The 57,671-nt window shown below is 70.7% G+C and carries 51 protein-coding genes and 3 pseudogenes (2 of these 54 only partly in view); 47 read left to right on the top strand and 7 right to left on the bottom strand.

Going from position 1 to position 57,671, the window contains the following annotated elements:
• Nucleotides 1-261, top strand: partial view of a bifunctional (p)ppGpp synthetase/guanosine-3',5'-bis(diphosphate) 3'-pyrophosphohydrolase gene (locus CT688_RS08500; protein ID WP_107756545.1) — the final stretch only. The gene continues 2,115 nt to the left of window position 1, outside the view; the window shows 261 of its 2,376 coding nt (coding positions 2,116-2,376); its start codon lies off the left edge, out of view; its stop codon occupies nucleotides 259-261.
• A 60-nt stretch (nucleotides 262-321) separates the two neighbouring features.
• On the opposite strand, the gene CT688_RS08495 is transcribed toward CT688_RS08500, so the two are convergent.
• Nucleotides 322-1,269, bottom strand: coding sequence for a peptidylprolyl isomerase (locus CT688_RS08495; RefSeq protein ID WP_107756544.1), 948 nt, complete (start codon nucleotides 1,267-1,269; stop codon nucleotides 322-324).
• A 204-nt stretch (nucleotides 1,270-1,473) separates the two neighbouring features.
• Here CT688_RS08495 and CT688_RS08490 point away from each other — a divergent pair, with 204 nt between their 5' ends.
• The 3 genes and pseudogenes from CT688_RS08490 to aspS all read left to right on the top strand — a co-directional run bounded on the left by CT688_RS08490 (nucleotide 1,474) and on the right by aspS (nucleotide 5,491).
• Entirely contained in the window at nucleotides 1,474-2,139 is a 666-nt protein-coding gene (locus CT688_RS08490; RefSeq protein WP_107756543.1) for an MBL fold metallo-hydrolase, read from the top strand.
• Between the two features lie 50 nt (nucleotides 2,140-2,189).
• Nucleotides 2,190-3,469, top strand: a pseudogene (gene hisS, locus CT688_RS08485) (histidine--tRNA ligase).
• Nucleotides 3,470-3,689: 220 nt separating this feature from the next.
• A pseudogene (gene aspS / locus CT688_RS08480) lies at nucleotides 3,690-5,491 on the top strand (aspartate--tRNA ligase).
• A 22-nt stretch (nucleotides 5,492-5,513) separates the two neighbouring features.
• Here aspS and CT688_RS08475 read toward each other — a convergent pair.
• Nucleotides 5,514-6,818, bottom strand: coding sequence for an alkaline phosphatase family protein (locus CT688_RS08475; RefSeq protein WP_107756542.1), 1,305 nt, complete (start codon nucleotides 6,816-6,818; stop codon nucleotides 5,514-5,516).
• 156 nt (nucleotides 6,819-6,974) lie between these two features.
• Here CT688_RS08475 and CT688_RS08470 point away from each other — a divergent pair, with 156 nt between their 5' ends.
• From CT688_RS08470 to CT688_RS08450, 6 genes are all read left to right on the top strand, one after another.
• Entirely contained in the window at nucleotides 6,975-8,354 is a 1,380-nt protein-coding gene (locus CT688_RS08470; RefSeq protein WP_370446356.1) for a replication-associated recombination protein A, read from the top strand.
• Nucleotides 8,355-8,439: 85 nt separating this feature from the next.
• Nucleotides 8,440-8,595, top strand: coding sequence for a hypothetical protein (locus tag CT688_RS17325; protein WP_017836862.1), 156 nt, complete (start codon nucleotides 8,440-8,442; stop codon nucleotides 8,593-8,595).
• Nucleotides 8,596-8,782: 187 nt separating this feature from the next.
• Complete coding sequence (gene alaS, locus CT688_RS08465; protein WP_107756540.1) at nucleotides 8,783-11,443, top strand: alanine--tRNA ligase; 2,661 nt, start codon at nucleotides 8,783-8,785, stop codon at nucleotides 11,441-11,443.
• Nucleotides 11,440-11,913 (top strand): Holliday junction resolvase RuvX, encoded by a 474-nt coding sequence (gene ruvX / locus CT688_RS08460; RefSeq protein ID WP_107756539.1) that lies wholly within the window; start codon nucleotides 11,440-11,442, stop codon nucleotides 11,911-11,913. The genes alaS and ruvX overlap by 4 nt, the downstream gene beginning before the upstream one ends.
• A 91-nt stretch (nucleotides 11,914-12,004) precedes the next feature.
• On the top strand, nucleotides 12,005-13,177 hold the full coding sequence (gene mltG, locus CT688_RS08455) for an endolytic transglycosylase MltG (RefSeq protein ID WP_107756538.1): 1,173 nt from the start codon (nucleotides 12,005-12,007) through the stop codon (nucleotides 13,175-13,177).
• Nucleotides 13,167-14,009, top strand: coding sequence for a shikimate dehydrogenase (locus CT688_RS08450; RefSeq protein ID WP_107756537.1), 843 nt, complete (start codon nucleotides 13,167-13,169; stop codon nucleotides 14,007-14,009). Before mltG ends, CT688_RS08450 begins: the two co-directional genes overlap by 11 nt.
• A gap of 29 nt (nucleotides 14,010-14,038) precedes the next feature.
• Here CT688_RS08450 and CT688_RS08445 read toward each other — a convergent pair whose 3' ends face one another.
• Nucleotides 14,039-15,559, bottom strand: a complete 1,521-nt coding sequence (locus CT688_RS08445; RefSeq protein ID WP_107758095.1) for an NAD(P)/FAD-dependent oxidoreductase — start codon at nucleotides 15,557-15,559, stop codon at nucleotides 14,039-14,041.
• Between the two features lie 70 nt (nucleotides 15,560-15,629).
• Between CT688_RS08445 and CT688_RS08440 the strand changes: the two genes are divergently transcribed.
• The 37 genes and pseudogenes from CT688_RS08440 (at nucleotide 15,630) to secG (ending at nucleotide 53,803) form a co-directional block, all read left to right on the top strand.
• Nucleotides 15,630-16,703 (top strand): AraC family transcriptional regulator, encoded by a 1,074-nt coding sequence (locus CT688_RS08440; RefSeq protein ID WP_107756536.1) that lies wholly within the window; start codon nucleotides 15,630-15,632, stop codon nucleotides 16,701-16,703.
• Nucleotides 16,704-16,741: 38 nt separating this feature from the next.
• Complete coding sequence (gene aroC / locus CT688_RS08435) at nucleotides 16,742-17,944, top strand: chorismate synthase (protein WP_107758094.1); 1,203 nt, start codon at nucleotides 16,742-16,744, stop codon at nucleotides 17,942-17,944.
• Nucleotides 17,941-18,492 carry a shikimate kinase gene (locus CT688_RS08430; RefSeq protein ID WP_107756535.1) on the top strand — a complete coding sequence of 184 codons (552 nt, stop codon included), beginning with the start codon at nucleotides 17,941-17,943 and terminating at the stop codon, nucleotides 18,490-18,492. The genes aroC and CT688_RS08430 overlap by 4 nt, the downstream gene beginning before the upstream one ends.
• A gap of 46 nt (nucleotides 18,493-18,538) precedes the next feature.
• Nucleotides 18,539-19,666, top strand: a complete 1,128-nt coding sequence (gene aroB, locus CT688_RS08425; RefSeq protein WP_107756534.1) for a 3-dehydroquinate synthase — start codon at nucleotides 18,539-18,541, stop codon at nucleotides 19,664-19,666.
• Nucleotides 19,663-20,763, top strand: a complete 1,101-nt coding sequence (locus CT688_RS08420) for an aminopeptidase P family protein (RefSeq protein WP_107756533.1) — start codon at nucleotides 19,663-19,665, stop codon at nucleotides 20,761-20,763. Before aroB ends, CT688_RS08420 begins: the two co-directional genes overlap by 4 nt.
• Before the next feature lie 75 nt (nucleotides 20,764-20,838).
• Nucleotides 20,839-21,402: an elongation factor P gene (gene efp / locus CT688_RS08415; protein ID WP_107756532.1), complete on the top strand. Its 564-nt coding sequence runs from the start codon at nucleotides 20,839-20,841 to the stop codon at nucleotides 21,400-21,402.
• A gap of 2 nt (nucleotides 21,403-21,404) precedes the next feature.
• Entirely contained in the window at nucleotides 21,405-21,950 is a 546-nt protein-coding gene (gene nusB / locus CT688_RS08410; RefSeq protein ID WP_107756531.1) for a transcription antitermination factor NusB, read from the top strand.
• A gap of 68 nt (nucleotides 21,951-22,018) precedes the next feature.
• Nucleotides 22,019-22,603, top strand: a complete 585-nt coding sequence (pyrR, locus tag CT688_RS08405; RefSeq protein WP_107756530.1) for a bifunctional pyr operon transcriptional regulator/uracil phosphoribosyltransferase PyrR — start codon at nucleotides 22,019-22,021, stop codon at nucleotides 22,601-22,603.
• Nucleotides 22,600-23,541: an aspartate carbamoyltransferase catalytic subunit gene (locus tag CT688_RS08400; protein WP_107756529.1), complete on the top strand. Its 942-nt coding sequence runs from the start codon at nucleotides 22,600-22,602 to the stop codon at nucleotides 23,539-23,541. The genes pyrR and CT688_RS08400 overlap by 4 nt, the downstream gene beginning before the upstream one ends.
• On the top strand, nucleotides 23,538-24,854 hold the full coding sequence (locus tag CT688_RS08395) for a dihydroorotase (protein ID WP_107756528.1): 1,317 nt from the start codon (nucleotides 23,538-23,540) through the stop codon (nucleotides 24,852-24,854). The genes CT688_RS08400 and CT688_RS08395 overlap by 4 nt, the downstream gene beginning before the upstream one ends.
• A complete protein-coding gene (locus tag CT688_RS08390) occupies nucleotides 24,851-25,399 on the top strand; it encodes a hypothetical protein (protein WP_107756527.1) in 549 nt (182 codons plus the stop codon). The genes CT688_RS08395 and CT688_RS08390 overlap by 4 nt, the downstream gene beginning before the upstream one ends.
• A pseudogene (gene carA / locus CT688_RS08385) lies at nucleotides 25,396-26,615 on the top strand (glutamine-hydrolyzing carbamoyl-phosphate synthase small subunit). The gene CT688_RS08390 and the pseudogene carA overlap by 4 nt, the downstream one beginning before the upstream one ends.
• On the top strand, nucleotides 26,615-29,977 hold the full coding sequence (gene carB, locus CT688_RS08380; RefSeq protein WP_107756526.1) for a carbamoyl-phosphate synthase large subunit: 3,363 nt from the start codon (nucleotides 26,615-26,617) through the stop codon (nucleotides 29,975-29,977). Before carA ends, carB begins: the two are co-directional and overlap by 1 nt.
• Nucleotides 29,974-30,825 carry an orotidine-5'-phosphate decarboxylase gene (pyrF, locus tag CT688_RS08375; protein ID WP_107756525.1) on the top strand — a complete coding sequence of 284 codons (852 nt, stop codon included), beginning with the start codon at nucleotides 29,974-29,976 and terminating at the stop codon, nucleotides 30,823-30,825. Before carB ends, pyrF begins: the two co-directional genes overlap by 4 nt.
• A 418-nt stretch (nucleotides 30,826-31,243) precedes the next feature.
• Entirely contained in the window at nucleotides 31,244-31,567 is a 324-nt protein-coding gene (gene mihF, locus CT688_RS08370) for an integration host factor, actinobacterial type (RefSeq protein WP_007631925.1), read from the top strand.
• A 7-nt stretch (nucleotides 31,568-31,574) separates the two neighbouring features.
• Nucleotides 31,575-32,180, top strand: coding sequence for a guanylate kinase (gmk, locus tag CT688_RS08365; protein WP_107756524.1), 606 nt, complete (start codon nucleotides 31,575-31,577; stop codon nucleotides 32,178-32,180).
• 72 nt (nucleotides 32,181-32,252) lie between these two features.
• A complete protein-coding gene (gene rpoZ, locus CT688_RS08360) occupies nucleotides 32,253-32,537 on the top strand; it encodes a DNA-directed RNA polymerase subunit omega (protein ID WP_017836841.1) in 285 nt (94 codons plus the stop codon).
• Nucleotides 32,534-33,814, top strand: a complete 1,281-nt coding sequence (gene coaBC, locus CT688_RS08355; protein WP_107756523.1) for a bifunctional phosphopantothenoylcysteine decarboxylase/phosphopantothenate--cysteine ligase CoaBC — start codon at nucleotides 32,534-32,536, stop codon at nucleotides 33,812-33,814. Before rpoZ ends, coaBC begins: the two co-directional genes overlap by 4 nt.
• A gap of 58 nt (nucleotides 33,815-33,872) precedes the next feature.
• The gene (gene metK / locus CT688_RS08350) at nucleotides 33,873-35,084 is read left to right on the top strand and encodes a methionine adenosyltransferase (protein ID WP_107756522.1); all 1,212 of its coding nucleotides are present in this window, start codon (nucleotides 33,873-33,875) and stop codon (nucleotides 35,082-35,084) included.
• 43 nt (nucleotides 35,085-35,127) lie between these two features.
• Nucleotides 35,128-37,173 (top strand): primosomal protein N', encoded by a 2,046-nt coding sequence (locus CT688_RS08345; protein WP_107756521.1) that lies wholly within the window; start codon nucleotides 35,128-35,130, stop codon nucleotides 37,171-37,173.
• An 81-nt stretch (nucleotides 37,174-37,254) separates the two neighbouring features.
• Nucleotides 37,255-37,809 (top strand): peptide deformylase, encoded by a 555-nt coding sequence (gene def, locus CT688_RS08340; protein WP_107756520.1) that lies wholly within the window; start codon nucleotides 37,255-37,257, stop codon nucleotides 37,807-37,809.
• A gap of 3 nt (nucleotides 37,810-37,812) precedes the next feature.
• A complete protein-coding gene (fmt, locus tag CT688_RS08335) occupies nucleotides 37,813-38,745 on the top strand; it encodes a methionyl-tRNA formyltransferase (protein WP_107756519.1) in 933 nt (310 codons plus the stop codon).
• Nucleotides 38,742-40,298, top strand: coding sequence for an RsmB/NOP family class I SAM-dependent RNA methyltransferase (locus CT688_RS08330; RefSeq protein WP_107756518.1), 1,557 nt, complete (start codon nucleotides 38,742-38,744; stop codon nucleotides 40,296-40,298). Before fmt ends, CT688_RS08330 begins: the two co-directional genes overlap by 4 nt.
• A gap of 145 nt (nucleotides 40,299-40,443) precedes the next feature.
• A complete protein-coding gene (rpe, locus tag CT688_RS08325) occupies nucleotides 40,444-41,112 on the top strand; it encodes a ribulose-phosphate 3-epimerase (RefSeq protein ID WP_107756517.1) in 669 nt (222 codons plus the stop codon).
• A 2-nt stretch (nucleotides 41,113-41,114) separates the two neighbouring features.
• Entirely contained in the window at nucleotides 41,115-42,158 is a 1,044-nt protein-coding gene (ribD, locus tag CT688_RS08320; RefSeq protein WP_107758093.1) for a bifunctional diaminohydroxyphosphoribosylaminopyrimidine deaminase/5-amino-6-(5-phosphoribosylamino)uracil reductase RibD, read from the top strand.
• A 42-nt stretch (nucleotides 42,159-42,200) separates the two neighbouring features.
• On the top strand, nucleotides 42,201-42,824 hold the full coding sequence (locus tag CT688_RS08315) for a riboflavin synthase (protein ID WP_107756516.1): 624 nt from the start codon (nucleotides 42,201-42,203) through the stop codon (nucleotides 42,822-42,824).
• A gap of 75 nt (nucleotides 42,825-42,899) precedes the next feature.
• Nucleotides 42,900-44,186 carry a bifunctional 3,4-dihydroxy-2-butanone-4-phosphate synthase/GTP cyclohydrolase II gene (locus tag CT688_RS08310; RefSeq protein WP_107756515.1) on the top strand — a complete coding sequence of 429 codons (1,287 nt, stop codon included), beginning with the start codon at nucleotides 42,900-42,902 and terminating at the stop codon, nucleotides 44,184-44,186.
• Nucleotides 44,183-44,659, top strand: a complete 477-nt coding sequence (gene ribH, locus CT688_RS08305; RefSeq protein WP_107756514.1) for a 6,7-dimethyl-8-ribityllumazine synthase — start codon at nucleotides 44,183-44,185, stop codon at nucleotides 44,657-44,659. Before CT688_RS08310 ends, ribH begins: the two co-directional genes overlap by 4 nt.
• Nucleotides 44,656-45,144, top strand: coding sequence for a PH domain-containing protein (locus CT688_RS08300; RefSeq protein ID WP_107756513.1), 489 nt, complete (start codon nucleotides 44,656-44,658; stop codon nucleotides 45,142-45,144). The genes ribH and CT688_RS08300 overlap by 4 nt, the downstream gene beginning before the upstream one ends.
• A gap of 6 nt (nucleotides 45,145-45,150) precedes the next feature.
• Nucleotides 45,151-47,250 carry an excinuclease ABC subunit UvrC gene (gene uvrC, locus CT688_RS08295; protein WP_107756512.1) on the top strand — a complete coding sequence of 700 codons (2,100 nt, stop codon included), beginning with the start codon at nucleotides 45,151-45,153 and terminating at the stop codon, nucleotides 47,248-47,250.
• 3 nt (nucleotides 47,251-47,253) lie between these two features.
• Nucleotides 47,254-48,126, top strand: a complete 873-nt coding sequence (rapZ, locus tag CT688_RS08290; protein WP_107756511.1) for an RNase adapter RapZ — start codon at nucleotides 47,254-47,256, stop codon at nucleotides 48,124-48,126.
• Nucleotides 48,127-48,130: 4 nt separating this feature from the next.
• Nucleotides 48,131-49,132, top strand: a complete 1,002-nt coding sequence (yvcK, locus tag CT688_RS08285; RefSeq protein WP_107758092.1) for a uridine diphosphate-N-acetylglucosamine-binding protein YvcK — start codon at nucleotides 48,131-48,133, stop codon at nucleotides 49,130-49,132.
• A 22-nt stretch (nucleotides 49,133-49,154) separates the two neighbouring features.
• A complete protein-coding gene (gene whiA, locus CT688_RS08280) occupies nucleotides 49,155-50,138 on the top strand; it encodes a DNA-binding protein WhiA (protein ID WP_107756510.1) in 984 nt (327 codons plus the stop codon).
• A 117-nt stretch (nucleotides 50,139-50,255) separates the two neighbouring features.
• A complete protein-coding gene (gene gap, locus CT688_RS08275; protein ID WP_107756509.1) occupies nucleotides 50,256-51,272 on the top strand; it encodes a type I glyceraldehyde-3-phosphate dehydrogenase in 1,017 nt (338 codons plus the stop codon).
• 165 nt (nucleotides 51,273-51,437) lie between these two features.
• The gene (gene pgk / locus CT688_RS08270; RefSeq protein WP_107756508.1) at nucleotides 51,438-52,655 is read left to right on the top strand and encodes a phosphoglycerate kinase; all 1,218 of its coding nucleotides are present in this window, start codon (nucleotides 51,438-51,440) and stop codon (nucleotides 52,653-52,655) included.
• A gap of 29 nt (nucleotides 52,656-52,684) precedes the next feature.
• Nucleotides 52,685-53,470 carry a triose-phosphate isomerase gene (gene tpiA / locus CT688_RS08265; RefSeq protein WP_107756507.1) on the top strand — a complete coding sequence of 262 codons (786 nt, stop codon included), beginning with the start codon at nucleotides 52,685-52,687 and terminating at the stop codon, nucleotides 53,468-53,470.
• 99 nt (nucleotides 53,471-53,569) lie between these two features.
• On the top strand, nucleotides 53,570-53,803 hold the full coding sequence (gene secG, locus CT688_RS08260; protein WP_017836820.1) for a preprotein translocase subunit SecG: 234 nt from the start codon (nucleotides 53,570-53,572) through the stop codon (nucleotides 53,801-53,803).
• 123 nt (nucleotides 53,804-53,926) lie between these two features.
• Here the strand turns inward: secG and pgl are convergent, their stop codons facing one another.
• The 4 genes from pgl to tal form a co-directional block, all read right to left on the bottom strand.
• Nucleotides 53,927-54,649: a 6-phosphogluconolactonase gene (gene pgl / locus CT688_RS08255; protein ID WP_107756506.1), complete on the bottom strand. Its 723-nt coding sequence runs from the start codon at nucleotides 54,647-54,649 to the stop codon at nucleotides 53,927-53,929.
• Between the two features lie 49 nt (nucleotides 54,650-54,698).
• A complete protein-coding gene (locus CT688_RS08250) occupies nucleotides 54,699-55,619 on the bottom strand; it encodes a glucose-6-phosphate dehydrogenase assembly protein OpcA (RefSeq protein ID WP_370446343.1) in 921 nt (306 codons plus the stop codon).
• Nucleotides 55,616-57,121 carry a glucose-6-phosphate dehydrogenase gene (zwf, locus tag CT688_RS08245; RefSeq protein WP_107758091.1) on the bottom strand — a complete coding sequence of 502 codons (1,506 nt, stop codon included), beginning with the start codon at nucleotides 57,119-57,121 and terminating at the stop codon, nucleotides 55,616-55,618. Before zwf ends, CT688_RS08250 begins: the two co-directional genes overlap by 4 nt.
• A 71-nt stretch (nucleotides 57,122-57,192) precedes the next feature.
• Nucleotides 57,193-57,671 carry the 3' end of a transaldolase gene (gene tal, locus CT688_RS08240; RefSeq protein ID WP_107756504.1) on the bottom strand. 628 nt of this gene lie beyond the right edge of the window, so 479 of the gene's 1,107 nt are visible here — the last part of the coding sequence; its start codon lies off the right edge, out of view — the gene reads right to left on this strand; its stop codon occupies nucleotides 57,193-57,195.

The raw sequence follows: 57,671 nt of genomic DNA, 5'->3' as shown, positions 1-57,671 counted from the left end.
CCCCAACCCGGGGCGGTGTTCCTGGTGGCGATCCAGGTGGAGGCGCTCGACAGACACAGGCTGCTGTCGGACGTGACCAAGGTGCTGGCGGACGAGAAGGTCAACATCCTGTCCGCGTCCGTCCAGACGGCCGGCGACGACCGGGTGGCGATCTCGCGGTTCACCTTCGAGATGGCCGATCCCAAACACCTCGGACACGTCCTGCAGACGGTCCGGGGCGTCGAGGGGGTCTTCGACGTCAACCGGATGACGTCGAACTGAGCCGGGAGCCCGGTCGGTCCGGCCGCCGACCGCGCCTCGGCGGGCGGGCCGGCCCCCGACTCACCTGTCGGGGAGTCCTGACTGGGCGTCGACGACCACGGACTCGATGGTGACGGGACGCCGCGGCACCTGGTTGTCGCGGTCCGTCGGATCGTCGCTCTTCACGCCGGTCTCGGCGATGTCGTCGAGCACCTCCAGCCCCGGTTCACCGACCGTTCCCATGACGGTGTACTCCGGCGGGAGCGCCGAGTCCTCGTACACCAGGAAGAACTGGCTCCCGGCACTGTCGGGCGCCTGCGACTTGGCCATGGCGACGGTTCCGCGGGGGTAGATGGCGGCACCCGACCCGTCGGCCGCGAGTTCGAGGGTGTCGGGCGCGGGCGGCTCGTCCACCACGGAGTACCCGGGCCCGGACAGCCCGGTCCCCGTCGGGTCGCCGCACTGCAGTACCGACAGTCCGGGAACCTCCTCCGGGCCGGTGGTCTCCTCCGCCACGGTCAGACGGTGGCACTCGGTGTCGTCGAAGTACCGCTGCTCGGCCAGGTGGACGAAGCTCGCGACGTTGCAGGGCGCGCCGGAACGATCGAGCGTGAGGGGGATCTGGCCGCGGTCGGTGGTGATGGTCAGTTCCGCGGTTCCCCGGCGGGCCTGGTCACCCGACGGCGGCTCGGCCTCGCGCCTGTTCTCGTTGACGGTCTCGACCTGCGCGTTGAACTCCTCCACCTCGGCCACCACCTCGTCGCCCTGGTCCTCGAACTCCGCGGGGTCGAGCGGTTGGGGGGTCTCGGTGTCAGCGGGGTACTCGCAGGTCAGCCAGTTGGCCGCGTACTCCTCCGCGCGCTTGCGGTCGTAATTGATCCAGGCGACCACCCCGACGATCCCCAGCAGGACCGCGACGACGACCGAGGCCGCCACGATCTTGAGTTGCTTCTCGCGACGGGCCTGCGCCTCCATCTGCTCGCGCAGGCGCTGGCGCGCCTCGGCTCGGCGTTCCTGGTTGGTGGACACTGACCCTCCTGGGTACCTGGACTAGGCTGGAACAGTCGGCTGGAGCCGCGGTGGGGCCGAAGCGAGCAGACCACAGCGCTCCAGCCCAGGGGTCTTGTCTACCAGGTCGGGGCGAGACGGTTGCACACCACTCCGGTGTGCGGCCCAGTCGGCCCGGGGCCCTGCGACGGAGCCCTCGGGCCATCGAGGAAGGGAGCGCGGGACGTGCAGATCATCGGATTCCCGGCAGGGATGTTCCAGACCAACTGCTACATCGTGTCCGACGCCGCAGGGGACTGCGTCATCGTCGACCCGGGCCAGGACGCCGAGGACCAGGTGCGCCGCCAGGTGTCCGAGGCGGGGCTGCGGCCACGGGCGGTACTGCTCACCCACGGTCACCTGGACCACATCTGGAACGCCCGGCAGGTCGCCGATCATTACGGTGTGCCGGCGTACATCCACCCAGAGGACCGCGTGATGCTCTCCGATCCGGGCAAGGGGCTCTCGCTCGACCTGTCCGCCATGCTCAAGGGCGTCACCTTCACCGAGCCGGCGGAGGTCGTGGAGGTGTTCGACGGCGACACCCTGCGATTCGGGTCGATGACCTTCGACGTGGACCACGTACCCGGACACAGCCCCGGGTCGGTGTCCTTCCGGATCGTGGCCGACACAGAGGAGGGGCGGCGGACCATCGTGCTCGGCGGCGACGTGCTGTTCCAGGACGGGGTGGGTCGCACCGATCTTCCCGCGGGCGACACCGATGTGCTGATGCAGTCGATCGCCAAGAAGTTCCTCACACTGGACGACGACGCGGTCGTGCTGCCCGGCCACGGCCCCTCGACCACCGTCGGCCGGGAACGGCGGTCCAACCCGTTCTTACGCGACCTCTAGACCCCCGCCCCCCGATCCACCCACCGACTACACGCAAGGATCCACCACACGTGACCGGCACTCAGAAGAAGACCGCGCTCAAGGCACCGAAGGGGGTGCCGGACTACGTCCCCCCGACCTCGGCCGGGTTCGTCGCGGTCCGGGAGGCGATCACCTCGGCCGCCCGGCGGGCGGGGTACGGGCACATCGAGCTGCCGATCTTCGAGGACACCGCGCTGTTCGCCCGCGGCGTGGGTGAGTCCACCGATGTCGTCTCCAAGGAGATGTACACGTTCTCCGATCGCGGTGGCCGGAGCGTCACCCTCCGGCCCGAGGGGACGGCCGGGGTCATGCGTGCGGTCATCGAGAACGGCCTGGATCGCGGGCAGCTTCCCGTCAAGCTCTGTTACGCCGGCCCGTTCTTCCGCTACGAACGTCCCCAGGCCGGGCGGTACCGCCAGCTGCAGCAGGTCGGCATCGAGGCGATCGGGATCGACGACCCCGCCCTCGACGCCGAGGTGATCGCGGTGGCCGACGAGGCGTTCCGCTCCCTCGGGTTGACCGGGTTCCGACTGGAGCTCACCTCGCTCGGGGACGAGACCTGCCGCCCCGGGTACCGGGAGCGGCTGCAGGCCTTTCTCGCCGGGTTGGATCTCGACGAGGCCACCCGGGAGCGCGCCCGGATCAACCCGCTGCGCGTGCTCGACGACAAGCGCCCGGCGGTCCGTGCCCAGCTCGCGGACGCCCCGCTGATGATCGACCACCTCTCGGACCAGAGCGCCGCCCACTTCGCGGAGGTCCGGTCGCACCTCGACGCACTCGGCGTTGCCTATGAGGTCAATCCCCGGATGGTCCGCGGCCTGGACTACTACACCAAGACCACGTTCGAGTTCGTCCACGACGGACTCGGCGCCCAGTCCGGGATCGGGGGCGGCGGGCGCTACGACGGACTGATGGAACAGCTCGGGGGCAGGACCTGTCGGGCATCGGATTCGGCATCGGCGTGGACCGCACGATGCTGGCGCTGCAGGCGGAGAGTATCGACCCCACCGTCGGCGGCCGGGTGGACGTGTACGGCGTGGCGCTCGGCGCTCCGGCCAGGGCCGCGATGGTGCCCGTCCTGGCCGGGTTCCGTCAGGCGGGTCTGCGCGCCGACATGGCCTACGGCGACCGCGGCATGAAGGGGGCGTTCAAGGCCGCCGACAGGTCAGGGGCCGCGGTCACCCTCGTGGTGGGTGAGAACGAGTTGGCCTCGGGCACCGTGGTGGTCAAGACGATGGCGACGGGCGAGCAGAACGCGGTCCCGCTGGACTCGGTGGTCGACCACGTCACGGGGCTCGTCGCCCGCTGAGCGCCGACGGGGATCGCGACACCCGCGGACCGGAGGTGCCGCACGACCGGATCGATCCGGCGGGACCGTCCGCGCCGGGCGTCGGCCGCAGCCGACGCCGGGGACACCGGGGGTGGACGTAGACTGTGCGTCGTCCGAACCCGGGTCCGACCGCACGAACCGCGGCGGGTCCCGTCGCCGTTCGCCGACCATCCAGCATTCCCGACGAGAGGACCACCCCGTGCTGCGCACCCATTCCGCCGGCCAGCTCCGAGCCGCCGACGCCGGGGACACCGTCACCCTGGCCGGCTGGGTGGCGCGCCGCCGGGATCACGGCGGGGTGATCTTCGTCGATCTCCGTGACTCCACAGGCGTGTGTCAGGTGGTGTTCCGCTCCGAGGAGATCGCGGAGCGCGCGCACCGTCTCCGGAACGAGTTCTGCGTCGCCGTCACCGGCGTCGTGGACCGCCGCCCGGAGGGGTCGGAGAACCCTGCCCTCGCGTCCGGTGAGATCGAGGTCGACGTGGTCTCGTTCGAGGTGCTCGGCGAGTCCGCGGCGCTGCCGTTCCAGCTCGACGACGAGGTGGGAGAGGAGGCACGCCTCCGTCACCGCTATCTCGATCTCCGCCGTGAGGGTCCGGGTGCCGCACTGCGACTGCGGTCGAAGGTCAACTCCGCCGCGCGGAGCGTCATGGCACGCCACGACTTCGTCGAGATCGAGACCCCCACCCTCACCCGCTCCACCCCGAGGGCGCGCGCGACTTCCTCGTCCCCGCACGTCTGCAGCCCGGCACCTTCTACGCCCTCCCGCAGTCGCCGCAGCTGTTCAAGCAGCTCCTCATGGTTGCCGGGATGGAGAAGTACTACCAGATCGCCCGCTGCTACCGGGACGAGGACTTCCGGGCCGACCGGCAGCCGGAGTTCACCCAGCTGGACGTGGAGATGAGCTTCGTCGACCAGGACGACGTGATCGCGGTCGCGGAGGAGATCCTCACCGAGGTGTGGGCGACGGCGGGCTACGAGATCCAGGCCCCCATCCCGCGGATGACCTATGCCGAGGCGATGCGTCGGTACGGCTCCGACAAGCCCGACCTGCGCTTCGACATCGAACTGGTCGAGTGCACCGAGTTCTTCGCCGACACGCCGTTCCGCGTGTTCAAGGCCCCCTACGTCGGCGCGGTGGTCATGAAGGGCGGCGCGTCGCAGCCGCGACGTCAGCTCGACGCCTGGCAGGAATGGGCCAAGCAGCGCGGAGCCAAGGGGCTGGCCTACATCCTGGTCGGTGAGGACGGCGAGCTGGGCGGTCCTGTCGCCAAGAACCTGTCGGACGCCGAGCGGGCGGGCATCGCCGCCCACGTCGGCGCGGAGCCCGGGGACTGCATTTTCTTCGGTGCCGGGGCCGTCAAGTCCACACGTGCGCTCCTCGGCGCGGCCCGTGGCGAGATCGCGGACAAGCTCGGACTGATCGACCCCGAGGCCTGGGCGTTCACGTGGGTGGTCGACGCGCCCATGTTCGAGCCGGCCGACGACGCGACGGCCGCCGGCGACGTGGCGGTGGGCTCGGGCGCGTGGACGGCCGTGCACCACGCGTTCACCTCTCCCAAGCCGGAGCACCTGGACACCTTCGACACCGACCCGGGCTCGGCCCTGGCCTACGCCTACGACATCGTGTGCAACGGCAACGAGATCGGGGGCGGCTCCATCCGCATCCACCGCAAGGACATCCAGGAGCGGGTGTTCGGCGTGATGGGCATCTCCGCCGAGGAGGCGCAGGAGAAGTTCGGCTTCCTGCTCGACGCCTTCTCCTACGGCGCGCCGCCGCACGGCGGAATCGCGTTCGGCTGGGACCGCATCTGTGCGTTGCTGGCCCGGACCGAGTCCATCCGCGACGTCATCGCCTTCCCCAAGTCCGGCGGCGGTGTCGACCCGCTCACCGACGCCCCCGCTCCCATCACTCCGCAGCAGCGCAAGGAGTCGGGAATCGACGCCGCGCCCGTGACCCGCGGTCAGGGGACCCAGGCGGAGCGTGCGTCAGCCGGGTAGTCGGTCCCCGGCGGCCCGGCGGTCAGAGGTGGAACGCCTCGAGCGCCGGGCGGCCGTCCATCCCGGAGTGGTCGAGCCCGAACAACCGGGCGACCGTCGGCGCCACGTCGAGGGTGCGGACCGGGCGGTCGACGGTGCCGCCCCGACGCACGATGCGGTGCCCGCCACCGATGAAGAACGGGATCCCCAGGGTGACCTCGTGCCCGTGGTTCCCGGGAATCGGGTTGGAGAACGGTGTGGGGTCGGAGAACCGCCAACCGGGGTGGCACGTGGCCACCAGGTCCCCGCCTCGGTCCCCGAGGGAGAGTTCGGCGGGATCGTAGAGCCGGTTCACCCCGGGGAGCGCGCCGACGACCTCGCGCAGCCGCCGGAGCGAGGCGTCGCGCTCGCTCGCCGGACCGACATAGGCGAACGTGTCGGCCCCGCCGTTCTGGGCGATGCCGAACCGCCCGCGGATCGCCGCGTCGGCCTCGATCGCCCCGGCGGCGCTGATCAGACTGAGCGGCTCCGACCAGTCCATCCCGTGATCGGCCAGGACGATGACCACCGAGCGCTCCCACCGGCCGGTCGAGCGGAGGAACTGTTCGAACTCCCAGAGTTTGTGGTCGGAGTTGTACACCGCCTGGTTGCGCGCCAGTCGCAGCGAGGTTCCCGAGAGGTCCATGTGTCCGAATCGGTCCATGTCACCCAGGTTGACGAAGGTCATCCTCGGGGCGTGGTCGGTGACGGTCTGCTTGAGTGCCTCGACGGTGAACCAGTCGAGGGAGTGGTCGGTGACCGGAACGAGGGGGAACGGTGCCCACTGCACGCTCGCGCGTCCGCCGAACAGGCCGTGGAGGTAGTCCTTGCTCAACACGCTCGCGGTGGTCAGGCCCGCCTCGGTCCGGATCCGGTCGAGCACCGTCGGTGCGCGGAGGTCATCCGGCCGGTCGAGTGTCCTGTCGGTGCCGGTCGCGTGGTCCCAGACCGAGTTGGCCGGGACCCCGTTCCGCTCGGGCAGGACTCCGGTCACCATCGCCGCGTGGTTCGGGAGCGTCTCGGCGATCATGACCGACGTCGCGTCGGTGAACCTGGTCCCGTCGGAGGCCCACCGGTGCAGGGTGGGGGCCTGGGCCGGGTTGAGTTCGTCCGGTCGCATCCCGTCGGTGACCAGGACGTAGACGTCGAGGTCGTCGGCGACCGGCCGCGTCGGCGTGGCCCAGACCGGGGCCGGCTCGGCGAGCATGGTGACCCCGACCGTGCCCGCGGCGACGACCACACCGGCCCCGGCCAGCGCCTCCCGGCGGGTGAGGGTGGGTCCGTGGCAGGCGTCGTGATGGCGGCTCATCGGGCGGGGCTCCTCGGGGGCGGGCTGGACGGGAGGGGTACGGACTCAAGGTCTACCCCGTGGTGACGGGGCACACGCGGGTTCCACTCAACCCCATCGCGACGGGCCGGACCACCCGGACGGTCTGTTCGTCTCCTGATGTTCACCATCCAAGCGGTGTCGGGGTCCGTCGGTAGCCTGGGTCGCGTGAGCGAAGACGCAGGGTTGTTCGCGGCCGGGGATGCGCGACCGGGTCCGCGGGAGGGGTCTGTCCCGCGGGTCGACCCGGGGTCTCCGCTGGCGGTCCGGATGAGGCCACGGACGCTGGACGAGGTGGTGGGACAGGAGCACCTCCTGCGACCCAACTCTCCGTTGCGGCGGTTGGTCGAGGGCCGGGGAGGGTCCTCGGTGATCCTCTACGGGCCGCCGGGGACGGGCAAGACGACATTGGCCAATCTGGTGGCCAGCACGTCCGGACGGCACTTCGTGGCGCTCTCCGCCCTGAGCGCCGGGGTCAAGGACGTCCGCGCGGTGATCGAGGACGCCCGGACGCGTCAACTCCACGGCCGCCGGACGGTGCTGTTCATCGACGAGGTGCACCGTTTCTCGAAGAGCCAGCAGGACGCGCTGCTGGCCGCGGTCGAGAACGGGATCGTGCTCCTGGTGGCCGCCACCACGGAGAACCCGCACTTCTCGGTGATAGCCCCGCTGCTGAGCCGCTCGCTCATCGCCGAGCTGCAGGGGTTGGACGCGGCGGGGGTGGCGACGGTGATCCGGCGGGCCGTCGCGGACGAGCGGGGCTACGGGGGTGCGCTCGAGGTGACCGACGCCGCCGTGGAGGACATCGTCCGGCTCTCCGGCGGCGACGCCCGGCGCAGCCTGACCATCCTCGAGGCCGCCGCGGGGGCCGCCGAGGACGCGGTGGTGACCCCGGAGACGGTCGAACTCAGCCTGGACGCGGCACCGGTGCGCTACGACCGTGACGGTGACCAGCACTACGACGTCACGAGCGCGTTCATCAAGTCGATCCGCGGATCGGACGCCGACGCGGCCCTGCACTACCTCGCGCGGATGCTGGTCGCGGGGGAGGATCCGCGATTCATCGCGCGGCGACTGATGGTGCACGCGAGTGAGGACATCGGCATGGCCGACCCCACCGCACTGCTCGCCGCCTCTGCCGCGTCGGACGTCGTGCAGAAGGTGGGGCTGCCGGAATGCCGCCTCGCCCTGGCCCAGGCCACCATCCACCTGGCGACGGCGCCCAAGTCCAACGCCGTCATCTCCGCGATCGACGCCGCGATGGCCGACGTGCGCGCCGGTGGCGTCGGGGAGGTCCCGCGTCACCTCCGGGACGGTCACTACGCCGGGGCGAAGGGGCTGGGCAACGGCGTCGGATATCGCTACGCGCACCAGTCGCCGGCGGGGGTGGTGGCGCAGCAGTACCCTCCCGACGAGCTCGTGGGTCGGGACTACTACTCGCCCACCGGACACGGTTACGAACGTGACCTGCGCACGAGACTGACCCGACTGCGGGGCATCGTCCGCGGATCCACCTAGCTGCCCGGGTCGAAATATGTGAAACTCATGAGGCCTGTCTGAACGGGCGCAACATTCAAGTCGTCGAGCACTTTTCGGAGGAATCATGAGCGGAATCGCGAGCATCTTCTCGACCCTGGTCGGTGTGGCCACCTCGGTGGGCGTGTGGGGGACCGGCGCGCACAGCCTCGGTCTGCTTCCCCAGGAGGCGTTCATCACCGCCGCCAACTTCGGCATCATCCTGCCCCCGATGCCGCGCTGATACGGCTACTCGCGCGTCGTCAGATCGCCGGCCGGATCGCCGGCAGTCCCCTCGGCACGGTCCCCGCAGGCGGGGTCCGTGCCGAGGGCGTTCGAAGGCTCTTCCGGTCCGTTCCTCGACGCCGGAGTGCCGCCGGTAGGCTGAGCAGTCGTCCGACCACCTCCTCAAGACCCCAGTGAGGCCCCCTGTGCAGACCCATGAGATCCGGCGCCGATTCCTCGACCACTTCGTCAGGGCCGGACACGCCGAGGTCCCCAGCGCATCACTGGTACTGGACGATCCGAACCTGTTGTTCGTCAATGCGGGCATGGTCCCGTTCAAGCCCTACTTCCTGGGCCAGGAGACCCCGGAGCACGCCACCGCGACCTCCATCCAGAAGTGTGTGCGCACCCTCGACATCGAGGAGGTGGGCATCACCACACGCCACAACACCTTCTTCCAGATGGCCGGCAACTTCTCCTTCGGTGACTACTTCAAGGAGGGGGCGATCCGGCACGCGTGGTCACTGCTCACCTCGTCCGTCGATGACGGCGGGTTCGGTATCGACCCCGGGCTGCTGTGGGTCACCGTCTATCTCGACGATGACGAGGCGTATGGCATCTGGCGTGACGTGGTCGGCGTCCCGGAGGGCCGCATCCAACGTCGCGGGATGGCGGACAACTACTGGTCCATGGGTGTTCCCGGACCGTGCGGGCCGTGCTCGGAGATCTTCTACGACCGCGGCCCGGCCTACGGGGCGGAGGGCGGTCCGGAGGCGGATGAGGACCGCTACATCGAGATCTGGAACCTCGTGTTCATGCAGAACGAGCGCGGCGAGGGCACCGGCAAGGACGCGTTCGAGATCCTGGGCCCGCTGCCCAAGCAGAACATCGACACCGGGATGGGGATAGAGCGGGTCGCGTTCCTGCTCCAGGGTGTCGAGAACGTCTACGAGACCGACCTGCTCCGCCCGGTGATCGACACCGCCGAGCGTCTCTCCGGCAGCACCTACGGGGCGGACAGCGCCTCCGACGTACGTTTCCGGGTGATCGCGGATCACGCGCGCACGGCGTACATGCTGATCGCCGACGGTGTGACCCCCGGCAACGAGGGCCGCGGGTACATCCTGCGCCGCCTCCTGCGGCGAATCGTCCGCTCGGTCCGGCTGCTCGGGGCGGGCGGGGACACGATGGCCGAGTTGATGACCACAGTCAAGGAGGCGATCGGCCCGTCGTTCCCCGAGACCGTCGCCGGGTACGAGCGCATCGAACGCATCGCCGTGGCCGAGGAGATCGCCTTCCTCAAGACCCTCGAGTCCGGCACCCAGCTGTTCGAACGCGCCGCGCAGGACGCCAGGAAGTCGGGGGCGGCGACCCTGTCGGGACGCCAGGCCTTCGCGCTGCACGACACGCACGGGTTCCCCATCGACCTCACGCTGGAGATGGCGGCCGAGGCCGGACTCCAGGTCGACGAGGCGGGCTTCCGGTCCCTGATGTCCGAGCAGCGGGCGAGGGCCAAGGCGGACTCGCGGTCCAAGAAGCACGCCCACGCCGACCTGTCGGTGTACCGCGACTTCCTCGACGCGGGCGAGACCGTCTTCACCGGATTCACCGAACTCACCGACGAGTCCACACTCCTGGGCATCGTGTCCGGCGGCGAATCCGTCCCCGTGGCCAGGGAGGGTGACAGGGTCGAGTTCGTCCTCGATCGCACCCCGTTCTACGCCGAGTCCGGTGGCCAGCTCGGGGACCGCGGCATGATCTCCACGGCCGGTTTCCAGATGCAGGTCGACGACGTCCAGAAGATCGGCAAGAAGCTGTGGATCCACAAGGGCGTCCTCACGGGAGGCGAGGTCGAGGCCGGCCAGCTCGTCACCGCGGCCGTCGACCCGGAGTGGCGCAAGGGGGCCACACAGGGCCACTCGGCCACCCACCTCGTCCACGCCGCGCTGCGGCAGATCCTCGGACCGGAAGCCGTCCAGGCGGGCTCGCTCAACAAACCGGGGTACATGCGGTTCGACTTCAACTGGTCGGGTTCCATCCCGGCGGACGTCCTGGCCCAGGTGGAGGAGATCACCAACGCCGCCGTCGACGCCGACTATCGCGTGAACACGATCGAGACCAGCCTCGACGACGCCCGCCGGATGGGCGCCATGGCACTGTTCGGCGAGAACTACGGGTCGCTGGTCCGGGTGGTGGAGATCGGCGGTCCGTTCTCGATGGAACTGTGCGGCGGAACCCACGTCGCCAGTTCCGCGCAGATCGGCCCGGTGAGTCTGCTGGGCGAGGCCTCCGTCGGCTCCGGTATCCGGCGGGTGGAGGCGTACGTCGGCATGGACGCCTACCGACATCAGGCCCGGGAACGTGCGCTCGTGTCGGGCCTGGCCACCTCGCTCAAGGCACCGGCCGAGGAGCTGCCCGACCGGGTGGCCGCGCTGACCGCGAAGTTGCGGGAGGCGGAGAAGGCCCTCGAATCGATGCGTGCCGCCCAGCTCGCCTCTCGGGCCGGGGACCTGCTGTCGGCGGCCGAGGACCTCGACGGGATCCGGCTGCTGACACACGACGACCCGGGAGGATCGGCGGGCGACCTGCGGACACTCGCATCGGACCTCAGGGGCCGTCTCGGCGGGGACGCCGGCGTCATCTTCCTCACCGCCGCGGGTTCCGACAAGGTCCCGTTCGTCATCGCGGTGAGCCCGGCCGCCCAGGAGCGCGGTCTGCGCGCGGGAGATCTGGTCAAGGCCATCGCACCGACGCTCGGGGCGCGGGGTGGTGGCAAGGCCGACATGGCACAGGGCGCCGGCACCGACCCGTCCGGCATCGATGCGGCCGTGTCCGCCCTGCGCTCCGCCGTCAGGGACGCCGGGTGACGGCATCCGACACCGGTTCCTCCGGATGGACCCGTGGACGTCGGATCGGGCTGGACGTGGGGACGGCACGGATCGGTGTCGCCTCGTGCGATCCCGACGGGATTCTGGCCACTCCTGTCGAGACGATTCGGGTCGCCAGTGGTGACCCCGACTGGACGGCGGAGGTGAGGCGCCTGGCTGAGCTTGTCGAGGAGCACGACGCGGTCGGCGTGATCGTCGGACTGCCCACCTCGTTGAAGGGACGGGACACCGCCTCGACGGCGATGGCGCGATCGTTCGTCACGGCGCTGTCCGCCGCCTCGCCGGGTCTCGACGTCGAGACGGTGGACGAACGACTCACCACCGTGACGGCCGGGGCCGCCCTGCACGGAGCGGGCAGGAACACCCGACAGCAGCGTGGCGTGATCGACCAGGCCGCCGCGGTGGTGCTGCTCCAGGCATGGCTCGACTCACGGCGCGCCCGCCGATGACGGGCGTCCCGACCCACCCGGCTGGATAAACTGACACGACGCACGATGCTGTCCGGCGGGCAGCTCCCTGAACCACCGGATAAGGAGCACGATGTCTGCGGCACGAGGACGCTCACGAACGAGTGGCACCATCCGGTTCATACTCCTCGCGGCCGTGGTCGGGGTGGTCCTGGCCTTCGCCGCGATGGTGTACCGGGCGACGAACAGCGAGATCTCGGCCGCGCCGGATTTCGAGGGCGGGGGTTCCGGTACCGCCCTGTTGCACGTCGAACCGGGTGACACCCTGGGAGTGGTCGGGGATCGCCTGTATGACATCGGCACCGTGGCCAGCACCCGGGCCTTCACGGGCGCAGCTTCCGGGACGTCGGTCGAGGGCATCCAACCGGGTTATTACCAGGTCCGCCAGGAGATGAGTGCCGCGTCGGCGGTCGAGGCCCTGTCCGATCCCCGCAGCAGAGTCGGCTACATGGACGTCAATCCCGGTGGACGGCTGCTCGACACGGTCGTGGTCGGCGGCGGCACCGAGAAGGGCATCTACACCCTCATCGCCGACGCGACCTGTCTGCGGGACCTCGACCAGCCGGACGCCCCACCGATGTGCCGGCTTCCCCAGGAGATCGTCGACGCCGCCGTCCAGGCCGACCCCGTTGAACTCGGGGTGCCCGACTGGGCCATCAACGAGGTCCGCGGCGCCCCGGACCCGGTGCGTCGACTCGAGGGGCTGATCGCGCCCGGCGTTCACAACATCAACCCGCAGTCGGAGCCCGTGGAGATCCTCCGCCAGTTGATCGACTCGTCGACCGAGGCGTACGACGCCACCGGCCTCGTCCCCTCCGCCGAGAGGATCGGGTTGACCCCTTATCAGGTGGTCACGGCGGCGTCCCTGGTGGAGAAGGAGGGGACACTCGAGGATTTCGACAAGATCGCCCGGGTGATCCTCAACCGACTCGACGAGCCGATGCGCCTGCAGTTCGACTCGACGGTCAACTACGCCCTCGCCGACCAGGAGATCGCGACGACCGACGCCGATCGGGCCGCGGTCACGCCGTGGAACACCTACGCCATGGACGGGTTGCCCTACGGTCCGATCGGGTCTCCCGGCCTCGACGCGCTCCGGGCGATGGAGAACCCCGCGGAAGGACAGTGGAAGTACTTCGTCACGGTCGACATGCAGGGGACCACCCGATTCGCCGACGAGTACCCGGAGCACGAGCGATACCAGAGCGAGGCGATCGCGAACGGGGTCCTGTCCAGTGGGCGATAGCGCCGCGGACCGCTCGCCCCGGTCGGCCGCGGTACTCGGCCACCCTGTGGACCACTCCCTGTCCCCGGTCCTGCACGGTGCCGCGTACCGGGCGCTCGGCCTCGACGGGTGGACCTACGAGCGGATCGAGTGCACGGAGGCGCAACTGCCCGCCGTGGTCGACTCGTCTCCCGACCATCGTGTGGGGTATTCGGTGACGATGCCGAACAAGTTCGCCGCCCTCGTGTACGCGACCGAGGTCAGCGAGCGCGCCCGGATCGTCGGTAGCGCCAACACCCTCGTCCGGCGGGAGACCGGCTGGTTCGCCGACTGCACGGACGTCGACGGGGTGACCGGGGCACTCGCCGGGTTCGACGAGCTGCCCCCCGAACCGACGGCGGTCGTCCTGGGCGTCGGCGGGACCGCCCGCCCGGTGTTGGCCGGGCTCGCGGCGGCCGGAGCGGCCCGCGTGGTGCTGGCCTCGCGCCGCGACAACGCCGCGCCCGCCGCCGACTGCGGCCGAGCGCTGGGCCTGGAGATCCACACCGTACTGCTGTCCGATGCGACCCTGCCGGACGAGGTGTCGAGGTCGGATGTCCTCGTCAACACCGTTCCCGAACCGGGGGTCGGTGAGCTCACCCACCTGGTGGCACACGCCAACCGCCTGTTCGACGTCCTGTACGACCCCTGGCCCACCGCGGCCGCCTCCGCCGCGCTGTCCGCCGGGATCCCTGTGGTCGGCGGCGACGTCATGCTCCTCCACCAGGCCTTCGGCCAGGTGGAACTGTTCACCGGGCGGCCCGCACCCCGCCAGGCCATGGCCGCGGCTCTCGCGGACGCGCTCGGTCGCTGACGGCGGCGGCGCCCCCGTCGCGCGGTGCCCTAACCGGCCGTCGTCGCCACGTCCGGGCGACGTGCCGTCACGGTCTCGTAGTCGGACGTGTCCGCGGTCCGGGTCCGCCGCTGGTACTCGTGGACCAGTCCGGGCCAGTTGGTGGTGACCCGTCCCGAGCCGACCCGGTACCAGGAGTCGCATCCGCTCCAGACGGAGTCGTCGAGACGCCGCATGATCTCGGCGTCGTAGGCGTCGTCGACCTCCGGGCGGACCTCGAGGGCCGCCGGCCGATCCGCCTCGGCCAGTCCCTCGACGATCTGGCGGATGTAGCGGGCCTGCTGCTCCATCATGAGGATGATCGAACTGCTCCCGAGATTGGTGTTGGGGCCGTAGACGAGGAACATGTTGGGAAAACCCTGCACGGCCATCCCGAGGTAGGCGCGGGCGCCCTCACGCCACTGCTCGTGCAGGTCCCGTCCCCCGCGCCCTCGCACGGTCATGGGTGCCAGGAACTCGGTGGCCTTGAAACCGGTGCCGTAGATGATGACGTCGGCGGGGTGCAGCTGTCCGTCCACGGTGACGATGCCGTCGGGCACGACCTCGGCGATGCCGTCGGTCACCACGTCGACGTCCGGCTGGGCGAGCGCGGGGTACCACCCGTTGCTGAACAGCATCCGCTTACACCCGATCGGCTCGGTCGGGGTGAGCGCGGCTCGCAACGCGGGATCCCTGACGGTCAGCCTGAGATTGGCTCTGGCCAGCCCGCTCAGGATCCGGGCCAGCGGCCGCGCGGAGGTCAGGGCCAGGCCGATCGCCTCGGTGGTCTCCCAGATGGCACCGCGCATCGCGGGGATCAGGCCGGGAACCCGGGCGAAGGCGGCACGGTGGGTGTCGGTGTAGGCCCGGTCCGGCTTGGGCACCACCCACGGCGCCGAGCGCTGGAAGACCGTCACATGGGAGGCGGCCTCGCGGATGCGGGGGACGAACTGGATCGCCGAGGCCCCGGTCCCGAGAACGGCGATCCGCTTGCCGGTGAGGTCGACGTCGTGACGCCACCGAGCGGAGTGGAATGACGGCCCCGCGAACGTCTGGAGCCCCGGGATGTCCGGGTAGGCCGGCCGGGACAGCTGGCCGACGGCCGGAACCAGGACGTCGGCCTCGAAGGTGTCGCCGGAGTCGGTGAGGACCGTCCACGTGGCGGTGTCCTCGTCGAAGGTCGCCGAGGTCACCTCGGTCCCCGTGCGCACCTTGTCACGGAGACCGAACCGGTCTGCGGTCTCACGGATGTAGGAGAGGATGTCGGGTTGCTCCGCGTAGCGACGGCCCCAGTCCGTCTTGCGGTGGAACGAGTACGAGTAGAGGTTCGACGGCACGTCACACGCCGCTCCCGGGTAGGTGTTGTCCCTCCACACCCCGCCCACGTCGTCGGCCTTCTCGAGGATCGTCACGTCGGCGAGGTCGCCACGGGTGAGTTCGTAGGCGACACCCAGGCCGCCGAATCCCGCGCCGATGATGAGGACCCGGGGTCGCCGTCGCGTGGTCTGCGTGGGGGAGGGGGAAGGAGTCATGATGAGACCGTATGACGCCGGCCCGGCGTGGCCACAGACTTTCCCGGCCTGATAATCCATAATTCCGGCCATGAACTCCTGGGAGGATCCCGCCGTGCCGCACTGGGACTTTCCCCGATCGGCCACCGGTATCGGTGTACTCGTCGAGGCGGGCGGCGCTCTCGGCATCGAGGCGGGGGCGATCCTGCGCGGGGTCGGGCTGAGCCCCACTGACCTGGCGAACCCCGACCTGCTGGTGGCGCCGCAGAGCGAGCTGGCCGCGATCCGCAACCTCCGGACGGCCGCGGGACACCGTCCCGCGCTCGCCGCCGAGGTCGGGTCCGCCTACCGGTTGACGACCTTCGGGATCCTCGGATACGCCCTGCTGTCCAGCCCCACACTCCGCGAGGTGATCGCCACGACACTGCGCTTCATCGACCTGAGCTACATCTTCAGCACGATCGCGGTGGAGACGACCGGGGACCGGATCGAGGCCCGCCTGGGGGGCGCGACCCTTCCGGGGGACGTCCGCGAGTTCCTGGTGGACAGGGATCTCTTCGCGATCCACTCCGTTCTCGGCGACCTCGTCCCCGGCGGCCTGCCTTTCACCGAGGTCGTGTTCCGCGGTGGCCGATCCGCGCCCACCCTCGAGGCCTACGGTGAACGACTGGGGCCGGTGGCGTCGTCGTCCGAGGGCGGGGTCGGGGTCACGGCCGTATTCGACGCCGCCCACCTCGACAGTCCGCTCCCCCAGGGCAGTACCGCCACGGTGGCGGTGGCGGAGGCGCTCTGCAGAGACCTCGCCGCCACCCGACGAAACCGCGGGCCGGTGAGCAGCCGGGTCCGCGTCGCCATCACCGGACGTCTCTCCCAGGGGGCACCCATGTCGTCGGTGGCCGCCGAACTGGGGGTGAGTCCACGGACGTTGCGGAGGCGTCTGGCGGAGGAGGGCACCTCCTACCAACGCCTGCTGGACGACGTCCGGGTCGAGTTGGCAGACCGCATGTTGGCTACCGGTCTGCTGTCCGTCGAGGACGTCGCCATCCGGTTGGGATATGCCGAGGCGTCGAGCTTCATCCACGCGTTCCGGCGACTCACCGGTACCACCCCGCACCGGGCCTCGGTCGCCTCGCGCACCCGGACGCCGGCGGCCCGGCGGGCCTGATGTGCCGGGTGGGACCCGGACGTGGGATGATCGGCGACGTGCTGAAGTGGACCACCGCCGGAGAATCGCATGGCCAGGCCCTGGTGACGATCGTCGAGGGCGTCATCGCGGGTGTCGAGGTGACGACCGACCAGATCGCGGCGCAGCTCGCCCGTCGCCGCCTGGGCTACGGCCGCGGCGCCCGGATGAAGTTCGAGGCCGACGCGGTCAGGGTGCTGGCCGGCGTCCGCCACGGTCGCACCATGGGCTCGCCCGTGGCGATCGAGGTCGGGAACACCGAGTGGCCCAAGTGGGACACGATCATGTCGGCGGATCCCATCGACCCCGATGCGATCGAGGACAAGGCCCGCGCGGCCACCCTCACCAGACCTCGCCCGGGCCACGCCGACTTCGCCGGGATGGTGAAGTACGACTTCGACGACGCCCGCATGGTTCTGGAACGCGCCAGCGCACGCGAGACCGCGGCCAGGGTCGCGGCGGGGACGGTCGCGCGGGCGGTGCTGCGTGAGGTCCTGGGCGTGGAGGTCCTCTCGCACGTGATCTCCATCGGCGCCTCCGATCCCTACACCGGGCCCGAACCCACGTTCGCCGACCTGCCGGTCATCGACGAGAGTCCCGTGCGTGCCTTCGACACCGCGAGCGGGGAATCCATGATCGCCGAGATCGAGGCCGCCAAGAAGGCCGGGGACACGCTCGGGGGCGTGGTCGAGGTGGTCGTCCACGGGCTGCCCATCGGACTCGGTTCGCACGTGTCCGGCGAGGAGCGCCTCGACGCCCAGCTTGCGGGAGCCCTCATGGGGATCCAGGCGATCAAGGGGGTCGAGGTCGGCGACGGTTTCGAGACCGCGCGTCGCCGGGGCAGCGTCGCGCACGACGAGATGGTGCGGGGCGATGACGGCGTGGAACGCCGTACCAACCGCGCGGGTGGACTCGAGGGCGGGATGACCAACGGGCAGGTCCTGCGGGTCCGCGCCGCCATGAAACCCATCTCCACGGTGCCGCGCGCGCTGAGCACCGTCGACATGGCGGACGGATCCGGCGCCACCGCCATCCACCAGCGCTCCGATGTCTGCGCGGTCCCCGCCGCCGGGGTGGTCGCGGAATCCATGGTCGCGCTGGTCCTCGCACGCTCTGTCCTGCAGAAGTTCGGCGGGGACTCGGTGTCGGAGACCCGGCGCAACGCGCAAGGGTACCTCGACGCCGTGGCGGCGAGACTGGACTGGGACTCGGATCCGGCATGAACCACCCGGCACGGCCGGTCGCCGTCCTGGTGGGTCCGCCGGGTGCCGGCAAGACGACCATCGGGCGCAAGCTGGCCCGCAGGCTCGACGTTCCGTTCCGTGATGCCGATCAGATGATCGAGGAGGCCGAGGGGCGGTCGATTCCCGAGATCTTCGCGGAGGAGGGTGAACCCGCGTTCCGCGCGATCGAGGAGAGGGTCGTGGGGGAGGCGCTGGAGACCTTCAGCGGGGTCCTCTCGCTGGGGGGCGGTGCCGTGCTGTCGGCGACCACCCGCGGCCGGCTCCGCGGTCACCGCGTGATCCATCTGACGATCGGGGTGGCCGAGGGGGTGCGCAGGTCCCGGGGCGCCGGTCGCCCACTCCTCGCCGGCGGTGACGTGACGGCGCGGTACCAGGCGTTGTTGACCGAGCGGGCGCCGCTCTACCGGGAGGTCGCGTGGTCGACCGTGAGCACCGAGCGCAGGAGTTCGGGCAAGGTGGTGACGGAGATCGTCGACAGACTCGAGTCCGGTGACCCGCACGCGCGCAGCGCGGCGGACCGATCGTGAGTCCGGCGAGAAGTGAGATCAGTCGAGCGATGAGCGGGAGTCCTTCATGAACCGAGACCGAGACACCACCGAGCCCGTGGTGGTGGATGTGCGGTCCGCCGCCCCCTATCCGGTGGTGATCGGCCGCGGACTGTTGCCGGAGATCCTCGAGGCGTGCTCGGAGTCGCGGAACCTGGCGATATTCCATCAGCCGCCGTTGACGCAGACCGCCGAGTTGCTGCGGGAGCAACTCGCCGCCGCCGGCGTCAACGCGCACCGCGTCGAGATCCCCGACGCGGAGGCCGGCAAGGACCTCGCCGTGGCGGGGTACTGCTGGGACGTGCTCGGCAAGATCGGGCTGGGCCGCAAGGACACCGTGGTGAGCCTGGGTGGCGGGGCGGCGACGGACCTCGCCGGATTCGTCGCCGCCACCTGGATGCGCGGGGTGCGCGTGGTGCACATCCCCACCACGCTGCTCGCCATGGTGGACGCCGCCGTGGGGGGCAAGACCGGGATCAACACCGATGCAGGCAAGAACCTGGTGGGGAGCTTCCACGAACCGGCCGCCGTCTTCGTCGACACCGCCACCCTCGAATCGGTTCCGCGCAACGAGTTGATCTCGGGCATGGCGGAGGTGGTCAAGTGCGGTTTCATCGCGGACCCGGGGATCCTCGACCTCATCGAGGCGGACCCGCAGGCCGCGCTCGACCCGACCGGGGAGACGATCGTCGAACTCATCCGACGCAGTGTCCAGGTCAAGGCCGACGTGGTGGGCCGGGACCTGAAGGAGTCCGGTCCCCGGGAGATCCTCAACTACGGTCACACACTCGGGCACGCGGTCGAGCGCCGTGAGCAGTACCGCTGGCGGCACGGGGCGGCCGTGAGCGTGGGGATGTGCTTCGTGGCGGAGCTTGCCCGGCTGGCGGGGCGTCTGGACGACGCGACGGCGGACCGACACGCGTCGATCCTGTCCTCCCTGGGGTTGCCCACCGGATACCACGATGACGCCTTCCCCCGGCTGCTCGAGCTGATGTCCGGGGACAAGAAGAACCACTCCGGATTCCTCCGGTTGGTGGTCCTCGACGGACTGGCCCGTCCGGCACGGATGGAGGCTCCCGACCCATCCCTCATGACCGCGGCCTACGCCGCGATCTCGGAGGGTAACAAGCCCAGCGGCGGCGGGGTGCTGCTGTGAGTGACCGGCTGGCGGACCGTCGGCGCGCGGTCGCCTCCGCGACCGCGGAGGCGGGCGCTGCCGCACTCCTCGTGACCGACCCCCGGAACATCGCCTACCTGACCGGGTTCCGCGGGTCCGGGGGGGCCGTTCTGGTGGAGGACGACGGCGAGGCCGTCCTGTGCACGGATTCGCGGTACGAACTCCAGGTCGTCGAGCAGGCCCCGGATGTCGGGCACGTGATCTCGCGCGAGTACGTCGCGGGGGTTCTCGGACGTCGACGCGGACCCGCCGACGCGCCGTTGGCGGTCGAGGCGGACGCGATGACCCTGTCCGCGGCGAGCGCGCTGCGGCGGGTGCTCGCCGACCTCGGAGCCGCGGACGCGCCGCTCGTCGAGACCAGTGGCGTGGTGGAGCGGGTGAGGAGGACGAAGGACAGTGTCGAGATCGGTCTCATCGAGCGTGCCTGCCGGGTCGTCGACGACGCCTGGACCCATGTGCTCGCCCACGGCGTACTCGCCCCGGGCCGCAGCGAGCGTGAGGTCGCAGCGGACCTCGAACACGCCATGCGACGGGCTGGTTCGGACGGCGTCGCGTTCGAGACCATCGTCGCCTCGGGTCCCAACGGGGCGTTCCCGCACCACGTCCCGGGGGACAGGCGGCTCGCCCCCGGCGATCTCGTGGTCGTCGATTTCGGTGCGACCGTCTCCGGCTACGCCTCGGACTGCACCCGCACGGTGGCGTTCGCGGGCGCCGCGGACAGGCTCCTCGACGCCTACGAGGTGGTCAGTCGCGCGCAGCGCGCCGGTGTGTCCGCGGTTCGGGAGGGACTGGCCTGCGGGGAACTCGACGGCGTGAGCCGGGGCATCATCTCCGACGCGGGGTTCGGCGAGCACTTCGGCCATTCGCTGGGTCACGGCGTGGGACTGGATGTCCACGAAGCGCCCGCGGTGTCCGCCAGGTCCGCGAGTACACTGTCCGACGGCGATGTGATCACCATCGAGCCGGGGATCTACCTCCCCGGGCTCGGCGGGATCCGAATCGAGGACACCGTGGCCGTCACCGGCGGGAGCGGTAGATCCCTGACCACCACGTCGACGGCGCTGACCGTGCTCTGAGCCGCCGTCCCACAGAACATCCGCGCGGCGCCGGTCCACTGCCGCCCGCCGACGACTCGCGAAGGAGAACCGACCATGGCGTCCACCGCCGATTTCAAGAACGGCCTCGTCCTCAAGGAGGAGGGGAACCTGTGGCAGATCCAGGAGTTCCAGCACGTCAAGCCGGGTAAGGGTCCCGCCTTCGTCCGCACGAAGATCAAGAACGTCGTTTCCGGCAAGATCGTCGACAAGACCTACAACGCCGGGGTCAAGGTGGAGACCGCGACGGTGGACCGCCGCGACATGACCTTCCTGTACCGCGACGGGGAGGACTACGTCCTCATGGACGAGAAGGACTTCGAGCAGATCAACGTCTCGCCCGCCGTGATGGGGGACGGTGCCCGCTTCCTCCTGGAGAACACCAGCGTCCAGGTCTCGATGCACGAGGGCGTGCCGCTGTTCGCCGAGATGCCCGTCGCGGTGGACCTGGTGGTCCAGCACACCGATCCGGGTCTCCAGGGTGACCGGTCGACCGGCGGCACCAAGCCCGCCACACTCGAGACCGGTGCCGAGGTCCACGTCCCGCTGTTCATCAACACGGGCGACAAGCTCCGCATCGACACCCGCGACGGCCGGTACCTCAGCCGGGTGAACGACTGACCATGGCGGACGAGGCAGATCACCGGCGCCGGGGATCGAGATTCCGTGCGCGCAAGCGAGCGGTGGCCCTGCTGTTCGAGGCGGAACTCCGCGACGCCGATGTGGTGGCACTCGCGGAGGAGCGCCGGCGGATGGGCGAGGAGTCGCAGGAGTTCCACGACGTGGCGTCGTACACCATGGAGATCGTCACGGGCGTGGCGCAGCGGCTGGACCGTATCGACTCGATGATCTCCGAGCACCTGCGGGACTGGACCCTCGAGCGCCTGCCGGCCGTGGACCGGGCGGTGCTGCGGGCGGGAGCGTGGGAGCTGCTGTTCGGGACCGAGGACGTGGACGCGGCGATCGTGATCGACCAGTCCGTGCTGCTGATCTCGGACCTGTCGGCCGAGAAGTCGGTTCCCTACGTCAACGCCGTCCTCGACCGCGTCGCCGGTCTCGCCGAGCACATCCGGGCCGCCGAACGCGCGGTGTCCTCGCTCGATCCGGCGCCGACCGCGGACGTGTCGGAGCCCACCCCCGACCCGCCGGGGCCGGGGGCCGGGGACTGATAGGGTTCAACCCGAAAGCTATCCCTTTAACGAGCCGTCCAGAGAGGCGGACAAGGAGGTGGTGATCGGTGAGTACTGACGGTCCGGAGTCGACCTCGGTTTCACTCTTCACGTCTGACGACGTCGCCAGGACGGTGTCCCGACTGGCCCATCAGATCATCGAACGCACGGCCGCGGACTCCCCGGATTCGGGTCCCGTCGTCCTGCTCGGTATCCCGACCCGCGGGGTGCCCCTCGCCCATCGGCTGGCCGAGCGCATCCGCGAGTTCAGCGGAGCCGCGGTGCACGCCGGCTCGTTGGACGTCACCCTGTACCGGGACGACCTCGCCGGGGGACCGCACCGCCCCATGAGCCCCACCACGGTCCCGCCGGACGGGGTCGACGGGGCGACCGTGATCCTGGTCGACGACGTCCTGTTCTCCGGCCGCACCATCCGGGCGGCGTTCGACGCGCTCCGGGACCTCGGGCGGCCCGCGCGCGTCCAACTCGCCGTCCTGGTCGACCGCGGGCACCGAGAACTGCCGATCCGTGCCGACTACGTGGGCAAGAACGTCCCCACCTCGCGTGAGGAGGGCGTCTCCGTCCGACTCGTGGAGACGGACGGGGTCGACACTGTGGTCCTGCGTCGGCCGACTCCGGAGGACACCCTGTGAAGCATCTCCTCTCCGCCGCCGATCTCGACCGCGACGCGGCGCTGTCGATCCTCGACGAGGCGGACCGTCTCAAGGAGGCGCTCCTCGGCCGCGAGGTGCGCAAGCTCCCGACCCTCCGGGGCAAGACCGTGCTGACCGTCTTCTACGAGAACTCCACGCGGACCCGGGTCTCCTTCGAGACCGCCGGAAAGTGGATGAGTGCCGACGTGATCAACGTCTCCGCGAGCGCCTCCTCGGTGCAGAAGGGCGAATCCCTCCGTGACACCGCCATGACGCTGACCGCCGTAGGGGCCGACGCGCTCATCGTCCGCCATCCGGCCTCGGGATCGGCCCTCCAGATCGCCGGGTGGGTGGCCCCCGGAGGCGCCGGCCCCTCGGTCATCAACGCCGGTGACGGGATGCACGAGCACCCGACCCAGGCTCTGCTCGACGCGATGACCATCCGGGAACGTCTGGGGGGGATCGAGGGCCGCCGCGTGGTGATCGTCGGCGACATCCTGCACTCCCGGGTCGCGCGGTCGAATGCGCTGCTGTTGTCGACCCTCGGCGCCGAGGTCGTACTGGTCGCCCCGCCCACCCTGCTCCCGGTGGGCGTCGGACACTGGCCGGTCAGGGTGTCCACCGACCTCGACGACGAACTGCCTGGCGCGGACGCGGTGATGATGCTGCGCGTGCAGGCCGAACGGATGAACGGCGGCTTCTTCCCGTCCGCCCGCGAGTACGCGGTGCGCTACGGCCTGGGACCCGCCCGCGCGGCCCGGTTGCGCGAGAACGCGGTCGTCCTCCATCCCGGCCCGATGGTCCGGGGGATGGAGATCGGCTTCGACACGGCCGACGCGCCGTCCGCGGCGATCCTCCAACAGGTCACCAACGGAGTCCACGTGCGGATGTCGATACTGCTCCACACCCTCGTCGGAACGGAAGGAAACCCCGAGTGAACGCCCACCACCACCCGACCCTGTTACTGCGCCGGGTCCGGCCCTACGGGGAGGGCGACCCCGTCGACGTGCTGGTCAGGGACGGGCTCGTCGCCGCGATCGGGCCCGACGCCGGCGCCGACCTGCCCGGTGACGCGGAGATCCACGACCTGGGCGGCGCCGTCCTGCTGCCCGGGTTCGTCGACCTCCACACCCACCTCCGCGAACCCGGACGCGAGGACACCGAGACCGTCGCCACCGGGTCGGCAGCCGCGGCGCGAGGCGGATACACCGCTGTGTTCGCCATGGCCAACACGCAGCCGCCGCAGGACAACCAGACGGTGACCGACTCCGTGTGGCGGATCGGCCGGTCCGTGGGGCTGTGCGATGTCCACCCGGTGGGAGCGGTCACCGTCGGCCTCAAGGGGGAGCAGCTCACCGAGATGGGCCAGATGGCCGCGGGCGAGGCCGGAGTCCGGATCTTCTCCGACGACGGCATGTGCGTCTACGACCCGCTGGTGATGCGCCGCGCCCTCGAATACTCGGCGGGCCTCGGCGTGCTGATCGCGCAGCACGCCGAGGAGCCGCGCCTGACCAAGGGTGCGGTGGCACACGAGGGACCCACGGCCGCCCGCCTCGGGCTGACCGGCTGGCCGCGTTCGGCGGAGGAGTCGATCGTCGCGCGCGACGCGATACTGGCCCGGGACGCCGGCGCGCGCGTCCACATCTGCCACGCCTCCACCACGGGGACGGTCGAGCTGCTGAGGTGGGCGAAGGCACAGGGGATCTCGATCACCGCGGAGGTCACCCCCCATCACCTGCTGCTCGACGACACGAGACTCGAGTCCTACGACGGGGTCTACCGGGTCAACCCGCCTCTCCGCGAAGCCCACGACACCCTCGCCCTGCGTGACGCGCTCGTGTCCGGCGTGATCGACTGCGTCGCCACGGACCACGCCCCCCACGCCGCCCAGGAGAAGTGCTGCGAGTTCGCGGCCGCCCGCCCGGGCATGCTCGGGTTGGAGACGGCGTTGCCCATCGTGGCGGCCCTGCTGGTCGAGTCGGGGGAGATGACCTGGCGCGATCTGGCCCGCGTGATGAGCTCGCGCCCCGCCGAGATCGCCGGTCTCCCGGACCAGGGGCGGCCGATCGCGGTGGGGGAGCCCGCGAACCTCGCCGCCGTGGATCCCGACTCCCCGTGGACCGTCGTGGGGGAAGAACTCGCAAGTCTGTCCGCCAACACCCCGTATGAGGGGATGACGTTCGCGGCGCGGGTCGTGGCCACCGTGTACCGGGGTCGCATGACCAACCGCGACGGAGAGGTACTCGCATGACACAGGACATCTGGACCCTGATCATCGTCATCCTGGTCTTCCTGGGCGTACTCGGGTTGATGATCCGGGGGTGGCGCAACCGGACGCGATCCCAGGCAGGCCTGTTCGACGCCCTGCCCGAGGCGCCGGCCGAGACCGGTGATGTCATCCTGGGCCCGCTGACCGGCGTGTACATCGGGAGCACCGTGGCGGGGGACTGGCAGGCACGCATCGCCCGCGCGCCGCTCGGTCACCGATCGGCCGGGACCCTCACCGCGTTCACCGGTGGGCTGCGGCTCGACCTCGCCGACGCAACCGTCTGGATCCCCCGATCCGACCTCCAGACCGTCCGACGCGCCTCGGCGCTCGCCAACAAGACCGTGCCGGGCGGTGGGATCCTCATCGCCCGGTGGCAGGTCGCAGGCCCGGACGGCACCACTCTGATCGACTCCGGTTTCCGGGCCGACGACAAGGACACGTACCCCCGCTGGGAGGAGCTGCGCGGAGACGCCGCTCCGACCCCCCGGCCGGACACCCCCAGCTCCACCACCGAGGAGAACAAGTGACACCGCACCACGGAACCACCGTCGCACCGGGGGGTCGCCGCCCCGCCGCGCTCGTCCTCGAGGACGGTCGCATCCACCGAGGAACCGCGTTCGGGGCGACCGGGACGACGCTCGGCGAGGCCGTGTTCACGACCGGCATGTCCGGCTACCAGGAGACCCTGACCGACCCGTCCTATCACCGCCAGATCATCGTCAGCACCGCTCCGCAGATCGGTAACACCGGATGGAACGACGAGGACGGTGAGTCGCTGCTGGACGGCAGGAACGGCGGCGGTCGGATCTGGGTGGCGGGCCTTGTCATCCGTGACCTGTCACGGCGGGCCTCCAACCACCGGTCCGAGCGCACGCTCGAGGACGAGATGCTCGCCCAGGGCATCGTGGGGATCGCCGACGTGGACACCCGGGCGGTCGTCCGCCACATCCGGGAGCTCGGGGCCATGAAGGCCGGCATCTTCTCCGGTGACGCCGTGGTGGACGACGAGTCGATGCTTGCGATCGTCCGCGATCAGGAGCCCATGGCCGGGGCCTCCCTAGCCGGGGAGGTCTCGACGGACAGGCCCTACGTCGTCGAGCCCGAAGGCCGGGTGCGCCACTCGGTGGCCGCGCTCGACCTGGGGATCAAGACCAACACCCCCGCATGCTCACCGCACGCGGCGTGCGGGTGCACGTCCTGCCCTCCGACTCGACCCTGCAGGACGTCCTCGATCTCGACGTGGACGGGGTCTTCCTGTCCAACGGGCCGGGAGATCCGGCCACCGCCGACGCCGCGGTTCACCTGACCAAGGAGGTCCTGAGCCAGGGGATCCCGTTCTTCGGGATCTGTTTCGGCAACCAGATCCTGGGCAGGGCGCTCGGACTCGAGACCTACAAGATGAGGTTCGGCCACCGCGGCATCAACATCCCGGTGGTGGAGAAGGCCACGGGGACGGTCGCCATCACGTCCCAGAACCACGGGTTCGCCCTGCGTGCGCCGGAGACCGAGACCTGGGAGACACCCTGGGGCACGGCCACGGTCACGCACGTGTGCGCGAACGACGGGTCCGTCGAGGGCGTCGCCCTCACCGACGGCTCGGCGTTCTCCGTCCAGTACCACCCCGAGGCCGCGGCAGGTCCCCGCGACGCCGCCGATCTCTTCGACCGCTTCGTCAGCCTGCTCGACTCAGCGTCGGGCGACGCCGCCGACGGTTCCGCAGACTCCAGAAAGGGCTCGAACTGATGCCCCGCCGCACAGACATCAACCACGTCCTCGTCATCGGTTCCGGACCGATCGTCATCGGCCAGGCGTGTGAGTTCGACTACTCCGGGACGCAGGCGTGCCGGGTGCTCCGTGCCGAGGGCCTGCGGGTCACGCTCGTCAACTCCAACCCGGCGACGATCATGACCGACCCCGAGTTCGCGGACAGCACCTACATCGAGCCGATCACGCCCGAGTACATCGACAAGATCTTCACCAAGGAGGCGGCCGACGGGCACCCCGTCGACGCGGTGTTGGCGACCCTCGGGGGTCAGACCGCGCTCAACGCCGCCATGCAGCTCGATGCCCAGGGGATACTCGCCAAGCACGGCGTGGAACTGATCGGCGCCGACATCCCCGCCATCAACCGCGGCGAGGACCGGCAGACCTTCAAGGACATCGTCGCGAGTGTGGGCGGTGACTCCGCGCGCAGCGCCGTGTGCCACACCATGGAGGAGGTCCACGCGACCGTCGCCGAACTCGGTCTGCCCGTCGTGGTCCGACCGTCGTTCACCATGGGCGGGCTCGGCTCCGGCCTGGCCTACACCACCGAGGATCTCGAGCGGATCGCCGGCGGCGGCCTGTCCGCCTCGCCCACGGCGAACGTCCTCATCGAGGAGTCGATCCTCGGGTGGAAGGAGTTCGAACTCGAGCTCATGCGGGACAACAAGGACAACGTCGTCGTGGTGTGCTCCATCGAGAACGTCGACGCCCTCGGGGTCCACACCGGCGACTCGGTCACCGTCGCGCCGTCCATGACGTTGACTGATCGCGAGTATCAGGACATGCGCGACATCGGGATCGCGATCCTCCGCGCCGTCGGCGTCGACACCGGGGGGTGCAACATCCAGTTCGCCATCAACCCCGTGGACGGCCGGCTCGTCGTGATCGAGATGAACCCGCGCGTCTCCCGGTCCTCGGCCCTGGCCTCCAAGGCCACCGGCTTCCCCATCGCCAAGATCGCCGCCCGCCTCGCCATCGGGTACTCGCTCGACGAGATCACCAACGACATCACCGGTGAGACCCCGGCGTGCTTCGAACCGACCCTGGACTACGTGGTGGTCAAGGCTCCGCGGTTCGCCTTCGAGAAGTTCCCCGGCGCGGACGACACCCTCACCACCACCATGAAGTCGGTGGGCGAGGCGATGAGCCTGGGCCGCAACTTCCGCGAGGCGCTCGGCAAGGTGATGCGGTCCCTGGAGACCAAGGCCGCCGGCTTCTGGACGCTGCCCGACGAGACGATCGCGCCCGGCCGGTCGACCGACGTCGACGCCGTCCTCGCCGACCTGGTGCGCCCGACCGAGGGCCGCATCTACGACGTCGAACTCGCGCTGCGCCTCGGCGCGACCGTCGAACAGGTCCACGAGGCATCGGGACTCGACCCGTGGTTCCTCGAGGAGATCTCCGCCCTTGTCGAGCTCCGTCAGGAGATCGTCGACGCGCCCGTGGTCGATGCCGCGCTCCTGCGGCGCGCGAAGCACAACGGACTGTCCGACGCCCAGATCGCGGCCCTGCGGCCGGAGTTCGCCGGCCCCGAGGGCGTACGGCGCCTGCGTCACCGCCTCGCGGTGCGGCCCGTCTACAAGACGGTCGACACCTGTGCCGCGGAGTTCGAGGCCAAGACCCCGTACCACTACTCGACCTACGAACTCGACCCCGCCGCCGAGTCCGAGGTCGCGCCGCAGACCGAGCGCGAGAAGGTCATCATCCTGGGCTCGGGACCCAACCGGATCGGCCAGGGCATCGAGTTCGACTACTCCTGCGTGCACGCCGCGCTCACCCTGTCCGAGGCCGGGTACGAGACGGTCATGGTCAACTGCAACCCCGAGACGGTCTCGACCGACTACGACACCGCCGACCGCCTGTACTTCGAGCCGCTGACGTTCGAGGACGTCATGGAGGTCTACCACGCCGAGACCGAGTCGGGCACCGTCGCCGGTGTCCTGGTCCAACTCGGTGGCCAGACCCCGCTGGGCCTGGCGGCGCAGCTCGAGGAGGCCGGTGTCCCCATCGTGGGCACCAGCCCCTCGGCGATCGACCTGGCGGAGGACCGCCGAGAGTTCGGCGAGGTCCTCGTCAGGGCCGGTCTGCCCGCACCCGCGTTCGGCACCGCCATCAACGCCACGGAGGCCACGGAGATCGCGGCCCGGATCGGGTACCCCGTCCTCGTGCGCCCCTCGTATGTCCTGGGTGGACGGGGGATGGAGATCGTCTATGACGAGGACTCACTGCGGTCGTACATCGATCGTGCCACCGAGATCAGCCCGGATCGTCCCGTCCTGGTCGACCGCTTCCTCGATGACGCGGTCGAGATCGACGTGGACGTGCTGTGCGACGGCACCGAGGTCTACCTGGGTGGCGTCATGGAACACATCGAGGAGGCCGGTATCCACTCCGGCGACTCCGCCTGCGCGCTCCCGCCCATCACCCTGGGGCAGGACGACATCGATCGCGTGCGCCGTTCCAGTGAGGCGTTGGCGTTCGGGATCGGCGTCAAGGGACTGCTCAACGTGCAGTACGCGATCAAGGACGACGTGCTGTACGTCCTGGAGGCCAATCCCCGGGCCAGTCGCACGGTGCCGTTCGTCTCCAAGGCGACCGGCGTGCACCTCGCCAAGGCGTGCGCCCGCATCATGATGGGCGAGACGATCGCCGAGCTCAAGGCCGAAGGCCTCCTGCCGTCCGACCGGGACGGCGGATCGCTCCCGGCGGACGCGCCCGTCGCGGTCAAGGAAGCGGTCCTCCCGTTCAACCGCTTCCGCACACCCGAGGGCAACCCCGTGGACTCACTGCTGAGTCCGGAGATGAAGTCGACCGGGGAGGTCATGGGCATCGGTCCCGACTTCGCCGTCGCCTTTGCCAAGGGCCAGCTCGCGGCCGAGGGGGTGCTCCCGACGTCCGGGACCGTGTTCGTCTCCGTCGCGAACAGGGACAAGCGCTCGATGGTGTTCCCGGCGCAACGGCTGGCCGCGCTCGGGTTCACCGTCCTGGCCACCGAGGGCACCGCGCTCATGCTCCGGCGGTACGGGATCGCCTGCGAGACCGTCGCGAAACTCACCGAGGCCGGGGGTGGGCCGGTCGACGACAAGGGTGACCCGGTCCGGACGATCGTCGACAGGATCCACGCGGACGAGGTCGACCTGATCCTGAACATCGCCTCCTCCACCGGGGGCACCAGGGCCGACGGACACGAGATCCGTTCGGCCGCGATCACCCGGCGGGTCCCGTGTGTCACCACGGTCCAGGGCGCGACCGCGGCGGTCCACGGTATCGAGGCGATCCGGCGCGGCGACGTCACCGTCAGCCCCCTGCAGGAGCTGCACAGCGGGTTCGCCGCCCGATGACCGACGGAACGTCCCGGGTCTCCTTCGGGGCGCGGCTCCACGGCGCGGTCCGGGCCCGGGGAAACCTCTGCGTGGGCATCGACCCGCACCCGGCTCTCCTCGAGGCCTGGGGGCTGGGTGTGGACGCCGTGGGTGTCCGCGAGTTCTCCCGTCGATCGCTGGAGGCCTTCGGGGATCTCGTGCCGGCGATCAAACCCCAGGTGGCGTTCTTCGAGGAGCACGGATCCGCCGGGTTCGCGGTCCTCGAGGAGGTGCTGGCGTCGATCGTCGAGGCCGGAGCTCTGTCGATCGCGGACGCCAAGCGCGGGGACATCGGTTCGACGATGGCCGGGTACGCCCGGGCGTGGCTGGCGGAGGGCTCACCTCTGGCGTGTGACGCGCTCACGGTGTCCCCGTACCTCGGGGTGGCATCGCTCGACGCGGCCTTCGACGCCGCCACGGCGAACGACCGCGGGTTGTTCGTGTTGGCCCGCACCTCCAACCCGGAGGCGGTGGGACTGCAGGCGGCCACCGGGCCCTCCGGGACGGTCGCGCAGATGGTGGTGGACGAGGTGGGCCACCGGAACGCCGCGTCGGGGCCCGGGGCGCCGGGCTCGTTCGGTGTGGTGGTGGGCGCGACGGTCGCCGAGCCTCCGCGACTGGACGATCTCTCCGGTCCGGTTCTCATGCCGGGGGTGGGGGAGCAGGGGGGGACCGCCGAGGACGTCCGGAGGATCGCCGGACCCGCGTTGCCCCGCACCCTCGTCAACGTCTCCCGGCACGTCCTGCGTTCCGGTCCGGACGTCGGGGCGATGCGCGCGGTGGTCCGCGACCTGGCCGAGACCTACCGGTTCGCCGAATCCGACTGACTCGTCAGCCGTCCCAGCGGTCGGCTGGAGTCACAGGGGCCCCGTGTGCCGCGCTGATCCATGACGCGGTCGCGCGATTTCGGGCGGTTCGGTTCGCGGCGGCGGACCGCCGACGTTAGTCTTCTCCTCACCTCACACGTCAATGCGCAGTTCAGGCAGGGTGCCACGCCGGGCCCCGCGCGAGGACGAGGCCACTCGGCCGCGTACTGTTGCTGAGGTCATCAGGCCCGACGCCGTGCCGGTCTCCCGCGAGGGGGCGGACTCGCCCGGGTACGGTGAGCACGAGGGAGCGCCCGCTCCCGGACGCGCTCCGCAGCCCGCGGACGCGCCGGGGACGGTCACCGCACACCACACGTGGATGTCCTACGGTGGACACCCGCGTGAGTCATGAGACACACACGAACGAGACGGAGGAATTGTGGCCCTTCCCCAGTTGACCGATGAGCAGCGCGCCGCTGCTCTGGAGAAGGCGGCTGCCGCCCGTCGCGCCCGGGCTGAGCTCAAGGAGCGCCTGAAGCGTGGTGGCACCGACCTCAAGCAGGTGCTCAAGGATGCCGAGAGTGACGAGATCCTCGGCAAGATGAAGGTCTCGGCGCTGCTCGAGGCCCTGCCCAAGGTCGGCAAGGTCAAGGCGCAGGAGATCATGACCGAGCTGGAGATCGCACCGACGCGTCGCCTGCGTGGTCTCGGAGATCGCCAGCGCCGCGCACTGCTCGAGCGGTTCGACTTCACGGTCGACTGATCGACGCATGAACACACCGTCGTCCGGGGTCTCGTCCCCGGAAGCGGCGGCGAAGAGGGGCCGGCTGATCGTCTTGGCCGGCCCCTCCGCCGTCGGCAAGTCAACTGTCGTGGCGCGCCTCCGCGATCGCGTCCCGGACCTCTTCTTCAGCGTGTCGATGACCACCCGGGACCCCCGTCCCGGGGAGGTCGACGGTCGCGACTACCACTTCGTCAGCACGGAGGAGTTCCGTCGCGCCGTCGAACAGGGACGGATGCTCGAGTGGGCGGAGATCCACCGCGGTCTCCAGCTCTCGGGTACCCCCGCGGAGCCGGTTCGTCACGCCCTCGCGGAGGGGCGTCCGGTCCTCATCGAGGTCGACCTCGCCGGCGTCCGGCAGATCCGGGACTCCATTCCGGAGGGACGGACCGTGTTCCTGTCGCCCCCCTCGTGGGAGGAGCTCGAAGTCCGTCTGCGGGGCAGAGGTACCGAACCTCACGAGGTCGTCGCCCGCAGGCTCGAGACCGCCAAGGTCGAGATGGCCGCGCGGGACGAGTTCGACGAGGTCGTCGTCAACGACGAACTCGAGGCCGCGGTCGATGAGTTGGTATCATTGCTGGTCGGCCAAGACTGACGCCGAATCCGACGCCCGAGCACCACACAGGCCAGAGCACCACCCAGGCTGGACCCCAGAGGAGAACCCATAGTGGCCACCATCGAAGCAGCACCGGCAGCGCCGTTGTACGACACCCCGATCGGGATCACCAATCCGCCGATCGACGAGCTCCTCGAGCGGGCGTCCTCCAAGTACGCACTGGTGATCTTCGCCGCCAAGCGCGCACGTCAGATCAACTCGTACTACAACCAGATCGAGGAGGGCATCCTCGAGTACGTCGGCCCGCTGGTCGACCCGGCGCTCCACGAGAAGCCGCTGACCATCGCGCTGCGCGAGCTCCATTCCGACCTGCTCGACTGCGCCGAGGGAGAGTGACCCCTCCCGGGGGCGATGGGCGCCGTACCCGCGTCGTCGTCGGCGTCGGGGGCGGGATCGCCGCCTACAAGTCGTGTGGTCTGATCAGGCTCCTCACCGAGTCCGGGTGCCACGTCGACGTCGTCCCCACCGAGGCGGCCCTGAACTTCGTCGGGTCCGCCACCTTCGAGGCCCTGTCGGGCAACCCGGTCTCGACCGGTGTGTTCTCCGACGTACCCTCGGTCCGCCACGTCGCCCTCGGGCAGCGGGCGGACCTCGTCGTCGTCGCCCCCGCGACCGCGGACCTGCTCGCGCGGGTCGCGTCCGGGCGCGCGGACGATCTGCTCACCTCCACCCTGTTGACCGCGCGGTGTCCGGTCCTTCTCGCGCCGGCGATGCACACCGAGATGTGGGAACACCCGGCGACGAGGCGCAACGTCGCCACCCTCCGCACAGACGGCGTCCATGTGATGCCCCCCGCCTCCGGCCGACTCACCGGATCCGACACCGGCGCCGGCCGGCTCCCCGAACCCGCCGACATCGCCCGTCTGTCGAGACTGCTGCTCGACGGCGGGACCCTTCCGTGGGACCTGGCCGGGCGCCACGTCGTGGTGACGTCCGGCGGCACCCGTGAGGAGATCGATCCCGTCCGTTTCCTCGGCAATCGCAGTTCCGGGAAACAGGGACACGCCATCGCCGCGATCGCCGCGGCGCGGGGAGCCCGCGTCACCCTGGTGACCTCCTCCGATCTGCCGGTGCCGGCCGCCGTCGAGGCGATCCACATCGACTCGGCCCTCGAGATGCGGAACGCCACCCTCTCGGCCGCGGCCGACGCCGATGTGGTGATCAAGGCCGCGGCGGTGGCCGACTTCCGCCCGACCGACGTGTCGTCCTCCAAACTCAAGAAGGACAGCGGATCCGAACCGGCCCAGATCCGGTTGGAACGCAATCCGGACATCCTCGCCGGGCTCGTCGCGGCCCGCGCGTCCGGGGAGATCCCCGCGGGCTGCGTCCTGGTGGGGTTCGCCGCCGAGACCGGCGATTCCACGGGGTCCGTCCTCGACCACGGCCGGGCGAAGCTCGCCCGGAAGGGGTGCGACCTCCTCGTCGTCAACGAGGTCGGGCGGGGCACCACCTTCGGGCAGGACGTGAACGGCGGCTGGATCCTCGACGCCGCGGGCGGGGAGGTGTCGGTGGACAGGGCGAGCAAGGATCTGCTGGCCGGGCGGATCCTCGACGCGGTGGTGTCCGTGACCGACTCACCATCCGCGCGGACCACCACGGACTGCACCGACTAGTCTGACCCCACGCGATCGACCGATCACACGCACCCGGCACCAGGAAGAGAGAACCACTGTGACGCAGGCACGTCGGCTGTTCACCAGCGAGTCCGTGACCGAGGGGCATCCGGACAAGATCTGTGACGCGATCTCCGATGCCATCCTGGACGCGATGCTGACGCAGGACCCCGAGGCCCGCGTCGCCGTCGAGACGATGGTGACCACCGGGATGGTGCACGTGGCCGGTGAGGTCAAGACGACCGGGTACGTCGAGATCCCGCAGCTCATCCGCGAAAAGATCGTCGAGGTCGGTTACGACTCCTCCGACAAGGGCTTCGACGGAGTCTCCTGTGGTGTGTCGATCTCGATCGGACAGCAGTCCCCGGAGATCGCCCAGGGTGTGGACACCTCCCACGAGGCACGGACCTCCAGCGATCCGGTCGAGGACGCGATCGCCCGGCAGGGCGCCGGTGACCAGGGCCTGATGTTCGGTTACGCGTGCTCGGACACCCCGGAACTCATGCCGTTGCCCATCGCTCTGGCCCACCGCCTCTCGCGGCGGCTGACCGAGGTCCGCAAGGACGGCACGCTGGCGTACCTGCGCCCGGACGGCAAGACCCAGGTGACCATCGAGTACGACGGCGAACGCGCGGTCAGGCTGGACACGATCGTCATCTCCACGCAGCACGCACCCGAGATCGACCTGGAGACGACGCTGCGCGACGACCTCACCGAGCACGTCATCGGGCCGGTCCTCGCCGAGGCCGCGGCCGGTATCGAGACCGGCGACTTCCGCCTCCTGGTCAACCCGACGGGTCGGTTCGTCCTGGGCGGCCCGATGGGCGACGCCGGCCTGACCGGGCGCAAGATCATCGTGGACACCTACGGCGGGATGGCCCGTCACGGCGGCGGTGCGTTCTCCGGCAAGGACCCGTCGAAGGTCGACCGCTCCGCGGCGTACGCCATGCGGTGGGTCGCCAAGAACATCGTCGCGGCCGGGTTGGCCGAGCGTGTCGAGGTCCAGGTCGCGTACGCGATCGGCAAGGCCGCCCCGGTGGGGCTGTTCGTCGAGGCGTTCGGGACCGAGAAGGTCGACATCGCGGTCCTGCAGGAGGCGGTCTCCTCGGTGTTCGATCTGCGTCCCGGTGCGATCATCCGCGACCTCGACCTCAAGCGCCCGATCTACGCCGGGACGGCGGCCTACGGTCACTTCGGTCGGACCGACCTGGACCTGCCCTGGGAGAGGACCGACCGCGTCGACGAACTCAAGCAGGCCGTCGGGCGCTGACGACCGCCCCGGGTGTCGGATCGGGGTGCGAGGATCCGAGGCCGTGACCACGACTCGCCCGGCGGCCCGGGTCGCGGCGGCTGACGCCCCCGTGGCCCGGGTGCTTCCGCTGCTCGGAGTTCCGCACCTGGACAGGGAGTTCGACTACCTGGTCCCGGAATCCCTGGCCGATCAGGCGATCCCGGGAACGCGCGTCCGGGTGCGGTTCGCGGGCAGGCTCGTCGACGGGTTCCTCATCGAGCGCACGGACGAGTCGGATCACGCCGGGGACCTGGCCTGGTTGGAGCGCGTGATCTCGCCGGAGCCCGTGCTGACGCCGCGGTTGCTCCGGCTCGTCGAGCTGGTCGCCCGGAGGTGGGTGGGCATGCGTTCGGACGTCCTCCGGCTGGCCGTCCCCCCGCGGCACGCGGCGGCCGAGAAATCGGTGCCCGACCCGCAGCCTCCGCTGGGGGTGACGGAGGGGCCGGTCGAGATACCGACCGGCTGGGCCGACCACCCGATGGTGGCCCGGTTCCTCGACGCGGCGACCGGTGGGGTCCCGGCGCGGGCCGTCTGGACCGTGCCACCGGGACGGGACTGGGCACGGGCGCTGGCCGCGCTGGCGGACTCCGTCAGGCGACGAGGTCTGCAGGTGTTGCTGATCGTCCCGGACCAGCGGGACGTCGACCGGTTGACCGCCGAATGCCGGCAGGTCGTGGGCGGGGGTGCCGCCGGACGGGACCTGGTGGTCGACCTGTCGGCGGGTATCGGCCCCTCGGCCCGGTACCGACGGTGGTTGCGCGCCGTCCGGGGGCACGCGAGGATCGTCGTGGGGACGCGCAGCGCCGTGTTCGCGCCGCTCCCGGAGCCCGGCTTGATCGTGCTGCACGACGACGGTGACGATTCGTTCGTGGAGCCGCGGGCCCCCTATCCGCACACCAGGGAGGTGGCGGCGCAGCGCTCCGTGCTCGACGGCACCCCGTTGCTCCTGAGCTCGGTGGACCGGACCCCGGAGGTGGCCGAGTACGTGCGGTCGGGATGGGCACACGAGATCCGGCCCGTACCCGGCCTCGTCCGGGCTCTCGCCCCGCGCGTGGTCGCCTTCACGGACGCGGATCCGACCCAGGCCCGCGATGTGGCCGGCGGCCGGACCCGACTGCCTGCCGTGGCGGTGACGATGGCCCGGGAGGCCGTCGACGTGGACGCGCCGGTGCTCGTGCAGGTGCCGAGGAAGGGATACATCCCGACCCTGCTGTGCGGATCGTGTCGGACGCCGGCCCGGTGCCGCCGGTGCAACGGACCACTGCGTGCGGGGCGGATGGACGCGGTCCTCGGGCCCGTGGATCTGGCCTGCGGCTGGTGCGGGGCCCCTGAGCCGGGCTTCCGGTGCGTGGCCTGTGGGTCCAGGGCCCTGCGCGCGGGGGTCGTGGGTACGGGGAGGACGGCGGAGGAGCTCGGCCGGATGTTCCCCGGTGTCAGGGTCCGGACGAGTGGGGGAGGGGAGATCCTCGACACCGTGCCCGCGGCCCCCGCCATCATCGTGTCCACCCCCGGGGCCGAACCGGTCGCCGAGGGCGGGTACGGCGCGGCGTTGCTCCTGGACTCCTGGGCTCTCCTCGGACGACCCGACCTGCGGGCGGTCCAGAACGCTCTGCGGTTCTGGGTGGGTGCGGCCTCGCTCGTCCGGCCGGCCGCTGAGGGTGGCCGGGTGTTCCTGTCGGCGGATTCCGGGTCCCCGGTCGCGCAGGCTCTCGTGCGATGGGACCCCCAGGGGTGGGCCGCACGCGAACTCGCCGACCGCGCCGAGGTGGGGTTCCCGCCCGCGGTCCACATGGTGGCGGTGGACGGCCCGGCCGCGGCCCTGTCGGCCATCCTCGAAGAACTCAGGCTCCCGGACGAGGTCGAGGTACTCGGCCCGGTCGACCTCCCCCCGGGCGAGGAGTTGCCCGGCCACGACGGCGTCGACGACCCCGAGCGGATGTTGCTCCGCGTCCCGCCCGGCCTCCTCGCCGCGGTCTCCACGGAGCTGCGGGCGGTCGTGGTGGCGCGGTCCGGCCGTCGGAGCGCCGACCCCGTCCGGGTGCGACTCGATCCGGTCCACATCGGCTGAGCGGCCCGTGCGGTGGGTCGGCCCGCGAGCACCTAGAATGGTCGTTCACCGCTTTCCCATCCGCAAGGAGTTCAGATCCGCATGGCCGTCCACCCCGTCCGGCTCTTCGGTGACCCCGTCCTGAGGACCCCGACCGATCCCGTCACCTCGTTCGACGACAGGCTGGCGCGCACCGTGGCCGACCTCATGGACACAGTCCGGCACGAGGAGGGAGCCGGGTTGGCGGCGCCGCAGATCGGTGTGTCCACCCGGGTGTTCGTCTACACCTGTGGTGGCCGGGAAGGCCACCTGGTCAATCCGGAGTGGGAACCGATCGGTGACGAGAAGACGCACGTCAACGAGGGTTGTCTGTCGATTCCCGGGATCTCGGAGCCCACTGAGCGTTACGCACGTGTCCTCGCGCGTGGCGTGGACGTCAAGGGGGACCCGGTGACCTTCGAGGCGGACGGGATCCTCGCCCGCGCGGTGCAGCACGAGACAGACCACCTCGACGGCATCCTGTTCCTCCAGCGTCTCACCCAGGACCGGCGTCGATCGGCGATGGCCGGGATCCGGGCCTCCGGGTGGTTCGGTAGCGACGCCATCAGCGACGGGGTCGTCTACGACCGGCTCGCCGACGCCATGGCGGTGAGGTGAGCCGTGCGTCTCGTCTTCGCCGGCACCCCGCAGGCGGCGGTCCCGTCACTCGAGGCACTCGTGAGCTGCGACCGTCACGAGGTGGTGGCGGTGGTCTCGCGGCCCGACGCCAGGACCGGTCGTGGCCGGAGTCTGTCCCGTAGTGCCGTGGCGGCTGTCGCCGACGACGCGGGCATCGAGGTCCTCACCCCGCCGAACGCGCGCGACCCGCAGTTCGCCGAGCGGCTCCGCGAACTCGCCCCCGACGCGGTCCCGGTGGTCGCCTACGGGCACCTGGTGCCGCGGCCCGTGCTGGACATCCCCACCCACGGGTGGGTGAACCTCCACTTCTCACTGTTGCCCGCGTGGCGGGGTGCCGCCCCGGTCAACGCCGCGATCGAGGCGGGAGACGAGGTGACCGGGGCCACGACCTTCCTGCTCGACGAGGGGATGGACACCGGTCCGGTCCTGGGGACGATGACCGAGGCGATACGGCCGCGCGACACCGCCGGCGACCTGCTCGGTCGCCTGTCGATGTCCGGCGCGGAGCTGCTCGTGGCCACCCTCGACGCCATCGAGGCGGGGGAGGCACGCGCAGTCCCGCAGCCGACGGACGGTATCTCGCGTGCAGGGAAGATCACCATCGACGACGCGCGCGTGCGCTGGGCTGATCCGGCACTGGCGGTGGATCGTCACATCCGATCCGTGACCCCGGCCCCGGGAGCGTGGACGACGCTCGCCGGGGAACGGGTCAAGATCGGTGCCGCGACTCCGTCTGACGAGGGCACGACCGCCTTGACGCCCGGGCGGATCCGGCTCGACAAGCGGACTCTCCTCGTGGGCACGGCCACCTCTCCGATGGTGCTGGAGGCTGTTCAGCCACCCGGTAAGAAGATGATGAACGCGGTCGACTGGGCGCGCGGTGCCCGGCTCGACGCCGAGGCGGAGTTCGCATGAGCGCCGATGGCGGGCGGGGCCGCGGGCCCGGAGGCGACGGCGGCCCGCGGGGCGGCCGGCAGGGCGGCGGCAGGTCGGGTGGCAGGTCGGGTGGCGGCAGATCGGGCGGGGGGCGACGGGACGCGCCCCGATCCGCAGGCACCCGGCGAGACAGCCGGACACCCCGGCAGATCCGCCCCGATGCCCGGACGGTCGCCCTCGCCGTGATGGCGGCGGTTCGCGAGCGCGCGGCGTACGCGAACCTGCTGCTCCCGTCCGAGCTCAGGAAGGCGCGACTCGACACGCGGGACGCCGCATTGGCGACCGAGCTCACCTACGGCACCCTCCGGACGCAAGGACTGCTCGACCGCATCATCGCGGAGGCGGCCGGTCGGACGGTCGACGAGATCGACCCACCGGTCCTGGATCTGGTGAGGCTGGGCGCCTATCAGTTGTTGTTCACCCGGATCGGGGCGCACGCGGCCGTCGACACGAGTGTGGAGGCGGCGCGGACACTGGGGTTGGGCCGGGCCGGGGCGTTCGTCAACGCAGTGCTGCGCAAGGTCTCCGCGCAGGATCTGGACAGCTGGGTCGAGGTGCTGCGGAAAGACGTGGCCGACCCCGTCGCCCGGCTGGCGGTGGGCACCGCGCACCCGGAGTGGATCGCGCGCGCGTTCGCGGAGTCCCTCGGGGCGGACGCCGGGGAGCTGCCCGAGCTGCTGGCCGCCGATGACGCGCGCCCCAAGGTGCACCTCGCAGCCCTGCCCGGCGCCATCTCCGCCGAGGAACTCGCGCTGGTGACCGGCGGCAGCGAGGGCGTCGTGTCGCCGTACGCGGTCCACCTCGACTCCGGTGATCCCGGTGCCCTCGACGCGGTGAGAGACGGTCTCGCCACGGTGCAGGACGAGGGCAGCCAGGTGGTCGCCCTCGCCGCCTCCCGTGCGCCGCTCGTCGGCGAGGACGGGGGCCGGTGGTTGGATCTGTGCGCCGGCCCCGGGGGCAAGGCCGTGATGCTGGGCGCGTTGGCGGAGATCGAGGGCGCGACGGTGACCGGTGTCGAGGTCTCCGAACACCGGGCCGACCTGGTGCGGGAGGCCACGCGGGACCTGCCGGTGACCGTATTCACCGCGGACGGCCGGGATCCCGGCCTCGAGCCGGGGTTCGATCGGGTCCTCCTCGACGCCCCGTGCTCGGGACTCGGCGCCCTCCGGCGGCGTCCCGAGGCCCGGTGGCGCAAGACCGCCTCAGACATCCCGGGACTGGTGATCCTGCAGCGGGAACTGCTGGAGTCGGCACTGCGACTGGTCCGGCCCGGGGGCGTGGTGCTCTACGCCACGTGTTCCCCCCACCTGTCCGAGACGGTGTCGATGATCCGTGAGGCCGACCGGCGCGGGGATGTCGAACTCCTCGACATCCGCGAGGTCCTCGCGGGGATCGGCGGGACCTCCACCGAGGGCCTCGGAGGCGGACCGTGGGTGCAGCTCTGGCCTCACCGCCACGGCACCGATGCGATGTTCATGGCGGGGTTGCGACGGCTAGGGAACGTCCCCACACCGTCGAAACGAGAGGAGTGACAGTCGACGCCGGCGGGTCCGGGCGCCTGATCGTCCGGCCAGCTGAGAGTCCGGCTCCTCGGAGCCTGGCGACCTGACCGTCCGACCTGGTTCCGGCCGCCGCCCTCGGGCGCCCACTCGCGCGTGCCCGCCTAGACTGACCCGCATGTCGTACCAGCCGCTCATCGCGCCGTCGATCCTGTCCGCCGACTTCGCCTGCCTCGACCGGGAGATCGACCGCATCCCCGCCGCCGACTGGATCCATGTCGACGTGATGGACGGCCACTTCGTGCCCAATCTGTCCTTCGGTGCCCCCGTCGCCAAGGCGGTCGGGAGGGTCACCGACAAGCCGATGGACTGTCACCTCATGATCACCGACCCGCTGCGGTGGGTGGGTGACTACGTCGATGCCGGCGCGGCCAGCGTGACCTTCCACGTGGAGGCCACCGACGATCCGGAGGCCGTCGCGGAGCTGCTGCACTCGCGCGGGTGCCGGGCGGGCATCTCCATCAAGCCGGGCACTGCGGTGGAGCCGTACCTCGACCTGCTCGCGCACGTGGACATGGTTCTGGTGATGAGCGTCGAGCCCGGGTTCGGGGGACAGTCGTTCATGCCCGAGGTGCTCGACAAGGTTCGCACGCTGCGCGCCGAGATCGACCGGCGCGGGCTCGACGTGCTGATCCAGATCGACGGTGGGATCGATTCGAACACGATCGGGGACGCGGCCGCCGCGGGCTGTGACGTCTTCGTCGCCGGGTCCGCCGTCTACGGCGCGCCCGACCCCGACGGCATGATCGAGACCCTGCGCGCGGGGGCCGCGGCCGCGCGGGCGTGACGATGAGAAGCGCGCCCGACGGTGGACGGCGCCGCCGCGAGCGCGAGGCCCTGGCCGACGCGCTCGCACTGTCGCGATCCGCGCTCGGGGTCAGCACCCCCAACCCCCCGGTGGGCGCCGTGGTTCTCGATGCCCAGGGTGACGCGGTCGGCCGCGGGGCGACCGAGCCGCCCGGGGGCCGGCACGCCGAGGTCGTCGCCCTCGACGAGGCCGGAGAGCGGGCCCGGGGCGGCACACTCGTGGTGACCCTCGAACCCTGCGACCACCAGGGCCGCACCGGTCCCTGTTCCGCGCGGGCCCTCGCCGCGGGCGTCGCACGGGTCGTCTACGCCGTGTCGGATCCGAACCCTCTCGCGGCCGGTGGGGCCGCGACGTTGCGGCGGGCCGGGGTGGAGGTGGTCCGGGCCGACGACGACGAGGTGGCCGCCGCCGAACAGGGTCCACTCAGGGCATGGCTGCACCGCCAGCGCACGGGCCGGCCGTACGTCACCTGGAAGTACGCGGCCACCCTCGACGGCCGGGTGGCCGCGGCCGACGGCACCAGCCGATGGATCACGGGTCCCGATTCACGACGCCACGTGCACGGGCGGCGGCAGGAGATCGACGTCGTCGTCGTCGGCTCGGGCACCTGCACCGCCGACGACCCCTCGCTCACCGCCCGGTCGGACGACGGGTCACCCACCGACCGGCAACCCCTCCGTGCGGTGATGGGACTGACCGCGGTGCCCCCGGACGCGGCCGTGCGGGGCACCGACGGCCGGTTCCGGCATCTCGCCACGCGCGACCCGGCGGACGCGCTCGCGATGCTCGGCGACGTCCAGCACGTCCTGGTTGAGGGCGGACCCCGGCTGGCCGGCGCGTTCCTCTCCGCCGGGCTCGTCGACGAGGTCGAGGCCTACCTCGCGCCCCTGGTACTGGGCGGCGGCCGGTCCGCCGTCGAGGAGGCCGGTGTCGGCACACTCTCCGACGCCCACGGTTTCGAGGTCTGCGAGACCGCGGTGCTGGGCCAGGACGTCTATCTCCGCATGATGAGACGAACCGGATGACCGGATGACCCGAATGACCACACCCACGAGAGGACCGCTCTGATGTTCACCGGAATCGTCGAGGAACTCGGCACGCTGGACTCCGTCGACACGGTGGGGGACTCCGCGCGTCTGCGGATCCTCGGACCGCTCGTCACGTCCGACGCCGGTCACGGCGACTCGATCTCCGTCAACGGCGTCTGCCTCACCGTCACCGAGTTCACCCCCGGGGTGGGATTCGACGCCGACGTGATGGCCGAGACCCTCGACCGCACCGCCCTGGGTGCGCTGCGTCCCGGGGATCCGGTGAACCTGGAGCGCGCGATGCGCGCGGACGCACGCTTCGGAGGTCACATCGTCCAGGGGCACGTCGACGGTACCGGCGCCCTGATCAGCAGGACCGAGCACGCCAGGTGGCACGTGCTGCGCCTGTCGATGCCGCCGGAGCTGTCCCGCTACGTGGTCGAGAAGGGATCCATCACGGTGTCGGGGACCTCGCTCACGGTGTCAGCGGTCAGTCCGCTCGGGCAGCGGGAGCCGTGGTTCGAGGTCTCGCTCATCCCCACCACGCTGGAGGACACGATCCTCGGTGGTCTGCCCCGGGGAGGCCGGGTCAACCTGGAGGTCGACGTCCTGGCCAAGTACGTCGAGCGTCTCCTGGGAGGACGCGGTGACCGGACCGGGTGAGCGGATGCGCCATACTTGTGGCCGTGCCCGCGGACGCCGCCCGGGTGTGATGAGTACCGAGGAGAACCCGCAGCAGTGACCACCTTCGACGGCATCGACCGCGCCATCGCCGACATCGCGGCGGGACGAGCCGTCGTCGTGGTGGACAGCGAGGACCGGGAGAACGAGGGCGACCTGATCTTCGCCGCCGAACTCGCGACTCCCGAGCTGATGGGTTTCCTCGTCCGGTACTCCTCCGGATACGTGTGCGTGACCCTCGAGGCCGAGGACTGCCTGCGCCTCGATCTCCCGCCGATGCGGGCCATCAACGAGGACCGGCACGACACCGCCTATACGGTCACCGTGGACGCCCGCGCCGGTGTCTCGACCGGGATCTCCGCCGCGGACAGGGCGCGCACGGCCCGCATGCTGGCCTCCGCCGACACCGTTCCCGGAGACTTCACACGGCCCGGCCACGTGGTACCGCTGCGCGCGCGGCCCGGCGGCGTACTCACCCGGCCCGGCCACACGGAGGCCGCGGTCGACCTCGCTCGTCTCGCCGGCCTGCGCCCGGCGGGGGTGATCTGCGAGATCGTCTCCGAGGACGACCCGACCACCATGGCCCGGACCCCGGAGCTCCGACGCTTCGCCGACGAGCACGGGCTCGCGCTCATCACGATCGAGGCGCTGCAGGACTGGCGCCGCGCGCACGAGGTGCAGGTGGTGCACGAGGCGGCCGCCCGGATCCCCACCCCGGCCGGGACGATGACCGCGCACGGGTACCGCGACGTCATCCAGGGCGTCGAACACGTGGCCATGGTCGCCGGTGACGTCTCGGGCGGGGAGCCGGTGTCGGTCCGCGTCCACTCCGAGTGCCTCACCGGGGACGTCTTCCACTCGCTGCGCTGCGATTGCGGTCCACAGCTCGACGCGGCCGTCGCCTCGGTGTGTGAGGAGGGCCGCGGGGTGGTCCTCTACATGAGGGGTCACGAGGGCCGGGGGATCGGCCTGGTGCAGAAGCTCCGCGCCTATCAGTTGCAGGACGACGGCCGCGACACCGTGGACGCCAACCTGGACCTCGGCCTTCCCGCCGACGCCCGGGACTTCAGCCTGGCCGCGCAGATGCTGCGGGATCTCGGGGTGACGCGGGTGCGTCTGATGACCAACAATCCCGCCAAGGCCGACGCCCTCCGTGCCGGCGGCGTCGAGGTGGTCTCACGGGTTCCCATGCCCACCGCGGTGACCCCGGAGAACCTCCGCTACCTGCGGACCAAGCGGGACCGGATGGGCCATCTGCTCGAGGGCCTGGACGACGGCGCCGACCTGGACGCGAACGTCCCGGAGACGAACGCCACCGACACGAACGGAGAGGATCGCCGATGAGCGGCACCGGTAGGCCGGAGTTGGTGATCCCCGACGCCCGCGGTCTGCGGCTGGGCGTCGTGGCCTCCACCTGGCACGACGAGATCTGCGCGCAACTCATGAAGCGCGCACTCGCGGTGGCCGAGGCCTCCGGAGCGATCGTGTCCGTCGCCCGCGTCACGGGGGCCGTGGAGCTCCCGGTGGTCGCACAGGAGCTCGCGAGGTCCCACGACGCCGTGGTGGCGCTCGGGGTGGTCATCCGGGGCTCCACACCGCATTTCGACTACGTCTGTCGCTCGGTGACCGACGGCCTGACCCGGATCGCGCTCGACGAGGCCACGCCGGTGGCCCACGGGGTACTCACCACGGAGAACGAGGCCCAGGCCCGGGATCGTGACGGACACGAGGGCGCCGCGGAGGACAAGGGCGGCGAGGCGGTGGCGGCCGCACTCGGCGCGGCCGTCACCCTGCGCGACCTCCGGGCGGGGCGATGACCGATCACCGGGATCCCGAGCACCGGCATTTCGAGCATCGCCCACGGCGTCTCCGGATCGCCGTGATCGTGCTGGCGGCCCTCATCGTCCTCGCGCACGTCCTCTGGGCCGTCCTGCTGGTCCGTGACGACACCGGGGTCACGATCGGTGTCGCCGACCAGCTCGCCTTCGTGATGATCGGCCTGATCTTCGCCGGCGTCCTGCTCACCCTTCTCAGGATCAGGGTGCGGGTGGGTGAACAGGGGGTCGAGGTCCGCGGGCCCCTGCGGACCCGGCAGTGGGGCTGGCCGGACATCGTGGGGATCACGTTCCCCCGGTCCAGCATGTGGCCGCGACTCGAACTGCCCGCCTACGAACACGTCGGCATCTGGGCCATCCTGACGGTCGACGGGCAGGAGGCGGTCGACGCCATGGGCTCCCTGCGCGAGACGATCCGCCGGTACAAGCCCTCGGCCGCCGATCCCGAGACCGTCGCCGACCGCTGAGGCGTCGTGGCCGATCCCCGCACGTACCGTCCGTCACCCGGCTCCATCCCCACCGAGCCGGGGGTCTACCGCTTCCGCGACGACCAGGGTCGCGTCATCTACGTGGGCAAGGCCAAGAACCTACGCAGCCGGGTCAGTTCGTACTTCGCCGACCTCACCCTGCTCCACCCGCGTACCCGGCAGATGGTCACCGCAGCGGCGGGCGTCCAGTGGACCGTCGTCTCCACCGAGGTGGAGGCGCTCCAACTGGAGTACACGTGGATCAAGAAATACGATCCCCGCTTCAACGTGCGGTACCGGGACGACAAGACCTACCCCCTCCTGGCGGTGACGGTGGGGGAGGAGTTCCCCCGCGCGTTCGTCTACCGCGGACCGCGACGGGCCGGGACCCGGTACTTCGGTCCCTATTCCCACGCGTGGGCGATCCGGGACACGCTCGACACCCTCCAACGGGTCTTTCCGGTGAGATCGTGCACGGCCGGGGTGTTCAGGCGACAGGCCCAGCTGGGCCGTCCCTGTCTGCTCGGGTACATCGACAAGTGCGCCGCACCCTGCATCGGACGGGTGTCGGCCGAGGAACACCGCCGGATCGTCGACGAACTCTGCGACTTCCTCGCCGGACGCACCGACGTCATCATGAAGCGGATCGAGGCGCGGATGCTCGAGGCGTCCGAGGACCTGGACTTCGAGCGTGCGGCCCGGCTCCGGGACGACCTCGGCGCGATGAGACGGGCCATGGAGAAGCAGGCCGTCGTCCTGGGTGACGGGACCGACGCCGACGTCGTGGGCGTCGAGGTCGACGAACTGGAGGTGTCCGTCCAGGTCTTCCACGTCCGGAGCGGGCGCATCCGGGGCCAACGCGGCTGGGTGGTCGAGCACGCGCACGGGGTGGACGCCGACGGCCGGTTCGACCCGGCGCTCGCCGTCCCCGGCGTCGTCTCCGACTACCTCGCCCAGTTCTACGGCGGAGAGGCCGAGTTGGCCGGGGCCACCGAGTCCGGCGCCGACCTCGCTGCCGCCGTGCCCCGGGAGGTGTTGGTGCCGGCGCTGCCCGACGACGCGGACGAGCTCGCCGACTGGCTCTCCACCCTGCGTGGATCACGCGTGTCGCTACGGATACCGCAACGGGGCGACAAGAGGGCGCTGGCGGAGACGGTCCGCCGTAACGCGGTGGAGGCCCTGACCCAGCACAAGCTGCGCCGCAGTGGCGATCTGACCGCACGCTCGGCCGCCCTGCAGGAGATCCAGGAGACCCTGGAACTCGACACGGCACCGCTCCGGATCGAGTGCGTGGACATCTCGCACACCCAGGGCACCGACGTCATGGCCTCCCTGGTGGTGTTCGAGGACGGGCTGCCCCGCAAGAGCGACTACCGCCTCTACCGGATCCGCGAGGCGGCCGGCGACGGTCACTCCGACGACGTCGCGAGCATCGCCGAGGTGACCCGCCGACGGTTCCGGCGGCACCACGAGGAGCCGGTGGTGACACCGGACGACGCCGACGGGCCCGTCGACGACCGGGCCGACGCGGGTGAGGGGGCGGCCGGCAGATCCGCGCCCACCCGCCGCTTCGCCTACCCGCCCCAGCTCTTCGTCGTCGACGGCGGCCGACCCCAGGTGGAGGCGGCCGCCGAGGTCCTGTCCGAACTGGGCGTCAACGACGTCCCGGTGATCGGCATCGCCAAACGTCTCGAGGAGATCTGGCTGCCCGGAGAGGAGTACCCGGTCATCTTCCCCCGGCACGGCGAGGGACTGTTCCTGCTGCAACGACTCCGCGACGAAGCGCACCGTTTCGCGATCCGGGCCCACCGGGGAGCCAGATCCCGACGGATGACGACGTCGATCCTCGACGACGTGCCCGGGCTCGGACCCTCACGCCGGGCGGCGCTGCTGGAGAAGTTCCCCACCGTCTCGGCACTCCGCGCCGCCGGAGTGGACGACCTCTGCGCGGTCCCCGGGATAGGCCCCGGGGTCGCGGCGGCGATCCGCGCGACCCTGGGATCCCCGGACGCCCCGCCCGCGGACCAACCGGGTACGGACGGGGGACGGGCGGACATGGGAGACTCGGACCGTGAGGTCGACGACCGGACGAGCGACTCGAGGTGAACCATGGACGTGAACGATGAGGGACGCGAACTCCTACTCATCTGTGGGATGTCCGGTGCGGGCAAGGGCACGGCGTCGAAGGTGCTCGAGGAGTTCGGCTGGTACGTCGTGGACAACCTCCCGCTCCGTTTCGTCGGGGAGCTGGTGGATCGTCTCGCCGAGGCCCGCGAGGAACCCAGGAGGTTCGCGATCGTCGCGGACGTCCGCAGCCTGGGATTCGACGAGCACATCGGAGAACTGCTCGGGCGCTTCGACGGCCGCCCCGAGGCGAGGATCCTCTTCCTGGACGCCTCGGACGAGGCCCTGGTCAAGCGGTTCAACAACGTCCGGCGATCCCACCCGTTGCAGTCGGGGGACGGGCTGATCGACGGGATCCAACGGGAGCGCAAGGTGTTGGAGGGGATTCGCGGACGCGCGGACGTGGTGGTCGACACCACCTCGTTGAGCGTCCACGATCTCCGGCACCGACTCGAGAAGCCGTTCGGCGACCTGGGATTCGATTTCCACCTCACCGTCGAGTCCTTCGGCTTCAAGTACGGGGTGCCGGTCGACGTGGACATGCTGCTCGACATGCGGTTCCTGCCCAACCCGCACTGGATTCCCGAACTCCAGGCGCACACCGGCCGCGAGAAGCCGGTCCAGGACTACGTCCTGGCGGATCCGTCGATCGAGGAGTACCTGCGCGCAGCGGTCTCGATGATCGGCCTGGCGATGACCGGGTATCGCCGGGAGGGCAAGCGGTACATGACCATCGCCGTGGGGTGCACCGGGGGCAAACACCGCAGCGTCGCGATCTCCGAATCACTGGCCGGGAGACTGTCCGGCCTCGACTCCGTCGACGTCCACGTCCGCCACCGTGATCTCGGACGAGAGTGATCGGATGACACGTCAGAGCACGGCGGGGGCGCCGGATCGGCTGGGGTCGCTCGTTGCCCTGGGCGGGGGCCACGGGTTGTCCGCCACCCTCCGCGCCGGGCGTATGGTCGCCGAGCACGTGACCGCGGTGGTGACCGTGGCGGACGACGGTGGGTCCTCCGGGCGACTCCGTCGCGAACTCGACATCCTGCCGCCCGGCGACCTCCGGATGGCGCTGTGCGCACTCGCGGCCGATGACGACGAGCACGCTCAGCTGACCAGTCTGTTCCAGCACCGCTACGGGGGGACCGGGGCGCTGGCGGGACACGCCGTGGGCAACCTCGTCTTCGCCGGATTCTGGGAACTGCTCGGGGACCCCGTCGAGGCGCTCGACGCCGTCGGGGCGATGCTCGGGGTGACCGGACGGGTGCTCCCCATGTCGCCGGTCGCCCTGGACATCGCCGCGGAGGTCGTCGGACTGGAAGCCGATCCCCGCGTGGTGCGCACGATCATCGGCCAGGTCGCGGTGGCCACCACGCCCGGCAGTGTGCGCCGGGTGCGGCTCATCCCCGCCGACCCGCCCGTGGCGGACGGCGTCGTGGAGGCGATCGAGGCGGCGGACATGGTCGTGCTGGGACCGGGCTCGTGGTTCACGAGCGTCATACCGAACGTGTTGGTCCCGGACATCGCCTCCGCGTTGGCCCGCACGTCCGCGACCAGGGCGCTCGTGCTCAACCTGGCGCCGCAGGTCGGTGAGACCGCCGGGTTCTCCGCGGAGCAGCATCTCCACGTGTTGCGCCAGCACGCTCCCGCGGTCGACGTGGACGTGGTGCTGGTGGACCCGCGGATGCCACTGAGCGACACCGAACGTGAACACCTCGACCGGGCGGCGGCGGGTCTGGGGGCGCGGGTCATGGTGGCGGACATCGCCCGGACAGCACCGGATGGGACGATGAAGCCCGTGCACGACCCCGCTCTGCTCGCCCGGGCGCTCGCCGCCACGGTGACGGCGGGGGCCGACGGATGACCGGAGAACGAAGGAGCAGGGCGTGTCACTGACCGCGCAGGTCAAGTCCGAACTGGTGAGAGTCCCGGTGGGGAACGCGGAGACCAGGAAGGCGGAGATCGCCTCACTCCTGCGTTTCGCGGGCACCCTCCAGGTCCTCTCGGGCCGCCTCGTGATCGAGGCGGAGGTCGATTCGGGCGAGATCGCCGAGCGACTGTCCGGCGAACTCGACTCGCTGTTCTCCGTGCCCTGCGAGATCCACCCGATCGGGGGAAGCGGCGGCAAGCCGGCCCGGAAGTTCGTCCTCCGGGTGATCGACCGGGGAGCGGACCTGACCCGCCAACTCGGACTGGTCGACGCCGCCGGCCGCACCGTCAGGGGATTGCCCGCCGCCGTCGTCGGGGGATCCGTGGCGGCGGCGGAGGCTTCGTGGCGGGGGGCGTTCCTCGCCCACGGTTCCCTCACCAAACCCGGGCGGTCGTCGGCGTTGGAGGTGACCGCGCCCGGAGCGGAGGCCGCGATGGCCCTGGTGGGCGCGGCGCGTCGCCTCGGGGTGGCGGCCAAGGCCCGCGAGGTCCGTGGTGGTGACCGGGTCGTGATCCGCGACGGGGAGGCGATCGGCATCCTGCTCGCGCGGATGGGGGCGTCCGCGACCAGGGACATCTGGGAGGAGCGGCGGTCCCGCGGAGAGGTACGGGCGACCGCCAACCGACTCGCCAACTTCGACGACGCCAATCTCCGCAGGTCGGCCCGGGCAGCGGTCGCGGCGGCCGCCCGCGTCCAGCGAGCGCTCGAGATCCTGGCCGAGGACGTGCCCGACCACCTGCTGGCCGCGGGCGAGCTGCGCGTCCAACACCGTCAGTCCTCCCTCGAGGAACTGGGCCAGCTCGCCGACCCCCCGATGACCAAGGACGCGGTGGCCGGTCGGATCCGCCGTCTGTTGTCCATGGCCGACCGCAAAGCGGCCGATCTGGGTATCCCGGACACCGAATCCGTCGTGACCGAGGACATGCTCGACGAAGACTGATCCGCGGCCTGTGGACCCTGCACAGCCCCCACCTGGGGCGGGTAGTCTGGGTCACGCCCCGGGCACCACCGGCGCCCCTCGAGGTTCTTTCTCGCACCACCTATAAGGAGACATCACGTGACCGTGCGCGTAGGCATCAACGGATTCGGACGTATCGGCCGCAACTTCTACCGCGCGGTGGAGGCGCTGAAGGCCGAGGGCAAGACGGATATCGAGATCGTGGCCGTCAACGACCTCACCACGAACGACATGCTCGCTCATCTGCTCAAGTACGACTCCATCCTCGGTCGCCTCGGCAAGGACGTGACGTTCGACGACGAATCCATCACGGTCGGTGGGGCCAGGATGGGCGCGCTCGCGGTCAAGGAAGGCCCCTCCGCCGTGCCGTGGGGCGACTACGACGTCGACGTCGTGGTGGAGTCCACCGGCATCTTCACCTCCGCCGAGAAGGCCCGCGGTCACCTCGAGGGCGGCGCGAAGAAGGTCATCATCTCCGCTCCGGCCTCGGGCGAGGACATCACGATCGTCATGGGTGTCAACGACGACCAGTACGACGGCTCGCAGACGATCATCTCCAACGCGTCCTGCACGACCAACTGTCTCGCGCCGGTGGCCAAGGTCCTGTCCGACGAGTTCGGGATCGTCAAGGGACTCATGACCACGATCCACGCCTACACCCAGGACCAGAACCTCCAGGACGCCCCCCACAAGGACCCGCGTCGTGCCCGTGCCGCCGGGATCAACATGGTGCCCACCTCCACGGGCGCCGCCAAGGCCGTCTCGCTCGTCCTGCCCGAGCTCAAGGGCAAGTTCGACGGGTACGCCGTGCGGGTCCCGCTGCCCACCGGCTCGCTCACCGACCTCACCGTCGAGCTCGAGAAGAAGGCCTCCGTCGAGGAGGTCAACGCCGCGATCAAGGCGGCCGCCGAGGGCCCGATGAAGGGGATCCTCAAGTACACCGAGGACCCGATCGTCTCGTCGGACATCGTGACCGACCCGCACTCCTCGATCTTCGACGCCCAGTTGACCAAGGCCATCGACGGTCAGATCAAGATCGCCTCCTGGTACGACAACGAGTGGGGCTACTCCAACCGCCTCGCCGACCTCGTCGGCCTGGTCGGCAAGTCGCTGTAAGAGCCCTCGGGCCTGACGACCCAGCACCACACCGGGCCCGGTCCGGGAACGCCCAGAGCGTCCCCCGGCCGGGCCCGCTGTACATGAGTCCTCACCACCGCTTCCGGACCGCGCCACCGCATCCGGACCACACCATCACCGTCCACCCGACAGGAGCCCCACCCCATGGCAGTGCGCACCCTCCACGACCTGCTGGACACCGGCGTCGAAGGTCGCAAGATCCTCGTCCGCTGCGACCTCAACGTCCCGCTCGACGGATCGACCATCACCGACTCCGGCCGCATATCGGCCTCACTGCCCACTCTGAACGCGTTGCTCGACGCCGGTGCCGCGCTGGTGATCACGGCTCACCTCGGTCGGCCGAAGGGTGAGCCGGATCCCGCGCTCTCCCTGGCCCCTGTCGCGGAGAAGCTGGGCGAGGAGCTCGGTCGATACGTTCAGCTGGCAGGTGACGTGGTGGGCCCCGATGCCCGTGAGCGCGCCAACGGACTGACCGACGGCGACGTGCTCCTGATCGAGAACATCCGCTTCGACCCGCGGGAGACCAGCAAGGACCCCGCGGAGCGTGCCGCGCTGGCGGCGGACCTGGCGAGCCTCGTCGGCGAGGACGGGGCGTTCGTCTCCAACGGGTTCGGTGTGGTCCATCGCGCGCAGGCCTCGGTCTGTGACATCGCCGAGGTCCTCCCCGCCTACGCCGGTGATCTGGTGCAGAGCGAGGTCGAGGTCCTCGCCGGCCTGACGGGCGACACCGCGCGCCCCTACGCCGTGGTCCTCGGCGGGTCCAAGGTCTCGGACAAGCTCGCGGTGATCGAGGCGCTCGCCCCCAAGGTCGACACGCTGGTCATCGGTGGCGGCATGTGCTTCACCTTCCTCGCCGCCCAGGGGCACGGCGTCGGATCCTCTCTCCTCCAGGAGGAGATGATCGACACCTGCAAGGACCTGCTCGACAGGTTCGCCGACGTGATCACCCTGCCGGTCGACGTGGTGGCGGCCGACGGGTTCGCCGCCGACGCCGGGCACACCACGGTGCCGACCGACGCGATCCCCGACGGCACGATGGGACTCGACATCGGACCGGCGTCCGTGGCCCTGTTCACCGAGAAGCTGTCCGCCGCCAAGACCATCTTCTGGAACGGCCCGATGGGGGTGTTCGAGTTCGAGGCGTTCTCGGCCGGCACCCGGGGCGTCGCCGAGGCGATCATCGCCGCCACCCGTGACGGTGCGTTCTCCGTGGTGGGGGGCGGCGACTCCGCCGCGGCCGTCCGGACACTCGGACTCGGCGAGGAGAACTTCTCCCACATCTCGACAGGGGGCGGGGCCTCACTCGAGTATCTCGAGGGCAAGGAGCTCCCGGGGGTCACCGCCCTCGAACGCAGCAACTGATCCGCTACCGCCTACGCACAGGAGAGAACATGGCACGCACCCCGCTCATCGCCGGAAACTGGAAGATGAATCTCAACCACCTCGAGGCGATCGCCCTCGTCCAGAAGGTGGCCTTCGCCCTGCCCGAGAAGTACCTCGAGAAGGTGGAGGTGGCCTTCATCCCCCCGTTCACCGACATCCGCGGCGTCCAGATCGTCATCGAGGGGGACAAGCTCGGATTCGCCTACGGTGCACAGGACGTGTCGGTCCACGAGTCCGGCGCGTACACCGGTGAGATCTCGGCGGGGATGCTCGCGAAGCTGGGGTGCACCTACGTCGTGGTGGGGCACTCCGAGCGGCGCGAGTACCATTCCGAGACCGACGAGTTGGTGGCCGCCAAGGCCGCCGCGTGCCACAGGCACGGCCTGAGCCCGATCGTCTGCGTGGGGGAGAAGCTGGAGATCCGCGAGGCCGGCGACCATGTCGGCGTGGTCGTGGAGCAGCTCAAGGGATCACTGGCGGGCCTGAGCACCGAGCAGCTCGCCTCCACCGTCATCGCCTACGAACCCGTGTGGGCCATCGGGACGGGCAAGACCGCCTCGGCCGAGGACGCGCAGGAGGTCTGCGCGGCCATCCGCGCGGCACTGGCCGAGCTGTCCGATCCCGGGACCGCGGATCAGATGCGTGTGCTCTACGGCGGCAGCGTCAACGCCTCCACCGTCGGTGAGCTCCTCGAGCAGCCCGACGTCGACGGCGGTCTCGTGGGCGGGTCGTCGCTCAAGCCCGACGAGTTCGCCCAGTTGTCCGCCATCGCCGCGGGCGGCCCGCTGCCCTGAGCCCGGCGGCGCGCCCGGATTCACCCTGGAGATGCCAGCGGGTAGTCTGGACCAGTCGTCCTCCGACCACCCCGAACCGACGTAAGGCCCGATCCGTACATGAAGCTCGCCCTGGACATCTTCCTCCTCGCCACCAGCCTGCTGTTGATGCTGTTCATCCTGCTGCACCGCGGTAAGGGAGGCGGCCTGTCCTCGCTGTTCGGCGGCGGGGTCCAGTCCAGCCTCTCCGGGTCGAGCGTGGTGGAGCGCAACCTCGACCGCGTGACCGTGGTCGTCGCCATCCTCTGGCTCATCGCGATCGTCGCGGTCGGTCTCCTAGTCCGCTTCGGCTGACGTCGTCCGACCCGCGCGCCACACGGCGCGGCCACACGGGGTGCGCCCTCCACGAGGAGGAGCGCACCCCGTCGTCGCTGAGCCCGATCGTCGCTGAGCCCGGTCGTCGCTGGAACCCGAGGATCAGTCCAGGGCCGACGCCGCGCCCTCGTCCAGGTGATAGGTCGTGGACTCGGCACCCACCGCGCCGGCCACCGGCCAGTCCGACGGTGACGCGCCGCCGAGCCCCTTCGCGACGGCCTCCGCCTTGCCCTCTCCCGCGGCGATCACCAGCACGTGCCGCGAGCGGCGAACCGCGGGGAGGGTGAACGTCAGCCGCTCGGGAGGAGGCTTGGGGCAGTCACGGACCCCGACGACCAACCGCTCAGTCTCGGCGACCGCGGGGGTGTGCGGGAAGATCGAGTCGACGTGGCCCTCCGGACCCATTCCCAGAATGGTCACGTCGAAGATCGGCTGTTCTCCGTCGGGGACGTCGAGTGCCTCGAGGAAGCGGGCGGCGGCGGCGTCGACATCGTCCTCCTGGTCGGTCCGGGCGGGCCAGCGGTGCACCGTGGGACGGTCCCCCAGTGAGTCGAGCAGGGCCTCGTCCAGCTGCCCGTCGTTACGTTCCGGGTGGTCGGCGGGAACGAAGCGCTCGTCCCCGAAGTAGATCGTGACCCGGTCCCAGTCCACGGTCTCCCCGGCGAGGGCGGCCGCGGTCGTGATCCCGACCGACCCCCCGGTGAGGGACAGGGTGGCCCGGCCGGCGGCGGCGATACGCGCCGAGAGGAGCTCCGCGGCGGCCCGGGCCGCCGCCGAGGCCAGCGCCTCCGAATCGGGGTGGACAACGTGGGTGAGGTTCGTCATCGGTTCTCCTGACGTCGTGGTTCTCGGTGTACCGGGACCCGGGCCCTGCTCAGCGCACGGATGCCGAGGTGTAGATCACCCGATCGTGGCTCGCCAGGGCGTCGGCGTACACACCGTCGGTGTCCATGCGGCGGAGCTCCTCGGCGAGGCAGTCCGCCACGCTCCGCTTCACCAGTGTCACCCGTGTGGGGGCCTGGCCGGTGATGCGCAGCTCCGCGGAGGTGGGGCTCACCTGTTCGATGACGATCGATCCGGAGGCACGCTCCAGGACCACCATGCGCGGCCCCACCGCACGGTGGACGTCGATCCCCAGGCGGGAGGCGAGCCACCCGCCGGCGAGGTCCACGGACGCGGCCCGCTCGGGCCCACACACCGTGGCCCCGGTGATCCTCTCGAACGGGGGGCGGTCCAGGGTCGCGGCCAGGAGCGAGCGCCAGTGCGTCACCCTGGCCCAGGCCAGATCGGTGTCACCGGGGGAATAACCGGCCGCCCGCTTGGCCAGCGCGTCCGTCGGATGCCCCTCGGCATCGGAGTCCACGATCCGCCGCCGCGCCAGACGGCCGACCTTGTCCTCCGCCAACAGTGTCGGCGAATGCCTGGGCCACCACACCGCGAGCGGGGTGTCGGGCAGGAGCAGCGGGGTGACCAACGAGGCCGACTGCGACGCCATAGCCCCCGATGTCCGGAGCACCACGACCTCGGCCGCCCCCGCATCCCCCCCGACACGGATCTGACCGTCGAGCCGGTCAGCCCTGGCGCGGTTGCCACGGATCACGACGATGACACGACAGGGGTGCTCGCGGCTGGCGTCGTTGGCGGCCTCGATCGCGGACTCGCTGCCGCCGACGTGATCGGTGAGGACGATGAGCGTGAGCACCCGGCCGATCGTGCTCAGTCCCGCGTCCTCGCGGATCTGCACGAGCTTCTTGGAGATCTCGCGGGTCGAGGTGTCGGGCAGGTCGATGATCACGGTCGCCTCCATGCGCGGCCACTGCGGGCCAGGATCTCGTCGGCACCACGCGGGCCCCACGTCCCGGCCTGGTACTGCTCCGGGGTACCCCCGGCAGCCCACGCGTCGAGGACGGGATCGAGCAGCATCCAGCTCAACTCCACCTCCCGCGAGACCGGGAAGAGCGACGGCTCACCCAGCAGGACGTCCAGGATCAGCCGCTCGTAGGCCTCGGGGGACGATTCGGTGAACGCCTCGCCGTACGCGAAGTCCATGTTGACATCGCGGACCTCCATCGCCGTCCCGGGCACCTTGGAGCCGAATCGCAGTGTCACGCCCTCGTCCGGCTGCACCCGGATCACCAGGGCGTTCTGCCCGAGTTCCTGGGTCATGGTCGCGTCGAAGGGCAGGTGCGGCGCGCGGCGGAAGACCACCGCGATCTCCGTCACGCGACGGCCCAGGCGCTTGCCGGTGCGCAGGTAGAACGGGACGCCGGCCCAGCGTCTGTTGTGGACCTCGAGGGTGATCGCGGCGTAGGTCTCGGTGGCCGAGGACGGATCGTAACCCTCCTCGTCCTTGAGCCCCACCACCTGCTCGGAGCCCTGCCAGCCGCCGGAGTACTGGCCCCGGGCCGCGGTCTCGGAGATCGGGAGCGCGAGTGAGGTGGACTCGAGGACCTTGGTCTTCTCCGCCCGTAGCGCGGCGGCGGAGAAGTCCGTGGGTTCCTCCATGGCCACCAGCGCCATGAGTTGGATGAGGTGGTTCTGGATGACGTCGCGTGCCGCCCCGATGCCGTCGTAGTACCCGGCGCGGCCGCCGAGTCCGATGTCCTCGGCCATCGTGATCTGGACGTGGTCGACGTGATTGGCGTTCCACACCGGTTCGAAGAGCTGGTTGGCGAAGCGCAGGGCGAGGATGTTCTGGACCGTCTCCTTGCCCAGATAGTGATCGATGCGGAACACCGAGTCCTCGGGGAAGACGGCGCCCACCACCGCGTTGAGCTCGCGAGCACTCGCCAGATCGTGGCCGAAGGGCTTCTCGATCACCACGCGGCGCCACGAGCCGTCGACCGATCTGGTGCACCCGGTGCGGTCGAGGTGCCGACAGACCGTGGGGAAGTCGTCGGGGGGGACGGACAGATAGAACGCGTAGTTCCCGGCCGTGCCCCGTTCGGACTCCAGGGCGGTCAGCTGCTGCGCGAGGTGATCGAAGCCCTCGTCGTCGTCGAAGGTCCCGGTGACGAATCGCAGTCCCGCCGCCAGTCGCTCCCACACGTCCTCGCGGAACGGGGTACGGCACCGCTCCCGCGCGTGGTCACGGGCGAATTCGGCGAACTCGGCGTGGGTCCAGCGGCGTCGACCGAAGCCGATGAGACAGAATCCCGGCGGGAGCAGCCCCCGGTTCGCGAGGTCGTAGACGGCGGGGATGAGCTTCTTCTTGGAGAGGTCACCCGTGACGCCGAAGATGACCAGACCGGACGGGCCGGCGATCCGGGGCAGGCGGCGGTCCCGAGGATCGCGCAGCGGGTTGGCCGATCCCTCCGGCCCGCCGACGGTGTCGCCGACGGCGGGGGAGGACCGACCGGCCGGTTCTGTCACGACCCCGAGGGGATCTCGTCGATCCGCGCGGTGACCGTGGCGATCAGGTCGTCCCACGCGCTGACGAACTTGCTCACGCCCTGCCGCTCGAGCAACGCGAAGACCTCGTCGAGGTCGATCCCCTCCGCGCGCAGCGCCTCGAGGGCCTGCCGGGACGCCTCTCCGGTGCCCCGGACCGTGTCCCCCTCCAGCTGGCCGTGGTCGGCGAACGCCTCCATCGTCGCGAAGGGCATCGTGTTGACGGTGCCGTGGGTGACCAGGCCGCTCACGTAGAGGGTGTCCGGGTAGGCGGGATCCTTGACCCCGGTGGACGCCCAGAGCAACCGCTGGGGGCGGGCACCCCGTGCGGCCAGATCGCCGAACCGACCGTCGGCGGCGTAGACCTCGTCGTACACGTCCTGACACAACCGCGCGTTGGCGAGTCCCGCCGTGCCCCGCAAGGGGGAGTCGCCGGGCAGGCGGGAGTCGATCTCGG

This window comes from Dietzia sp. JS16-p6b (genome assembly GCF_003052165.1).
Lineage (GTDB): Bacteria > Actinomycetota > Actinomycetes > Mycobacteriales > Mycobacteriaceae > Dietzia.
Note: the sequence above shows the minus strand (reverse complement) of the source record. Positions and strands in the feature narration are given on the sequence as shown.

Excerpts from the sequence above, each read along its gene's own strand:
- CT688_RS08475 (WP_107756542.1), bottom strand. The coding sequence starts at position 6,818 with ATGAGCCGCCATCACGACGCCTGCCACGGACCCACCCTCACCCGCCGG.
- CT688_RS17325 (WP_017836862.1), top strand. The coding sequence starts at position 8,440 with ATGAGCGGAATCGCGAGCATCTTCTCGACCCTGGTCGGTGTGGCCACC.
- mltG (WP_107756538.1), top strand. The coding sequence starts at position 12,005 with ATGTCTGCGGCACGAGGACGCTCACGAACGAGTGGCACCATCCGGTTC.
- CT688_RS08445 (WP_107758095.1), bottom strand. The coding sequence starts at position 15,559 with ATGACTCCTTCCCCCTCCCCCACGCAGACCACGCGACGGCGACCCCGG.
- CT688_RS08440 (WP_107756536.1), top strand. The coding sequence starts at position 15,630 with ATGAACTCCTGGGAGGATCCCGCCGTGCCGCACTGGGACTTTCCCCGA.
- CT688_RS08430 (WP_107756535.1), top strand. The coding sequence starts at position 17,941 with ATGAACCACCCGGCACGGCCGGTCGCCGTCCTGGTGGGTCCGCCGGGT.
- aroB (WP_107756534.1), top strand. The coding sequence starts at position 18,539 with ATGAACCGAGACCGAGACACCACCGAGCCCGTGGTGGTGGATGTGCGG.
- efp (WP_107756532.1), top strand. The coding sequence starts at position 20,839 with ATGGCGTCCACCGCCGATTTCAAGAACGGCCTCGTCCTCAAGGAGGAG.
- nusB (WP_107756531.1), top strand. The coding sequence starts at position 21,405 with ATGGCGGACGAGGCAGATCACCGGCGCCGGGGATCGAGATTCCGTGCG.
- CT688_RS08390 (WP_107756527.1), top strand. The coding sequence starts at position 24,851 with ATGACACAGGACATCTGGACCCTGATCATCGTCATCCTGGTCTTCCTG.
- carB (WP_107756526.1), top strand. The coding sequence starts at position 26,615 with ATGCCCCGCCGCACAGACATCAACCACGTCCTCGTCATCGGTTCCGGA.
- pyrF (WP_107756525.1), top strand. The coding sequence starts at position 29,974 with ATGACCGACGGAACGTCCCGGGTCTCCTTCGGGGCGCGGCTCCACGGC.
- gmk (WP_107756524.1), top strand. The coding sequence starts at position 31,575 with ATGAACACACCGTCGTCCGGGGTCTCGTCCCCGGAAGCGGCGGCGAAG.
- def (WP_107756520.1), top strand. The coding sequence starts at position 37,255 with ATGGCCGTCCACCCCGTCCGGCTCTTCGGTGACCCCGTCCTGAGGACC.
- CT688_RS08330 (WP_107756518.1), top strand. The coding sequence starts at position 38,742 with ATGAGCGCCGATGGCGGGCGGGGCCGCGGGCCCGGAGGCGACGGCGGC.
- rpe (WP_107756517.1), top strand. The coding sequence starts at position 40,444 with ATGTCGTACCAGCCGCTCATCGCGCCGTCGATCCTGTCCGCCGACTTC.
- ribD (WP_107758093.1), top strand. The coding sequence starts at position 41,115 with ATGAGAAGCGCGCCCGACGGTGGACGGCGCCGCCGCGAGCGCGAGGCC.
- CT688_RS08315 (WP_107756516.1), top strand. The coding sequence starts at position 42,201 with ATGTTCACCGGAATCGTCGAGGAACTCGGCACGCTGGACTCCGTCGAC.
- ribH (WP_107756514.1), top strand. The coding sequence starts at position 44,183 with ATGAGCGGCACCGGTAGGCCGGAGTTGGTGATCCCCGACGCCCGCGGT.
- CT688_RS08300 (WP_107756513.1), top strand. The coding sequence starts at position 44,656 with ATGACCGATCACCGGGATCCCGAGCACCGGCATTTCGAGCATCGCCCA.
- rapZ (WP_107756511.1), top strand. The coding sequence starts at position 47,254 with ATGGACGTGAACGATGAGGGACGCGAACTCCTACTCATCTGTGGGATG.
- yvcK (WP_107758092.1), top strand. The coding sequence starts at position 48,131 with ATGACACGTCAGAGCACGGCGGGGGCGCCGGATCGGCTGGGGTCGCTC.
- pgk (WP_107756508.1), top strand. The coding sequence starts at position 51,438 with ATGGCAGTGCGCACCCTCCACGACCTGCTGGACACCGGCGTCGAAGGT.
- tpiA (WP_107756507.1), top strand. The coding sequence starts at position 52,685 with ATGGCACGCACCCCGCTCATCGCCGGAAACTGGAAGATGAATCTCAAC.
- secG (WP_017836820.1), top strand. The coding sequence starts at position 53,570 with ATGAAGCTCGCCCTGGACATCTTCCTCCTCGCCACCAGCCTGCTGTTG.
- pgl (WP_107756506.1), bottom strand. The coding sequence starts at position 54,649 with ATGACGAACCTCACCCACGTTGTCCACCCCGATTCGGAGGCGCTGGCC.